Genomic DNA, 57,671 nt, shown 5'->3' with positions numbered 1-57,671 from the left:
CGATCTATCGCATTGTTTGTGTCTATATTATTGGGGTGGCCTTGGTTGTATTTTGTATTTGAATTAACTGTATTGAATATACTGCTTGTTTATATGGTAACAAGGCATGAGAAGATAAGCAAAGGCTTTGTTCTGGATATAAAGAGTGGAAAATACAATTAAAATAAGTTTTAGCATGTTTGATTTGTCAAAAGTAAAAGGGATTATCTTCGATTACGGAGGTACTATAGATAGCAATGGTAAGCATTGGGCTGAAGTTTTATGGGAATCATATTTGGATAATAAAGTTCCTGTAACCAGAGAACGGTTCCGTGAGGCGTTTGTATATGTAGAACGTTATCTGGCTGCTAACCTTGTTATATTACCCGAAGATAACTTTCATGTTTTACTGAAGAAGAAAGTAACTCTTCAAATAGAATATCTTTTGGAGAAGGGCTTTTTGGAGGAAAATGATAAGACAAAGATGTATAGCCTTGCAATTTCAGATCAATGTTATAACTTTGTAAAAGATTTAATTAGAAAGGAAGTTGATATACTTACAGCACTAAAAGACCGTTATCCAATGGTTCTGGTATCTAATTTCTATGGAAATGTACAGTCTGTATTAGGCGATTTTGACTTACTTAAATATTTTGATGATATTATAGAATCGGCTGTTGTAGGTATAAGAAAACCCGATCCCGCTATATTTGGATTAGGCGTTGAGAAGCTTGGTCTTCCTGGTTCTTCCATTGTCGTTATTGGCGATTCTTATACGAAAGACATTGTTCCCGCTACAAAAAATGGATGCCAAACTATTTGGCTCAAAGGCTTGGGCTGGGGTGACGATGACGAAAACGCTACGGCTGATATAATTATAACGGATTTCATGGAGTTGAAATCTATCTTTCAATTAGATTGAAAGGCAATACTTGAATACATTGATAATACTATAGAGTCAGTCTGACTATCTGCTTTAGTAATGGATACCGTTTGTATGGTAGAAAAGCCCGGGTTGGGAGAATAAAGTAAAACAGATCTTCACTGAAACTATACTATTATATAGGATTTTATGAATTCGGGAGATAATATCCTGATGAAGTAAAGTCTCCGGTTTAAAGGATTACTGCGGGTTGCAGTGTATTTTAAAAATTAATTAAAAATGGAAAAAGTACAAGTGAAAGAAGCCAAGGGTAAACTTGGTATTCTAACAATTGGTGTTGGAGCTGTTGCTACAACATTCATGGCAGGAACGTTATTAACACGTAAAGGACAAGGTGTTCCTGTAGGTTCAATTACACAGTTAGCTACAATGCGTCTGGGAAAAAGGGAAGAAAATCGCTTTCCGAAGATTAAAGACGCTGTGCCTTTAGCAGATCTTAACGATGTTGTTTTCGGTGGATGGGATATCTTCGAAGAAAACGCATACGAAGCTGCAGTACACGCAGATGTGTTGACAAAAGACGACCTGAACAAGGTGAAACACGAAATGGAAGCAATCAAACCAATGAAAGCTGTTTTCGATCAAGACTTTGTTAAACGTTTACACGGTACATGGGTGAAATCAGCTCCTACTAAATGGGAATTAGCTGAACAAGTAAAACAAGACATCCAAGATTTTAAAACAAAAAATAATTGCGATCGTATCGTAGTTATCTGGTGCGGAAGTACTGAAGTTTTCACTCCGCTTGGTGAGGTTCATAAAACATTAGCAGCATTCGAAAAAGGACTTAAGGAAAATCATAAAGATTTGGCTCCTTCAAACGTATATGCTTATGCAGTAGTGTCGATGGGTATTCCATATATCAATGGGGCGCCAAACCTTACAGTAGACATTCCTGCTATGTGGGAACTAGCAGCTAAAACTCAGACTCCTATCTGTGGTAAAGACTTCAAAACTGGTCAGACTATGTTGAAGACAGTATTGTCTCCAATGTTCAAAACTCGTATGTTGGGTCTTAACGGATGGTTCTCAACCAATATTCTTGGAAACCGTGACGGAGAAGTACTCGATGATCCGGGTTCATTCAAAACGAAAGAAGAGTCGAAACTTTCAGTTATAGACAATATTCTTCAACCTGAATTGTATCCTGAACTTTATGGAAATGTTTATCACAAAGTACGTATCAATTATTATCCTCCTCGCAATGATGACAAAGAAGGATGGGATAACATTGACCTATTCGGATGGTTGGGCTACAAAATGCAAATGAAAGTGGACTTCCTTTGTAAAGACTCTATCCTTGCTGCTCCTTTATGTCTTGACCTAGTATTGTTCTCCGATTTGGCGAAACGTGCAGGTATGAGTGGAATACAAGATTGGTTGTCTTTCTACTTCAAGAGCCCAATGCATGAACCAAGTAAGATTGCAGAGCACGATTTGTTTATCCAATATGTGAAGTTGAAAAATACACTTCGTAAAATGATTGGAGAAGAAACTGTAGATTTTATTGATTAAAATAATAATCTTATAATACTGAAAGACTGTCTAGATTAATCTAGACAGTCTTTTTTAGTTTTCAAGGTCATTTCTATTTCTTTTTAACTATTATAAAATGACGTCCATATTGATAGTTATACTCTGGAGTAGGATTGGCTCTATCTGTATAAAACCAACCATTTTGATAATTAATGCCTTGATAACTAGCCCCCCATCCCCAATTCATATGGAAGTATCCAGTAGTTTCTGTAAATCCACTATGGAATACGTATTCTGGAGTTCCAGGCTTATTTGGCATAAACAAATCATTACTTAGCATAGCTACAGCATATTGGGTGCTTGTAGCCTGATAACCATCACAAACCCATGCATGTCCATTATAAGGAATTTCGAAAACAGGAACTAGATCTCTTTTTCCATCCATGTAAATAGGCCTTTTAGCTCTAATTTCAGAAATTACGTCATACTTACTGTTAAAGTCAAAATCTTTTAGTATAGCTGTATATCCTAGTTTGTTAAATGCTTTTACGGCTTTATTATGATTAGAAGCCGTGCCGTCACTTTTATATTCTACTTCGCAGTAATTACGAACATCCTTTATAAATCTAGATGTTTCAGAACTTCCATAACCTGTGTTGGAATCATAATAACTTGATATCTGGTTCCAGTTGTAGCTATTAGGCCATTGGTGATAGTTCGCTATTTGAGCGACAGCGATGGGAACACATCCAGCCAGTTTATTTGGAGCATCGACATTGAACGGAGCTCTCTGATTCCATGTCGTACGCATCAATGGACCTATATTTTCAGAGGTACGTTTTATAAGTAATAGATTTACGCTGTTACAATCGTATTCTGGATAAGTGTGATTGCAAATGTCCTGCATAAATCCTGGATATTTATCTGGACTTATCAAATATTGAGCTGCCCCAAAGCTGTGACAATCGTATCCTTGAGCTGTCCATTTTTCGATTTCCTTTTGTCTAAGACTGTTGATGTCTGTAGAAGTATTCGCTTTTTCTTGCTTTTCAGATAAAGGTTTCTCAAATAGACTCCATTCTATAGCATACTTGAGCCTAAGGCTATCGGATGTATTGCTAATAGAATATTTAATATTTTTTTTATACGAATCGAGAAATAATTCTATGCCACTATTTAGATTATTTATATCAAAATTTCCTTCATTGGAATAAGCTAGAATGGGTTGATACTTTTTAGTAGCACTAATGAGGATAAAACCATTGTTGCTTTGATAATTTATAATATAGAATAGAGGATTATCTAATGAGTCTTTTACAGTAATTACATTTGAAGAACTTTGAGATTTTGTTTTGAATCCTTTATTTTCTTGAGAAAAAAATAACAGAGAAATATTGGAAGCATCTTCAGGTGTTATTTTAGCCGTATTTCTATCAATTAATAAGGGATTAGATAGATCTTTAGTCTGTTTTTCTTTTTCAGACCTAATGATTTCTAATTCCTCAGAACAAGATGTAATAAATATAAATAACAACGTTAGCAATAATGATTTTTTCATAAATTTAAAATATAGGTTAGTAATAGTTAAATGTCTCGAGTATATCATATCAGTATAAAATTGTTTTCCTGTTTTTTGTTACGAAGTTATATAAAATAGAGAGACTTGAAACATCTAGTGAAATTGATATGACTTTTATTAAAGTTGTTGTCTGGTTAGATATTTGTATGTCAGAAGCTTTGTGTATATTTAATGTCTTTTAAATATGACTTTTATTATATTGTGGATTATCTTATAATGAGGGGATTCCTTTCTCAATCTTCTAAGTGTTATGCCTTTTTCTTATCGCAGTTAAAAATGATTATAACTAAATTCTAAAATCCTTAGTGTTTTTAAATTATAGCTTGTGGTGGAAAATGTATTATTATTTTAATTAAAATTTTATTTATAATTCATATTAACTGTCAATTGGAGGAAGGAAGGGGGCTTTCTGCTATAACTCTGTGGTTTAAAAGAGAAGAGGATAACCTTAGAAAAAAGTTATCCTCTTTTTAGAAAAATATATAAATGTAAAGTTCAATATTGCCTGCTCCTAGTATGTTGAAGCAGATAAAGTTCCTATATTTATTAGAACATTATTTTTTTGATTATGTTTATTGTTTTCGACTTGAAATTTAGTTAAATGAAAATAATAGATAATTTATGTTTATATTTCTTATCAACTGTAATTTCCTTAGCATAAAATAGACTAATAGTCAGGGATAAATTAGAAATCCAATCTCATGGAAATAAGTTTTTATGTATATTTGTAGGCTTTAGTTACTCATTAAATTAACTCTCGGGATGAATATAGCACTTATAGGATATGGTAAGATGGGGCATGAGATAGAAAAGATAGCCCTGAAAAGAGGTCACAATATTGTATCAATCATTGATATGAACAATCTGGAGGAGTTTAATTCTCCGGCATTCAAAAGTGCTGATGTTGCAATCGAGTTTTCTACACCTGATAGCGCCATACAAAATTATCGTAAATGTTTTGAAGTTGGTGTTGCTGTTGTTGCAGGAACAACAGGGTGGTTAGAACATTTGGACGAAGTAAAGAGAGCTTGTGCTGAACAGGGAAAAACTTTCTTTTATGCTTCTAATTATAGTCTTGGTGTTAATATCTTTTTTGCCCTGAATAAATATTTGGCAAAGATTATGAATAACTATCCAAGCTATGAAGTAAAAATGGAAGAAGTACATCATATCCATAAATTGGATGCACCGAGTGGAACGGCTATCACGCTGGCTGAAGATCTTATAAAGGAGGTTGACCGCAAAGAACGTTGGAGTCTGGAAGTAGAAGAAAAACAAACAGACTTGCCTATACATTGTATTCGTGAAGGAGAAGTTCCCGGAATACATGAAATAATATATGAGTCTGAAGCAGATATTATAAGTATAAAGCACGATGCTAAAAGCCGTGTGGGTTTTGCTCTTGGTGCAGTGTTGGCTGCCGAATTCACCAATGGTAAAAAAGGATTCTTAGGAATGGGTGATATGCTCAAATTTTAAAATAAGATATGGAAAAGAACTCTTCGAATCAGCAAAATAAAAGAGAACGTCGCAAACCGGGAATGAAGCAATGGATATATGCCATTCTAGCAAGTGTTTGCTGTGTTGCGTTTGTTATCTGGACCGGGTATTGGGCTGTATTGATCCTGATCCCTGTTTTTATAGATATATACATCACTAAATTTGTTCCTTGGGGTAGATGGAAACAATCTAACAATCGCCAAGTGAAGAGTATCCTCGATTGGGTCGATGCTATTCTTTTTGCACTGGTAGGAGTGTATTTTATAAATACTTTCTTTTTCCAAAACTATCAGATTCCATCTTCATCCTTAGAGAAATCTCTTTTGGTCGGTGATTTTCTATGTGTAAGCAAACTGAGTTATGGGGCACGTTCTCCAATGACCCCGTTTTCGTTACCATTGATGCAGCATACTTTTCCTTTCTTCGGATTTAAGTCGTATCTTGAAAAACCTCAGCTAGAATACAAGCGATTCATGGGGACAGGACATATTGAGCGAAATGATATAGTTGTTTTCAACTATCCATCGGGAGATACTGTGGCTTCAAAATTTCAGGAGGTAGATTACTATGTTTTGTGCAAAGAAGCCGGAAGAAGCCAAGTTTGGACAAATAAGAATACATACGGAGACATCCTTTATCGCCCTGTAGACAGACGCGAAAATTATGTAAAACGTTGTATAGGATTACCGGGAGAAACAATCTCTATTTTAGGTGATACCGTTTATATCAATGGCAAACCAATCCAAAGCCCTGAGAAGATGCAATTGTTGTATTGTGTGCAAACGAATGGGACAGATATCTCTTCGGCTGCTTTCGATGATTTGGGCTTAAGCCAGGAAGACAAAAAGAGAATAGGGATGTATCAGGACTTGAGCGAAGTAGATAGCCTTTCGTATGTGAGGGCAATTTTCCCTAAAGCTAAAAATGGAAATCCGGGACTCTTATATACCGGTGTAAATATGACTAAAGAAATGGTGGAGGAAATGAAACAAAAGCCATTTGTAGAAAAAGTAATTCCTTTAAACCAGTTTTATAAGTTGGCTAATAGAATGGGGCAAAAGTTTGTACAGCCTACTATTTATCCTATCACTTATGATATGCAAACACAACCCGGAGATTTGCATCCTCTATGGATACCTAAAAAAGGTGAAACAATTAAGTTTGATACTGATGTAGATCGTAAGGTAGCAACATATATACGTTGTATAAAGAATTATGAACTAAACGATTTTGACTATCGTGATGGAAAAGTTTACATTAATGGGCAGCAGGCTGATTCTTATACATTCAAATTGGATTATTACTTTATGATGGGAGACAACAGAGATAATTCGGCCGATTCGCGTGTTTGGGGATTTGTTCCTGAAGATCATGTTGTAGGTAAACCTTTGTTTATATGGCTCTCTTTGGATAAAGATAAGAACGGAATACGCTGGAACAGACTTTTCACATCCGGCAATAAAAAATAATAAGCTAAAATTGGGGATTGAAAAATGTCTTCAAAAAAGAAAAATATCTATACATATTTGGGCAAAGTGATTTTGATTACTTTGCTCATTGTGTTATTTATACGAACTTTTTTTGTAGAGTCATATACTATATCCTCATCTCAGATGCAAACCTCTCTTCTGGAAGGTGATCAGGTACTTATTGATAAAACATCATATGGTATTCGTTTGCCTATCACAATATTAACTATTCCGTTTACTTTTGATAAAATATTTGGAGTTCGTTCATATCTCACATCTATAGAAGCTCCTTACAAAAGAATACTCGAGAAAAAGATTGAAAGAAACGATATTGTCTTGTTCAACAATCCGATGGATATTGGTAAGCCCTTAGATAAAAGGGATCTCATCGTCAGCCGTTGTGTTGCAATGCCCGGCGATACCGTTTCAGTAGAAAGAGGACTTCTATCCCTTAATCGTATAAGTCATATTGCTTCTCCCGACCTTATGAATGAATACTCTATGCATATTCTCGCTTTAAAGGATATACAGGCTATAATGGAAGAGCATAATATTCCTATTCGTAGCTTGAAGCATAGAGCAGATACAATAAGTATTCTCCTGAATAAATTAGAAGCTTTTATTATTAATGAAAATATAGAAGACTCCACTGTGTCTATATGTTGTAAGACCGATACAACTCAAAATTATCATTTGATAGTACCGTCGAAGGGTAAAGTGATAAATGTTAATGCCTTGAATATTAACATGTATAAGCAGCTAATACTACAAGAGCAGGAAGGTAATGCCCATGTTATTAATGATAAGTTATACATCGGGGGAAAAGAGCAGACAACTTATACGTTTCAAGACGATTACTATTGGATGTTGTCAGACAATGCGAAAGATGCATTAGATTCTCGGATGTTGGGCTTTATCCCTTTTAAGAATATAATAGGCAAAGTTCGTTTTATCTGGTATAGCACCCATAATGGAAACTTAAGAAAAGAACGTTGTTTAACTTCTGTAAATTGATCCTGTAATGAATATATATCTTTCATCGGCTTATTTAGCGCCTATTCAGTATTATGCAAAATTTGTACAGGGAGACCATATATTTATTGAGCAGAATGAGAATTACACAAAACAGTCGTATCGCAATCGCAGTATGATTGTTTCGGCTAATGGGCCTATTCCTTTATCTATTCCTGTCGTTCATTCATCTTCCGAAAAAATATTGACGAAGGATATTCGTATTGCTGATCATGGCAATTGGCAGCATATGCATTGGAATGCGATTGTTTCTGCTTACAACTCAACTCCTTTCTTCGAATATTATCAGGATGATTTTTATCCGTTTTATCATAAGAAATATTCTTTCCTGTTCGATTTTAATGAAGAACTTCGGGGTCTTATTCTGGGTTTGCTCAATATAGAATTGCCTGTAATAGAATACACCTCTGAATATAAGACGGCATTTGAAGACTATGAATTCGATATGCGGGATGTGATTCACCCAAAGAAAGATTTGTCGCTTGATCCTTCCTTTGTGTCAATTCCTTATTATCAGGTTTTTGAACAAAAACTAGGGTTCGTGGAAAATATGAGTATTGTGGATTTGCTTTTTAATATGGGAAATGAAAGTCAATTGATTTTGAATAACTCTTTCCACAGATAAGCATTCTGTTAAAGTATTTTATAACCCTATTTACCTATTTATCTATAAAACATCGTATTTTTGCGTTAAATTAAATAAAACATGGTACAGTCCATAAAGAAATATATCTCATTATCACTTGTTTTAGTAGTCACTATTTTGATCGCTGTAGCCTGTGCAAATATGGCTACGCCAACAGGAGGACCGGTTGATCTCGACCCTCCGAAGGTGGTACGTAGTTCGCCGGGTTTTAATGCAACTCGTGTGGCGAAAGGAAAAATAACGATAGATTTCGATGAGAATGTAACAATAAAGAATCCTTCGGAGAATGTGATTATCACCCCTCCGCAAAAAGCTTTTCCTATTATACACTCCGTAAACAGGCGAGTAACAGTAGAATTGCGGGATACTCTTATGCCGAATACTACTTACACAGTAGATTTTACAGATGCCATTGTAGATAATAATGAGGAGAATCCTTTAGAAAACTTTTCATATTCTTTTTCTACAGGAGATGTTGTTGACTCTTTAGCAATTTCGGGCAAGGTGATAACCGCAGATAACCTTGAGCCGGTGAAAGGAATTTATGTGGGATTACATGCCAACTTGGAAGATTCAGCTTTTACCAAGCTGAAATTTGATCGTATCGGGCGTACCAATAGTGCCGGGGTATTTTCTATTAAGGGTGTAGCGCCGGGGAAATATAAGATATACGCTTTGGCTGATGCCAATAGAGATTATATGTATGATAATCCTGCTGAAGCGATAGCTTTTATGGAAACTATAATCGAACCTACATCAGAAAGGGCTCTAAGGACTGATACCATATTTATAGAGCATGATCATGATCACGATCATGAAGCTGAAACTCCAAAGAATCAGAAACAAGCACCCAAGAAAGAGATAGATACGATTAAGACAGTAGAATATACACGCTTCTTACCCGATAATATCGTTTTGAGATCTTTTAAATCGGGTTTTCAACGACAATATCTGCAAAAACATGAGCGTACACCAAATCAGCTTTCGCTGTTCTTTGGTGCACCAACAACAATGCCGGAAGTAGAGCCTCTCAATTTTAACAAAGAGAATTGGGCTATATTAGAAAAAACAGCCAAGAATGATACGTTAATCTATTGGATGAAAGATAAAGCTCTGATGGCTCATGATACTCTTATGCTGCGTGTATCTTATATTAAGACAGACTCTTTAAACCAGTTAATCCCAACAACGGATACATTGAAGTTTATAGACCGTACTCGAAAGAAAGATAAAGAGAAAGAAGAAAAAGAAAAGGAGAAAGAGAAGAAAAAGCTTAAAGAGGGAGAAGAGCCCCCAATTACCTTCTTAACGATTAATAATAATTTGAATTCTTCGTGGGATACCTATAAAAATATTCAGTTAGAATTCAATGAGCCTATTACAACAGATTCTCTGATAAGTAAAATCGTACTTCGTCAGAAGAAAGATAGTATATATAGCGACATTCCTGTTCAACTTGTTGTAGATTCAGTGAATCCACGAAAATATTCTATCAAGAATAGATGGACCTATGGCTCAGAATACCAGATGAGAATAGATTCGGCCACTATTTATAGTATCTACGGATTGTGGAATAATAAGCTGGAACAGAACTTTAAGGTAAAGAATGAAGATCAGTACGGACAGCTCGCCATATGGGTGGAAGGTGTAGATAGCATTCCTTCTTTTATGGAAATTTTAGATAAGTCGGATAAACCAATTCGTAAATCCAGAGTCATAGATAATGTTGCGGTTTTTAAAGACGTTGATCCCGGAACATATTATGCCCGTATTGTTCTCGACAGAAATAATAATGGGGTTTGGGATACGGGAGATTATGATATGAAACTTCAACCCGAGCAGGTTTACTATCTTGGCAAAGCAATCGAAGTAAAGGCTAACTTTGAGATTGAAGAGAATAACCCGGCTTGGAGGATTAATCCGAATAGCATGGATAGTCAGAAACCGTTGGATATAACGAAACAGAAACCCGAGGATAAAGAAGCGCGAAAGAAAAAACTAGAAGAAAAAGACGCTAAAAATCAGCGGACTAGAAACCAAAATAATACTACTACCCAGCAAGGAAATACGACAGGTAGGAGTAGAAATAGTTCTAATAATAGCTATAACAATACGAATAGCTTTTAATTAAAAACTTGGCAAACTATAAAATAAAAGTTATGGTGAAAAAAATTACAGGAATCATAATTATGCTTTCAGCTTTATTCGGCTTGAACGCAAATGCTCAATGTAAATTAAATAATACATTTTTTCAGGCAGGAGAGGATTTGTCTTATGATCTTTATTTCAAATACGGAATCATTTATACAAAAGCCGGTACTTCCTCACTGAAAACCATTTCGGAAAAGTATAACGGCACTGACGCTTACAAAATGACATTGATGGCTCAGTCTACGGGGACTGTCCGTAAAGTATTTGCACTAAACGATACTTTGTCGTGTTATACAACCAAAGACCTTGTGCCGTTGGCGTATGTCAAGGATGCATTTGAAGGGAAGGACTATACAAAAGAGGAGGTACGCTATACATACGCCGGGAACAATGTTATTATAAGGGCTAAGCGCCACAAAAATGGATCTTTCCGTTTTGATGAGACCTTGACATCTTCGTCGTGTATATATGATATGATGAGTGTGGTTTTTTATGCTCGAACTTTAGATTTTTCTTCGATGAGAAAAGGACAAACAACAAAAACGGACTTTATCTCGGGAAAGAAAAAGGTAAATATGATTATAGAATACGATGGTATAGAAACCGTTGAAGCCAATGATAAAAATAAATACAGCTGCATAAAACTTGTATTAAGTATCATGGATGATGCCTTTAGCGATAAAAAAGAAGCCATGAAGGTGTATATTACGAACGATAACAACCGTATGCCTGTACGCCTTGACTCGAAGCTGAATATCGGTTCAACAAGAGCAATTCTAAAGAGTTATAAGGGAAATAAACATCCGGTATCGACAGTCAGATAGATATATGATTTTCTATAAAATACAAGGGGTTGGTTCTTACGGATCAACCTTTTTTATGCTCTGTTTCGCAATAGAATAAGTCGATAATTATTTTTCTTTAAATGCCAGATAAGTCCAAACCGGATAATGATCGGAATATTTAATCTTGTCAACCGTACAGTTATAAGATTGGAAAGCCATGGAGTGCATGATGAAATCTATTCGGAACCAGAATTTGTTTTCATGATAGGTGATGCCTTGTCCAAAACCGGTGTTCGCATAAGAGTCTACAAGGTTATCTCCTTTGATTGTATAATAAGCATAAGAAATAGGTGAGTCGTTAAAATCTCCGCATACAATAGTCGCATCTGTTTCCTGTTTGTCTATGATCGAGCGTATTATTTTAGCTTGAGCTTCTCTTATTTTATAAGCTGCTCCAAGTCGGGTTTGTACATTCATCGCTACCTCTCCGATCATCTCTCTATCTCTCGTTTTGAAGAATTCTTTGTATAGTTTCTTGTCTTCAGATGTTATTCGGTTCGATTCCAAATGATTATTTACAAGTGTTACCTTTCTCTTATTGATCTTTAATTCATACATAGCAGATCCATTGTATGAACTTTCTAATGGCAGAGACTCGGCTTTCTCTATCGGGAATTTTGAAAAGCAGGCTAATCCATATATGAGGTTTCCTCGCGATGATCCTAGCTTTATTATCCTGCTATAAGGATAATCTTTCAACTTTTGTTTTATTTCCGCCTCCGATATTATACTTTTCTTGTTCTTACTGCTGGAAGGCGATACAGCAAATTCCTGCAAACAAATTATGTCTGCATTGCTGTTCATCAAGTATTCCAATATAGGATTGTTTCTTGCAGCTTCACCTTTCGCCCAATTGAAAGCACGCACATTGTAAGTGAGTACTTTTATATGCTTCTGAGGGATATCTTTTTCTTTTGTTTTAAAGTGAATTGGATAGCATGTTAATATCGGTTGCCAGAATGCACATATTGCAATCAGCTGAACCAATGCATACTTCCATCGGAAGGTAATAACCCAAAGTATCAGATACAGGATGTTGATAAATAGGATAATCGGAAAGCCGAGCCCCAGATAAGCAATAAATGTAACTCGAGATGGCACTACATACCATGCAAGAGTTGACAAGATGAGTATGATAATAGCGATTAGGTTGGTAGCGAATACTGTATATTTGATAAATCGACCAACTCTAATCTTGGATAATTTATTTTTTACTCGCATCAAATAGCTGTTTTTTTTCGTCTGAGCTAAGGCTGCTATAACCCGACGCTTTTATTTTGTCCAGAATACGATCTATCTCCTCTGTTTCTTTATGGCGACGTTGATTATATTGCTGGTCGGTTTCAGGTCTTTTATATTTAACCTTCATCTTCTTTTTATAGTTTGGTTTGGTTAGGTTAGCAACAGAGTCGATTGTTTTGTTTATCCATCGGGTTATGTCTTTCCCTTTCAGGTATTGTTTAGCAAATAGATAACCCATCAGGGCTCCTCCTATATGAGCGATATGTCCTCCGGGATTTGTATTGCTGTCTAGCGATATAAAATCAATAACGAAAAGGAAAAGTGCAATATAGATAATCTTTACACGGAATACCATGAAAAGGCTTACTTCGGCATTTGGCCTGTAAAAGGCAGAAGCAAAAATAATAGCCATGACTGAAGCCGATGCCCCTATCATTGGGGGATGATTCATTTCCAGATAATATGGTATCGTGTTGAATGATATGATATACAATATAGCACCCGCCAAACCTCCCAGCAAATATAGACTTCCCAGATTTTTAGGATTGAAATAACTCAGGAATATCTGCCCAAACCAGAAGAGCATAAGCATATTGAACAGTATATGGAAGAAGTCGAGGTGGACAATCATATAGGTCAATAATGTCCACGGACGTTTTATCAGTAGAGTGAGGTCTGATGTTACCGCAATGTAAGGTAATAAGTTAAATGTTTCAATCTTAAATAACTTACCTATAATCCCGATAACAGAAAGAATCAAGAATACAGCGATATTAATGATTATAAGCTGTATGAGTATATCTTTCTGCTTAAATCGATATTTAATATTCTCTAAAATTGTGCCCATTTGCTTTTCCTTTCTTACGCCAGTAAAGTATTATGAAAAATCCGGTGATCAATCCCCCTAAATGCGCAAAGTGTGCGACATTATCTCCTGCGCTATCAGCAATACCTAAGAATAATTCCATCACACCATAACCTATAACAAACCATTTTGCTTTTATCGGTATAGGTAAGAAAAGCATCATCAGCTCAACGTTAGGGAATAACATACCAAAAGCAACCAATACTCCGAATACTGCACCAGAAGCTCCAACCATACTGCTGTTAACAAGTAAGTTTAATGCTCCCATGTCAGGATCAGTATAGTTTCTGTTGCTCATCAATATACCCATTCCTTCATTATATACTGTGGAAATGGCTTCTGCCGACATGTTCGCTTCTATTGAATGAACTCTGATATATGTGATTAGCATTTGTAAAGCGGCAGCTCCAATCCCAGTCAACATATAGTAGACCAGATATCTCTTTGGTCCCCATACCATTTCAAGCGTGCGGCCAAACATATATACAGCAAACATATTGAAAAATATATGCCCCAAACTCCCATGCATAAACATATAGGTTATAATCTGGTGAGGCATGAAATGTTCTGAAGAAAAATAGTGCAGAGCAAGATAATTACTCATATTAAGCCTGCTGCCTAATAATTCATCAGCAATCCAAACTAAGAAGTTGATAATTATGAGATTTCGGGTAACTACCGGAATCGAACTCATGAATCCCGAGCTATTTTGATTCATCTTGATATCTTGTTTTTTCGTTTCAAAAGCCCAAAATTACAGATATTTTTTGTTTTTCTTGAGGAAAATCACTTTACGTTTAGATATTTTCTGAATTCTAATGAGTTTTTCCTATTTTTTTTTATGATTATTAAATAAAACACTTATATTTGAGTGCCAGAACTAGAAATGTATTCAAAAAACAATTCGGTTATATAATGTTTAATTAAATCATTTACATTCAATTATTATGAACAAGACAGAACTTATCAATGCAATTGCTGAAAAATCAGGATTGAGCAAAGTTGATTCTAAAAAAGCTCTTGAAGCCTTTATTGAATCAGTAACAGAAGAAGTGAAAAAAGATGGCAAAGTAGCCCTAGTTGGTTTCGGTACATTCTCTGTAACTCAAAAAGCAGCAAGAAAAGGAATTAACCCTAGAACTAAAGCTGTTATCAATATCCCGGCTAAGAAAACTGTTAAGTTTAAAGCTGGTGCTGATTTAGCTGCACTATAATTGATTAAAAAAAAGAAAAAAGAAGTAGGGAATAATCTTTCCTACTTTTTTTATGCCCTAAAACTACCTTATAGGGTACTTTTTTCTTAGCTTTGCAACCTGAATAAGTAATTTTCAAAATCATATATGAAGCTAGAGATAAGATTACAGGAGGTAATAATTAATGCCATAGAGTCTCTCTATGGACAAGTGGAGACAGCAGGGCAGCTTTCTTTACAAAAAACAAAGAAAGAGTTTGAAGGTCACTATACTTTAGTTGTATTTCCTTTTCTGAAAATGTCGAAGAAAGGACCTGAGCAAACAGCGCAGGAGATAGGAGAGTGGCTTAAAGCGAATGCATCGGAGGTAAGTAGCTTTAATGTGATCAAAGGATTTCTTAATCTTACCATTGCTACTACTTGCTGGATTGATGTGTTAAATGAAGTTCATACCGCAGAAAATTATGGCATAACAAAGGCTGATGATAATTCTCCTTTGGTAATGGTAGAGTATTCATCTCCAAATACAAACAAACCTTTACATTTGGGGCATATACGAAACAACCTGTTGGGATTTGCTCTGTCCGAAGTGTTAAAAGCAAATGGAAACAGAGTTGTAAAAACAAATATAGTAAATGACAGGGGAATCCATATCTGTAAATCGATGCTCGCTTGGCAGAAATGGGGAAATGGAGAAACTCCCGAATCCACAGGCAAGAAGGGTGATCACCTAGTTGGTGATTACTATGTAATGTTCGATAAACATTACAAAGCAGAACTTGCCGAACTACAATCTAAAGGTCTGTCTAAAGAAGAGGCCGAGGCTCAGTCTACATTGATGGCCGAGGCTCGCAATATGCTTCGTCTTTGGGAGGCCGGAGACCTTGAAGTAGTTTCGTTGTGGGAAAATATGAATAGTTGGGTTTATGCCGGATTTGACGAAACATATAAGCGTCTGGGCGTAGACTTTGATAAGATATACTACGAATCTCAAACTTATCTAGACGGTAAGGAAACCGTACTTGAAGGTTTGCAAAAGAATATCTTTTATAAGAAAGAGGATGGTTCTGTATGGGCAGATCTTACCGCAGATGGATTAGATCACAAGTTGCTGCTCCGTAGCGATGGTACTTCTGTGTATATGACACAGGATATAGGTACGGCTAAGTTGCGCTTCGATGATTTTCCGATCAATACAATGGTGTATGTTGTAGGTAATGAGCAAAATTATCACTTCCAGGTACTGTCTATCCTTTTAGATAAGTTAGGCTTTGAGTTTGGAAAAGGACTTGTGCATTTCTCTTATGGAATGGTGGAATTGCCCGAAGGCAAAATGAAATCGCGTGAAGGTACTGTTGTAGATGCCGACGATCTGGTAGATGAAATGATTGCTACAGCAAAAGAAACATCGCAAGAGCTTGGTAAGCTTGATGGGGTAAGTGAAGAAGAGGCTAATAACATTGCCCGTATGGTAGGTATGGGGGCTCTGAAATACTTTATCTTGAAAGTAGACCCTAAAAAGAATATGACTTTCAATCCAAAGGAGTCGATTGATTTTAATGGCAATACAGGTCCGTTTATTCAATATACACATGCACGTATACAATCGATACTGCGTAAGGCTGCAGAACAAGGAATCTCTATTCCGACAACACTCTCTGCTGATATCTCGCTAAGTGTAAAAGAAGAAGGGCTTGTGCAACAAGTTGCTGAATACGCATCAATTGTAAAACAGGCGGGAGATGAATATAATCCGGCTCTGATCGCAAATTATATATATGATTTGGTAAAAGAATACAATCAGTTTTACCACGACTATACTATCCTAAAAGAAGAAAATACAGATTTGAAGAATTTCAGGCTGATACTTTCCGATAACGTAGGGCGTGTAGTGAAAAGTGGAATGTCTCTCTTAGGTATTGAAGTTCCCGACAGAATGTAAAGCTGGCACGATAAAAACAAAACTAAAAAGAGGTTACTTATTCAGTAGCCTCTTTTTCTATTTCATAATCCTCATTCACCGGAGGATCTATTCCCAATTGCTTATACAGCTTGTTTTTGTCTAAATTTCTTTTTGTCAGAGTTTCCTTATAAAAAAAGACTTGTGAGGCAAGATCTGAATTGCTTTTTTGGGGTAAGAGATCGTAGGCTATATTGATCCATGCTAATGCATTTTCTATATCATCGAGGTTCTCATTGGCCAGAGCTATATTCGATGCAAGTCGTATTTTTTTGTTCGTATTCTTCTCCTTATCGTACAATTCACTCCAAATGTCAGCTGCTTCTTGCCATTTTCCGGCTAAAACCATCTTGGTCGCCTCTCTCATCCCTTTAGAGCTATCCGAATAATACCAACGGTTATCTGTTTTCCACGAAGGAACAATAGAGGAGGTGACTGCGTCGGCTGCCTTCATGGTTATCTCGGTTACCAGATCGTTGATTTCCGGAATATTGTTTTTCATGTTATTCCAAGAAACAGAAGACTCTCTGAAAAGACTATCTACATATGCTATAGGAGGAGCCAGTAGACTGCCATCCAGACTGTAGGCTTTGAGTAATACCCCGATTTGTGAACTCAAGATGCTGTAATTATTAAAGTATTCTACATTCACCGATTCTAATGATGCCGATGCAATGAATAAATCAAGTGAAAGTAAAACATCTGCATTTTGTTCTTTGCATATCGTTTGTACCTTCCTTGCCGATAATGATCTGACTTCATTTGCTGCACCGCCATTGGTTGGGTATGGATAGAGTTCTACTTTCGAGAAATAATTTTCTTCACTCAGATATTGCCGCAAAGAGCTTGTGAATATGGCTTTTGCTGTATCTGTGGGCATTACAGAAGAATCTTTAAGAGCCTCTCCGTTTGCCTCTACTCCCTCGCTCGATTGTGAAGCACTATTGTTGACTATCACAATGTTTTTTTGTTGAGGGTTTTCGAAAGAAATTAGTGCAGGTTCACGTACTTCGATTGAAACAAGGTTCGTCACCGTGCAAGAGGGAATAAGAATAATACAAAAAAAGATGAATATATATTTTGTCATAGCGGTCTAAGTTATGAACTAGTGATACAAAAATAAGAGTTATATTTGTAAATACGATTGAAAATATTACCAAATAATGGATGTGTCTGTCAACAAGGTCTTTGAATTGGCAAGTGATATTGTCAAACATACATCTCAGTCGGTTTTCCTGACAGGAAAGGCCGGAACGGGAAAGACCACCTTTTTGCATCATATACGTAAAACAATAGATAAGAATGTGATCGTTGCAGCCCCAACAGGTGTTGCGGCCATCAATGCGGGAGGTGTAACTTTGCATTCATTGCTACAACTCCCGTTCGAGCCATTTATCCCGAACTTCGAAGGGAAAAAAAAGCTGGATTATCACTTCAAGCTTCGTAAATCGAAAATAGAGATGCTACGAGAACTCGATCTGTTGATTATCGACGAAGTAAGTATGCTTCGTGCCGATATGTTGGATGCTATCGACTACATGCTTCGCAGGTACCGTAACAATCAGCAGCCATTTGGAGGGGTTCAGATACTTTTTATCGGAGATATGTTTCAGCTACCTCCTGTAGTACAAACCGCAGAATGGGAACAATTGAAGCATTACTATCCATCACCGTTCTTCTTTCATGCGCAGGTACTGGATAATTATCCATTGCTTTATATAGAGTTAAAAAAGATATACCGGCAGCAAGACCAGAGATTTATAGATATCCTCAATCGTGTGAGGAATAATTGTACCACTTCACAAGATTTACAGATTTTAAACCAAAAATATAATTCTGCTTTCAGACCTGCTAAAGGTGATAGCTATGTTATACTATGTACTCATAACTATAAAACTGACCGGATTAACAATGAAGAACTGACGCAGCTACCGGGCAAAGGGTATGTCTTTAAAGGAGAGATAAAAGGAGATTTTTCTGAAAATTCTTTACCTACCGAATGTCAGCTTCTGTTGAAAGAAGGAGCTCAGGTTATGTTTGTGAAAAACGATGTTGGCGAAAATCGTCGATATTATAATGGTAAGCTGGCTACAGTGACGCAATTGAAAGAAGATTATATCCTTGTCAGATTCGAAAATGGAGACGAAATGGAACTGGAGCCTGACTCGTGGGTAAATGTCCGTTATTCGTTGAATGAGGAGTCGGGCGAAATAGAGGAGGAGGAATTAGGTTCATTCACACAATATCCTATACGTTTGGCTTGGGCGATAACCATTCATAAAAGCCAAGGGTTGACTTTCGATAGGGTAATAATTGATGCCGGACAGGCTTTTGCAGCCGGACAGGTATATGTGGCACTTAGCCGTTGTACGTCGTTGGATGGTATTGTACTATATTCTCCTATAACCCAGCAGAGCATAAGTACCGATCCGTATGCTATAGAATTTGCAAAAAAAGAACAGGATATAGTCTATCTGGACGGAATACTGCAAAAAGAGAAACCTCGTTACTGTGCGAAGCAATTAGTCAGATATTTTGACTGGACGCCTTTTATTCGAAGCCTTCATTCATTGAATGAGCTGGCTGCTGAAAAGAAGATCCCTGAAAAAGAAGAGGTACAGTCTATGATTGCTCAAATGTGTAGTAAAGCGATTGAGCAGCAAGAGATAGCACAGAGTTTTATAAAAGAGCTGAATTATATATTATCTGCTCCCAATCCTGATCTGACAAGATTGAAAGATAGAGTGCAAAAGGCAGCTGTATATTTCCATAAAGATGTTTCTGAATGCATTATTTCTCCATTGATGCTGCATTTGGAGAGGTTCAAAACCAAGTCGAAAGTAAAGGCATACTTAAATAAAGCCAACGATGTATACAATACATTGCTCAAGCTGCTATCACGCATAGAGCATATCAACTATGGAAATATTAACCTAACTGAGGAATTAATCTTCTCGAAGGTAGAAGTTCCTTCCGAAAATGTAGCTTCATCGGAAAAAGTGAAGCCTCAAAAAGGGGATAGCCACCGACTCTCATTGTCTCTCTTTACCGAAGGAAAATCGGTGAAAGAGATTGCCATAGACAGAAATCTTTCACCAACTACGGTAGAAGGGCATCTTGTGAGCTTTATCCTTACCGGAGAGTTGGATGTTTTAGAGTTAGTTCCCGATAACAAAGTGCAATATATGCTTCCTGTAATCAAAAAGATGGGAGTAAAATCCTCTCTGTCGGAAATCAAGGAGAAGTTACCCAAAGAATGCTCATACCTGGATATAAAAGCGGTAATTAATTACATTAAATATCTTGATGGTAGATAAGACCTATAGAATAGTGTATATGGCAATGATGTGACATAAACTTCCCATCAGAACGAATACATGAAAGACAGTGTGCATGTATTTTTTCTTTGTCCACGAATAAAACAATGCTCCTATCACATACGATACGCCTCCCGCAATGAGCCAATATAGCGCATCGATTTGACCTGTTTGAGATAGTACATCGTAAAGAGGCTTAAATGCAACCAGGATAGCACCACCCATCAGTACAAAGCAGACTGTTTCTAAGTTGCTATGTTTCTTTAAGTTGGTAAAGCTCATGATCAGCCCTGTAATAGCGGCAATACAGATGAAGGCAAAAAGGCTCCAACCCCATGCGCTTTCATTGCGAAGCACGATTAGTGTAAAAGGAACATAGGTGCCCGCTATATGTAAATAGATAGCGCTATGATCGAATTTACGAAGTAGACTTTTTCGCTTTTCATGTGTGCATCCGTGATAGCAAGTGGATGTGATATAAGATGCCAGCATCCCGAACAAATAACCGATAACACTACCGATAGCCCAATTGTTCCCACTGTTGATGGCGGCGGAGAGTAGTACGAAACCCGCTGCAATTCCCATTAGTATGCCTAATCCGTGAGATACGGTATTTGCGATTTCTTCTCCACGTGTATAATATTTAGCTGTACTCATTTTTATAATTTCTTTCTCGAAATGGAAGGTTTGGAAATTTTGTGCAAGATAAGGATTTGTTTCCAAATCACTAGAAGTAGTGATTGAAGGATATTATAAAAATATGTTTCTTTGTTTTTTTTATAAATAGAATCTATGAAATTATATAACTCTACTAAAAAATTATTTCTTACTGTATCTTTATTATTCTCTTTCTTATTTGTGCTAGGCAAAGGTGAAATGCCCAAAGATACGCTCTATACAGAATTGAAGTATGATATTGTTGTTCTCTCATCTACAAAAGAGACAAATAGTTTGAAATCGCTTCCGGCAGCAGTCTCGGTTTTCTCGCCTAAGAATCTCGACGGCTTGCAAGTGCATTCTATCAAAGACCTCAGTGCGATAGTACCGAATTATTTTGCTGCTGACTATGGTTCTAAAATGACTGCCCCGCTTTATATAAGAGGTGTCGGCGCACGTTCGGGTGAGCAAACAGTAAGTATGTATGTGGATAATATTCCTTATTTCAATACAACTTCGTTTGACTCTGAATTGTTTGATATTCAGCGTGTAGAGGTATTAAGGGGAACACAAGGTACATTGTATGGACGTAATGCGATGGGTGGAATTGTCAATGTTTATACCTATTCTCCTCTGACTTATGAGGGTACGACAATAAAAATAGGGGGTGGTAATCACGGTCAGCTCTCGGGAAATGCTTCACATTATCAGCGGCTAAACAGCAAGATGGGATTTTCTGTAGGAGGTTACTACAAACAAGATGATGGTTATTTTAAGAATCTCTTTACTGGTAAGAAGGTTGATGATATGAAAAATGCGGGAGGACGTGCCAAATTTGTTTGGGATATTAATCCACGTCTGTCTGCTACCTATTCTGTAAGTTTCGACTATGTAGATCAGGGCGCATTTCCGTATGCCAATATAGAGACAGAAGAGGTTGATTATAATTCTGATAGCTATTACAAAAGAAAACTATTGACAAACGGGTTAGCGCTTCGCTATACCGGTCAGGGCTATGAGATTAACTCTACAACGGGCTATCAGTATCTGAACGATGATATGAACATGGATCAGGATTATACAAGATTATCTATGTTTCAAATTAATCAGAAACAAAGACAAAATTCACTAAGCCAGGAAGTCACAATAAAATCTACTAAGCCTTCTGATTATCAATGGTCGTTTGGCGGATATGGCTTTTATGACTACTTGCATACCACTCCTCCTGTATATATGATGTCGGATGGAATTCAGAAGTATTTGCAGGCTCCATTAACCGCTGTTGGGGCTCCGATTACTTTTACGGATGATCAGATAGACCTGAATGGACAATATAAACGTCCGACTTATGGTTTAGCCGCTTTTCATCAGTCAACATTCAATAATTTGTTTAAAGCAAAGGGACTGTCTCTTACTTTAGGTTTGCGTATCGACTATGAAAAAACAAAGCTTGACTACAATGCCGAAACTGTCGCGAATTTTGATGTGAAGATACCCAACTCACCGATGCCTCCAATGTCTTTTGCAGCAGATACTGCCATTGTAGGTACTAATTCCAAAGATTTTTTGGAGTTTCTGCCTAAAGCCGTATTAAAATATCAGATAAATGAAAACTCATTTGTATATGGTTCAGCGTCGCGTGGCTACAAAGCAGGAGGACATAATATTCAGATATTTGCCGATCTTCTGCAAGAAGCCCTCGAAGCTAAAATGATGGGTATGCTACCACCGAGTATGGGTGGCGGTCATTCTGCATCTGCCGATACACCAGTTAACAATCGGATCTCTTATAATCCTGAATATAGCTGGAGTTATGAACTTGGCGGACAAGTTGATATTATAGAAAATTCATTGCAGGCAAACTTTGCCGTATATTATATGGATATACGTGATGTACAGATTACCCAGTTTGTAAACAACCGGGGTGGACGTATGGTAAGCAACGCCGGTAAAGCAGAAAGTAAAGGTTTTGAAATAGGCTTGAAGGCCCGCCCTTGTAAAGGTTTTTATCTTTATGCGAATTATGGCTTGGCTGATGCTACGTTCAAGGATAATAAAGTAAGGAATAGTGCGGGAGAAGTTGTAAAAGACTATACAGGCAATCATATTCCTTTTGCTCCCGGTTCTACATTCAGCATCGGCGGCAGTGTTTCGTATGATTTCAAACAGAATACATTGCTGGATAGAATAACCTTCGATACCAATTTTGCAGGAATCGGAAAAACTTATTGGGCTGAAGATAATGTGATGTCGCAAGGATTTTACGGAACACTAAATGCTAACCTCACTTTAGAAAAAAATATATTCTCATTAGAATTCTGGGGTAAAAATATTCTCGATCGTGATTACAATACATTTTTGTTTGGATCAGATAGTAAATATTTTGCTCAGAAAGGAAAACCTATGCGTTGGGGTGCAACTTTGATAATAAAGTTGTAATTTTGTAGCTTCATTTCGACAGCTATTTAATTATGAATTATAAAAAGGTCAAGCTAAAGCCTAAAAAAGAAGAATCGCTTAAGCGTTTTCATCCTTGGATATTCTCGGGAGCAGTACAGTCTAAAGATGAAAGTCTTGCAGAAGGAGAAGTCGTTAACGTATATACAATCAACGATGAATTTATTGCTGTCGGTCATTATCAGATTGGGAGTATAGAGGTTCGGGTACTATCTTTTGAAGAAGAAGATATTGATCTTGATTTCTGGAAGAAGCGTTTGTCTTCAGCTTTGGAATTGAGAAAATCAATAGGCTTATTATCTGATAATAATAATTCATATCGTCTTGTACATGGAGAAGGGGATCTTCTTCCCGGTCTTATTATAGATGTTTATGCCGAAACGGCTGTTATTCAGTCTCATTCGGTAGGGATGCACGAGTCACGTCTGATGATTTGTGATGCATTGAAGGCCGTGTTAGGAGATAATCTGAAAAATGTATATTACAAATCGGAAACCACCTTGCCATACAAAGCCAATCTGGGAGCAGAAAATGAATATCTGTACAAAGGTGATTCTGTCAACGAAATAGCACTTGAGAATGGTTTGAAGTTTTATCCTGACTGGGTAAAAGGGCAGAAGACCGGTTTCTTTGTCGATCAGCGAGATAATAGAGCATTGCTCGAAAAGTATTCAAAAGGCCGGTCTGTACTAAATATGTTTTGTTATACAGGAGGGTTCTCTTTCTATGCTTTGCGTGGTGGTGCAAATCTGGTTCACTCGGTGGATAGCTCATCTAAGGCAATTATGTTGACGAATAGGAATGTGGGGTTGAATTTCCCCGATGATAAACGACATGAGGCTTTTGCCGAAGATGCATTCAAGTTTTTAGGTGGTATTAATAAAGGAGACTATGATCTTATCATACTTGATCCTCCGGCTTTTGCAAAACACAGAGGAGCTATAAAAAATGCATTGCAAGGTTACAAGCGTTTAAACGCTGCCGCATTCGAAAAAGTAGCACCCGGAGGTATTGTGTTTACTTTTTCCTGCTCGCAGGTTATCAGTAAAGACGCTTTCCGTTTGGCTGTATTCAGTGCTGCTGCTTTGTCGGGTCGTAGTGTGAGAATATTACACCAGTTAAGTCAGCCTGCCGATCATCCGATCAATATTTATCATCCTGAAGGCGAATACCTGAAAGGATTGGTATTATATGTAGAGTGATTGGGTTTTAGCCGATTCATTATTCTGGCTTCAAATTATCTTATATAGAGAGAAGTAGGCTGAAAAGAAGAAGCGAAAAAGTAACAATTCGAAATAGATTAAGAAGTGTCACTTTTGTCACTTTTTAATGTTTAATATTTTGATTGTTATGTATTTGTGAATATTTTATTTTGTCACTTTTTGTAACCTGATTGATAGAAATAAAGAGTTATCTACATAAAATGTTAAATAACGAATTTAACGATATAATAAAGAAGAAATTTTCGGGAGAAATATTTGATACTATTTCACGTGTGGCAGATGAGATGAATCTTGAATGCTACGCTATAGGCGGTTATGTACGTGATATATTTCTACGCCGTGCATCCAAAGATATAGATATTGTTACTATCGGTAAGGGTATCGAGCTGGCAGAGGCTGTGACTAAGGCTCTGGGGAGGAAGGCAAACCTTTCGGTTTTTAAGAACTTTGGTACAGCACAGATTAAGTACAAAGATACGGAGATAGAATTTGTTGGGGCACGCAAGGAGTCTTATAATAGAGACTCGCGCAAACCGATTGTAGAGGATGGTACGCTCGAAGACGATCAGAACCGTAGAGATTTTACAATAAATGCGTTAGCGATTTGTCTTAATAAAGATCGTTTTGGAGAATTGCTAGACCCTTTCGGTGGACTCAAAGATATGGATAGTCTGACTATTCGTACTCCGCTCGATCCTGATATTACATTCAGCGACGACCCTCTGAGGATGCTCAGGGCAATACGCTTTTCTTCACAACTAGGTTTTGATATAGAACCTAAAACCTTTGATGCAATCAGCAGAAATAAGGATCGTATAGAGATCATATCAAGAGAGCGCATAATCGATGAGGTGAATAAAATAGTACTTTCGCCTAAGCCTTCGGTTGGTTTTCTTCAACTCGATCAGACCGGATTACTCTCTATTATCTTCCCTGAATTAGTGGCTTTGAAAGGTGCTGAAACAAAAGAAGGGGTCGGGCATAAGGATAATTTTTATCATACTTTGGTCGTCTTAGATAATATTTCGAAGAAAACAGATAATCTGTGGCTCCGATGGTCGGCTATACTTCATGATATTGCCAAGCCTGCAACCAAACGCTGGGACAATAAATTCGGTTGGACTTTTCACAATCATAACTTCATTGGCGAGAAGATGATTCCGGGAATCTTTAGACGGATGAAGCTGCCATTGAATGAAAAAATGAAGTATGTGCAAAAAATGGTTACCTTGCACATGCGTCCTCAGGTATTGGTAGACGAGGAAATTTCTGATTCAGCCATTCGCCGTTTGCTTTTCGAGGCAGGTGACGATATTGATGACCTGATGACATTGTGTGAAGCTGATATTACATCAAAGAATCCCGATAAGGTTCGTCGTTACCTTCGTAATTTTGAGATTGTACGTCAGAAACTAAGAGATATAGAAGAGAAAGATCAGGTACGGAATTTTCAACCGCCGATCAAAGGTGAAGAAATTATGGAAATGTTCGGTCTTGGACCCGGAGTGGAAGTGGGACGGCTTAAGGCATCCATCAAAGATGCTATCTTAGATGGGGTGATCCCCAATGAATATGACGCTGCTTACAATTATTTGATAGAGAAAGCGAAAAAGATAGGGTTGAAGCCGAAAGGTGATGATGTAAGATGAAAAAAGGAGTTCTTATATTTGTTTTTTTAGCTTGTTGTGCCGCTGTGCAAGCTCAAAAATCAGCTTTAATAATAGACCTCACTCATAGATATAAATTAGATTATGCCAATTGGGGAATAGGGCTGCAGTATAAGTACAGTTTACCCGCTAATTTTAGAGTAGTTGCAGATTGGGTGGCTTATTTTCCTGATAATAGTAATTCCGGCCTCGATGTTGGATTTAATTTACAGTATCAATTGCGTGTATATAATAATCTTTCTATATATCCTTTTATTGGGGGTGTGATATCCAATCACTTATTCTCAGGAATCCCTAATTCTGTGAAACAGACCGGATTTTGTCTTAGTTTTGGTGTAGGTGCTGAGTATAATATAAGCAAGAAAGGATTCTTGAATTTTGATTATAGATATAATCTGATAGATAAAGAGAAATATACAGGGTATACGGATTATAGTCTGATACGTTTAGGCTACGGATTCCGGTTCTAAAATTATAGATAAAGAAATTATGACAATAAAATCAATTGTAGTTGTGGTTGACGAAGCAAATGCCATCGGTAAAAACAATGACCTGCTTTGCCATTTGCCGAACGATCTGAAGCATTTTAAGTCTATCACAGCGGGTTATCCTGTTGTAATGGGGCGCCGAACATTTGAGTCGTTGCCTAAAGGTGCGTTGCCCAACAGAAGGAATATTGTGATAACTAATAATAAGGATTTACAATTCGATCGCTGCGAAATGGTTTTATCTATCGATGAGGCAATAGAGCTTTGTAAAGGCGAACAAGAGATCTTTTTTATTGGAGGAGGAACCATATACAAGAAAGCAATTGATTTTGCAGACAGACTTTATCTGACTCGTATTCATCATCAGTTTGAAGGAGCGGATACCTTCTTCCCTGAAATAAAACAGGAAGAGTGGAAGGAGCTATCGCGAGAAGATCATGATACAGATGAGAAACATAAATACAGATACAGTTTCATCAATTTAGAGAAAATAAAACGTTAATATACTTGCTTATATTAAATAAACATCCTATTTTTGCAACCCGAATATCTGGAAGATAATTGAAATTATAACAGAAAATAATATATAGCAATGAAAAGAACTTTTCAACCATCAAACAGAAAGAGAAAAAACAAACATGGTTTTCGCTCTAGAATGGCTACTGCAAACGGACGCAGAGTACTTGCTTCACGCAGAGCAAAAGGAAGAGCTAAACTAACTGTCTCTGACGAATACAGCAAATAAGATCTTTTAAAGGCATTTTGCTAAAGATATACAAGGTAAGAATTATTATAATTCTTACTTTTGTTTTTATATAAGCCTCACTTTGTATGAATTGGTTCGACTTGCTTGTAGTTATATTGATTGGGATAACCCTTGTTAAGGGGTTCTTTTCGGGGCTTGTTATGCAAATAGCATCTTTAGCCGGATTGATATTAGGAGCGGTTTTTGCTGGTCAGTTGTCAGGCTTTATAGCTCCCAAGTTGATAAAGCTAACCGAGGCATCCCCTCACATTATCGGGCCATTATCTTATATTGTGGCCTTTCTGCTTATTATAGTGGCGTTGTTTTTTGCGGGGAAGTTACTCGAGTCATTTGTAGAAGCCATAAAAATGAGTGCTCTCAATCGGCTGGCCGGAGCTTTATTTTGTTGTGCTAAATGGCTTGTAGTATACAGTATTGTGATAAACCTTGTTGTCGAATTAGACCAAAATAAGCATCTGATTAAAGAGGATGTGCGTGAGAGTGCCTATTCTTATCCTACTGTTATCAACATTGCCAGAGCAGTAATTCCTTACTTGCGATTTGACTGGGTAAAAGACTTGAAAGAAGAGGCTGCTACCCATATTAAAGACAAGGGCATTGCCATTTAGATATACTATTTCTTCGCAACGGTTCCAGATGTTTGATGCTCCTGAAATAAGTGATATATAATACCATCCGATAGTCCTATCTTCGGAACGAATATTTCATTGACTTTACAAATCTTACTAATCGATAAGAATATCTTCAAAGCTGGGACAATAACGTCAGCACGATAAGTATTAAGCTTATAAGACTGAATCCGCTCTTCATAACTCAACGATTTTAGACTGTCATAGAGCTTCTTCAGTTCGTCATAGCTGATAGGTTCACGTTCTCTTTTACCCAATACTTTGTGTATCTTATTTATGTTTCCACCCGATGCAATTATACTGAATGAGTTATTGTCTTTAGAGATATCTTTTAGCCAAGACTTAAATCGTTTTTCTTCATCTTCTTTTACGGCATCTACCAGTAAGCGTACAGTTCCCATCTGGAAGGAGTTAGAGTCTACTTTTTGCTGATTGCTGTATATGATCACTTCTGTGCTGCCTCCTCCAACGTCAACATAGAGGTAGTTCTTCCTTTTGTCCATAAAGTTGTCCAACTCTCCCGCCTCGTATATAATTTCGGCTTCTTCTCTACCGGTTATGATGTCTATGTTTATACCACTTTCGCGCCGTATGTCTTCTACGATATTAGCTCCGTTGGTAGCATCACGCATGGCGCTGGTTGCACATGCTCTGTAGTTCATCACACCATAGGCTTTCATTATATGTGAGAAACCCTGCATTGCATGTATAAGCCGCCACTCCTTATCTTTGCTTATTGTTCCAGAGGTAAATACGTCGTCACCCAAACGGATAGGTACACGGAGATAAGCTACCTTCTTGAAGTCGGGCGTTGTTCCGTTTACTTCAATGTTGTTTATAAGTAGGCGAATAGCATTAGAGCCTATATCTATTGCTGCAAATATATCTGTATTCATTTTTTATCATTCAATTTCTTATAAAAATCGTATAAAGCTGTCTGAGAACGGCAAGGAGGATTGTCTCCTCTCTTTACATAATTATTGCTCCCAAAGACAGTGAGATCTCTTGCTTTTTCGTTATCCGACCATTGTATATCAAAGAAGCTCTTCAATGTTTGTTTTATTTCTTTGTCGAGGATAGGAACTCCCACCTCTATTCTTCTGTCTAGATTTCGTGTCATCCAGTCTGCGCTCATGATATAGACTTTCTCGTCTCCGTCATTGTGGAATATAGCTATACGTGCATGTTCTAGATAGCGGTCTACAATGCTTATTACCCGTATGTTCTCGCTTAGGTCTTTCATCTGAGGCTGTAAGCAGCATGCACCTCTCACGATAAGCCGTATCTCGACTCCTGCCTGACTTGCTTTGTAAAGCAGCTTTACCATTTCTTCATCGGTAAGGCTGTTAAACTTAGCAAATATATAAGCTCGTTTTCCGTTTTGCGCATTTTTTATTTCTTTCTTGATGAGGTTGACGAATTGATTGCGCATATAATAAGGCGAAACAAGCAGTTGCTTGCACGAGAAGTGTTTGTGTGTATTGATCAGAAAATCGAATACTATAGCTGTATCAGCTACTATTTGAGGATTTGATGTAAACAAGCCGAAGTCGCCATATATCTGAGCTGTAGCTTCATTAAAGTTCCCGGTTCCGATATATGCAAAATCTTTATTCTTACGTTCTACCAAAACGATTTTGCTGTGTACCTTTAGTCCTGTGACGCCATGTATAACTTTTACTCCCTCTTTTTGCAGTATCTCCGAATATTCTACATTTTGTTCTTCATCGAAGCGTGCCAGCAATTCCATTAATACGACTACTCTCTTGCCGTTTTTAGCTGCATTGATCAGGGCGTTAATAACTTTCGAACGTTCTGCTACACGATATAAAGTGATGTAGATACTTTCTACTTTAGGATCTATCGCTGCTTCCCGAAGGAAATCAATAAAGTGGTTGAATGTATGATATGGATAATTAAGTAATACATCTTTACGAGCAATGGTTTTCAATATGCTCGAAAAAGGCTTTATGTGCGGATGGTTTAGCGGAGCCAAGCTTTTGCTTTCAAGATCGGGACGCACTTTAGGGAATTTCATTAAATCCCTCATAAGATGATATCGCCCTCCCGCATCTAATTCCTCCCGCCTTTTTAGCTGGAGCTTTGATGATATGATATCTAACAAGTCTTCGGGCATTTCTCTGTCGTAGATAAGGCGAACAGGCTGTCCGTGCAGACGATTTTGTAATCCGGCCTCCATCTTCTCTATCAAGCTTTTAGAGATGTCGTCATCTATTGTGAGTTGAGCATCACGCATCAGTTTGAATGTATATGCCGAAATACTTTTATAGTTAAACATAAAGAATATTTCGTCCAAGCATAAACGAATTATATCATCCAAAAATATGATATCGTGTCTGCCTTTTACTGATGGCAATACGACAAAGCGCGGACATGAAGAACTTACCGGAATTTGAATAATTGCATATCTGGAATCGTTTTTGTCGGAGCACATCTTAACCGCATGGTAGATATTGTTATCCCGCAAAAAGGGTAATTGAGTAGATTTACGAATAATAAGTGGTACAAGAAGTGGGCTGACAACGCTCGAGAAATATTCGTGGCAGAACTGTTTTTGTTTCTGGTTCAGTTTTTTCTCATTCACTACATAAATATTATGTTTCTCCATTTCGGAGAGAACATCGATATAAGTTTGCATAAATTTCTTTTGCCCTTCAGAGACCTGACTGTTGATAAGGGGCAGTAATTCTTTAGCAGTGTATCCTCCCGAAAGGAGAGGTGCGCTCTTTCCTCTAATCTGACTAAGGCGAACAATATTGGCTATCCTTACCTTTATATACTCGTCCTGATTGTTTGAGAAGATACCAAGAAAACGAAGCCTCTGCATCAGAGGCACACTTTTGTCCTGAGCTTCTTGCAGTACCCGCTCGTTAAAGGTTAGCCAGCTTAAATCCCTGTTGTTTATCATTTATGCCAGTGTTGTTAGATGCCTTAAAAAAGTCTGCTCAGCCGAATTTACCCATTCACGAAAAGAGTCATCCGATTGTTGCTTTGTTTTCATATAGTTTAATAACACGCTCATATCAAAATTGTTTCCAACAATGCCTCCTCCAAAAGAGATAACATCAGCTGCGTTTACTTCTTGTTCTATATGAGCCGGGATCATCATGATAGCTTTCCCCAGATAGAGAGCTTCACAAACCGATTCGAACCCCGCTGTTGTAATATATCCGCAGCATCTGCTCATAAAGTTAAGGAATTTTTCATCATCGATCGTATGGAGTGTTAAATTTTCGTCTACTATTAGTTCCTTCGGTACATTTTGCTTATCCCAGAAGAAATGTAATTTTACGTCAGGATTTTGCTCGTGCCATGCCCTTACTTCATTTTCATACCCATGATTAAGCATGTATCCCAAAATATAGTCTTCGGTTGTAGGCTGTAGCGATAATATTTCGGATCGGAGCAGAGGCGGAACCACTGCAATGCGTTCAGGAATATAGTCTTTTAACGGATAGAAGGATAAAGCCAAGGTTTTGGTTGCGCCTACACCACATAGCAGCATATGCAGTCTCAAGAACATCATTCCTTGTTCGTCTCCTTTTCCATGTAAATAGCCGGGATGTTTTAGCAGGTATTGATGTCCGATATTTACAATCGGGATATCGGTGCTAAATCGCAAATAGGTGAGCCCGGTGAGCAGTTCGTAGAAATTGACAATAACATCGGGTTCGTTTTTCTGTATACGCCGGTGTATTTTTTCTATGCTTTTTTTATATTTCCTTAATCTCTTAGGCGATATGTTGAAAAGCAAAGTCTTTAAGAAGTGAATCCGTTTTTTATCTTTTTTGAATACAAAAGACAAGGTGTCGAAAGTTCTTATTTTAGCTCCGATTTTCTGATAAAAAAAATCGGGTATGACCCGAACCTTACTTTTTCCAACTAAAACTTCTACAACCTCGTGACCATTGCGGCGAAGGATATCAGACAAGGCTATAGCCTGAGTCATGTGCCCTCGTCCATCTCCTTGAACAATAAATAAATATCTCATATTGCAAATCTTATATCTTTCTTGTCTTCAAATACCGAATTGTTAGCCTGTGGCTCAGTTACATAATATTCAACCTCCCAATTGCCGTCATAGTCTTCGGTTAGAGCCGATAAAGATTCGACCCAATCACCCGAATTCAAATAAAGAATGTCGCCATAATATCTTTTTTCGGGTTGATGTATGTGACCGCATATAACCCCGTCACACTTTTTGTGGCGTGCTATATCTACAATATGTTTCTCGTAATCGCTAATGTATGATACCGATGCTTTTACTTTTTTCTTCACTTCTTGCGAAAGGGAGTAATAAGGCAAACCCTTTTTTTCTCGTCTGTTGTTGTAGTATCTATTGATCAGCATCAGTAGAGAGTAACCAACATCTCCGATTTTAGATAACCAGCTGTAGCGGGATGTAACAAGGTCAAATACATCTCCGTGGAGGACATAGAAACGTTTGTCTCCGCTTTTGTAGATATAATCTTTTACAATTTCTATATTCTGAAACTTGAAAGGAAGTATCCTGTCCATGAAGTCGTCGTGATTCCCTCTCAAATAGATTATCTTTGTTTTACGTTGTATATCCAATAGTAGTTTAATGAAATTACTGTGTCTCTTTTTCCACTTTGCTTTTCTTCCTCGCATCAATTGCCACCCATCAATAATGTCTCCGCATAAAATAAGAGTATCGCATGTGTTGTCTTTTAAATATCTTGTTGCTTCTTTCGCTTTCGACCATTTAGATCCCAGATGGATATCTGAAAGAACAATGGTTTTGTGATGTTTTTTGTTTGTCATATTTTTCTCTTTTTTTCATATCAAAAGAATAAATACATTATGACAACACTGTTAAGTATTTATGAATAAATGGTTAAGATTCAGACGGAAGTTTTATGTATAATATAAATGACGAGCAAACAGATGGTAGATATCTCTCTGTTTGCCATTCATCTGTTTATGGTGTAGTTTTTTATTTATCGATATAAAGTGCAGGGGCAGACGGTTGATAGAAGTGCGTCATGTATAGGTCTTTGATAATGCCATCGGCGACACCTATTATGGGTGTTTCAATGACTAGTGCCCGAGCCAGTTTCATTACTTTAAGGTATATCCCTATTGCAGGGAGTATTACTTCTGCTCGGTTGAGGTTTATTTTAAGATTCACGAGCCTTTCTTCGTAACTCATTTTTCTCATTTTAGCCGCAAAGCTCACTAACTCTTCTCTGCGTATGCGTCCGGAACGACGTAATAGTGAATCCAGCTTATTTATGTTTCCTCCTGACCCAATGAGGGATATCTTTATATAATCTTTGCTGTGTTCTGTCAGCCAATTTTTCATTCTGTCCCATTCGGCTCTTTCTTCCTCAAGCGGTAGTGAGCGAATGGTACCTAGCTTGAACGATTCGGATGCGATCTCTTTGTTCTGATAAAAAATAATGAGCTCTGTGTTTCCTCCACCTACATCCGTATATATGTATACTCTGTTCTCCTCCAGTAATTCGTCTATTCTGTTTGTAAGAATAAAGCGAGCCTCTTCTTTGCTGTCAATTACATCTATTTCGATGCCCGACTTGGCAACTACGTACTCCAATACTTCTTGTGCGTTAGAGGCTTCCCTGATGGCAGACGTTGCGCAGGCACGCCATATTTCTACATCATTTACCTGTATTAGTCCACGGAAAGATTGCATTAGGATGGCGAGCTTTTCTTTCTTCTGCTCACTTATATATCCTGTGGAAAATGTATCCTCTCCCAATTTTAAAGGGATACGGATTAATGAATCTTTTTTAAATACTGCACGTCCATTATAGTCGAGAACATCTGTAATAAGAAGGCGTACAGAGTTGGAGCCGATATCGATTGCTCCTAAGCGTCTAACATTCATAAGCTTTTTTTATTGGCAAAAATAAATAAGAGGGGTTACAAAACTATTACTATTGGATTGCATTAAAATTAAGATTGTCGAATAGAACTAATAAGCAAAGAATTCTGTTTTATATTTGAAAAGTAACTCATTTTCGAATATGAATAAAGAAATAAAGTACTGTCTCAACTGTAATAATAAAGTCTATGGTGAGTTTTGTAGTAAATGTGGACAGTCAATACATACTTCGCGTGTTAACTCCCAAGAGGTTTTTAGAGAATTGGGATATGGGTTATTTCATTTAAATAGTGGGTTATTCTATACTACTAAAGAGTTGCTGTTAAGGCCGGCAGTAACAATCCGAAATTATTTATCCGGTAAGAGGGTTGGATATATCAAACCTTTTATTTTTCTGATAGTATGTGGTGTTATTTATAGTTTTGTTTTTCATCTTTTTCATTTTTTTCCAATGGATGAGATGAATAAACATGAAGGTAATGTTATTCTTGAATATGTCCCTATCTATAAATTGTATTCTAATCATTACTCATCGATGCTTCTGGTGTTAACTCCTTTTTATGCGCTGTTCTCTTATTTGTTGTTTTATCGAAGGGGTTATAACTATATGGAGCATCTTGTTATGCTTTCATACTTATCTGGAGCAAGAATTTTTATTCTTTTGTTGTTTTATCCCTTTATATATTTGTCACATTCACAGTTTGTTTATTTGGTTGTAAATTTTTTAGCCGAAATATATTTTATATGGGGGTTGTCTCAATTCTTCAAAAGGTCTTCATGGCTTGCTGCAATCTTTAAGGTGTTGCTGCTTATCGTATTAGCTGTTGTTACTTTACTTGTGCTTGTGATAGCTATTTTCTTGGTGTTTAAGTATTATCATTTCAAGTTATGACTCCAAGCCTATTTCCTAAGGTTGCCCTTTCTTCATTATTTCTTCCAATCTATTTTGTTGATATATAATCTATTTAATTTCATGTTTTGTGCTCAATGAGAACTATGATGTTTATGTTTGATTTGTATTATTTTTATAGTAAATAAGAATGTTTCTGACAGACTTTTATCTATACATAACGAATCTTCCTGACGGGTACGGAATTGTAAAAAATAAAAAATTATCTTTATGCGATTTTTCTGATTTATTACGCATGAAGAAAGAATTAGTATGGAAAGTAAGCCGTTTCGAAGAGCTTACTATAAACGAATTATATGAGATCTTGCATCTACGGTGCAAAATATTTGTCGTTGAGCAAGATGCTCCGTATCTCGATACAGACTATAAAGACCAAAAAGCATTGCATCTCTCTGGGTATGCAGGTGATAGGCTCGTGGCTTATTGCCGTATATTTAAGGGCGGAGATTATTTTGAAGAGGCTTGTATCGGACGGGTTATTGTTGCTCAGGAGTATAGGAAGTACGGATATGGGCACGACATGATGAAGAAAGCCCTGGATATAGCATCTGCAACTCTAGGGGAGACGCGAATTACGATTTCTGCTCAGCAATATCTTCAAAAATTTTATGAGAGCCACGGCTTCAGGCAAACCAGCGAGATGTATCTCGAAGATGGCCTGCCTCACATAGAGATGAAAAAAGAATAGAATTTTTTAAAAAGTCTTGTTCGTTAAGATATTAAATCATAAATTTGCAGCCCGAAACAGAGAGGAGGTTTGATGATCTTTTGAACAAAACATATTCACTTGTGGTATGATATTGCTTTGCTGAAGCAATGTTCAGAAGATTGATTTATACAACAGAATTCTCTCGTTAATGCAATTATTGCAATGATAGCGAATGAAATTTCGCTTATAAAGTTTAAAATTAAATAAGAAAACAAATAAAAACTAAAGAATAATTATGATTATTGTTCCATTGAAAGAAGGGGAAAATATCGAAAGAGCCCTAAAGAAATTTAAAAGAAAATACGAAAAAACAGGTGTTGTTAAAGAACTTAGAAGACGTCAGGAATTCCAAAAGCCTTCTTTAGTGAAGAGAGCAAACAAACTTCATGCAGTCTATGTGCAGAAGATGCACCGTATGGAAGAGTAAAATAAGTATTGCCAATTTCGCATAATATTATTAACTTCGTCATTCAAGATAGAATGTTTCTCGAATGATGCTGTTGATAGAAAAATATATCAGGTATCTCCGTTATGAAAAGAACTATTCTTTACATACGGAGATTTCTTATTCTGAAGACCTTAGTCAGTTCGTAGAGTTTCTTGCCGAGCATTTTTCTGATACTGACATAAAGCATGTAGATAGAGATATTATTCGCATGTGGATCGTGTCTATGATGGAGAGAAAAATCTCAGCCCGTTCTGTAAACCGTAAGCTAAGCGCAGTGAAATCGTTTTACAGATATTTGCAGAAAATAGGAGAAGTAACGGTAAATCCTGCAAGTAAAATAAATGGCCCGAAAGTTGGTCGGCCAATTCCAGCTTTTGCCAACAGTTCAGATATGGAGAAGGTGCTGGATCAAGAAGACTACGGAGATTCATTCGAGTCGTTGCGAGACCATATTATAATAGAGCTGTTTTACGTAACCGGAATCCGCCGGGCAGAATTAATAGGGTTGAAAGATGTTGATGTCGATTTCTCTTCTGAAACGATACAAGTGACAGGAAAACGTAATAAGCAACGTCTTATTCCTTTTAGTGATGGCATGAAGCAGTCTCTTGAACAATATATTGCAGTGCGAAATAAAGAAGTAGGAAACCAATCAGGTTACTTATTTGTTAAGAATAATGGAGAGCCACTTTATCCGATGTTAGTGCATCGTATTGTGACTTCTAATTTACAGCAGATAGAAACTCTGGCTAAGGTTAGCCCCCATGTTCTTCGACATTCGTTTGCAACGGGCATGCTGAATAATGGAGCGGATATTAATGCAGTAAAGGAGTTGCTTGGTCATGCAAGCTTGGCTGCTACAGAAATATACACACATACTTCGTTTGAAGAATTAAAGAGAATTTATAACAAAGCTCACCCAAGAGCTTAAAAAGTAAAGGAGGATTAGTTATGAATATTGTAATTCAATCGGTGCACTTTGATGCGTCAGTACAACTGAAAGAGTTTATTGAGAAAAAAATATCAAAATTGGATAAATTTACAGATCAGATTGTAGATGCAGAAGTTATATTGAAAGTCGTGAAGCCGGAAGTAGCCAATAATAAAGAGGCTTCGGTTAAATTGAATATAAAAAATGGAGAGTTGTTTGCCAATAAGACTGCCGATAGCTTTGAGGAAGCTGTTGCTCAGAGTATAGAAGCTTTGGAAAAGCAAGTGCTTAAGGTAAAAGAGAAGGCTCAGGCTAAATAAAATAGCAATGTTCATGAAATTGGCACTAAGCTAGTTGAAGCTAAATAGACAATCAAAAGAAAACACAAGGGAAAATAAATCTATAAAGTGTTGCGATTCTAAAAAAAAATATCTAATTTTGTCGCCGTTTCGCTGTGTAAAAAGCGAGATGGCGATAATTATTAGACTTTTAGCCTCTTTAGCTCAGTTGGCCAGAGCACGTGATTTGTAATCTCGGGGTCGTTGGTTCGAATCCGACAAGAGGCTCAAGCTATAAGGAAAAAGAAGTTTTGAAAAAGCTATGAATCAATAGATTTGGATATTTCTTCACTTTAATTTCCATTACTTTTGCTTTAATAATAATATCTCTTGTTTTTAAGTACGGAGAATTGTTTAATTTGAAGCAAGATTTTGAGATTTAAGCCAATGTAGCTCAGTGGTAGAGCACTTCCTTGGTAAGGAAGAGGTCACGGGTTCAAATCCCGTCATGGGCTCTAACGGGGATACAAGATTCAAAATTGAATTAAATATATACATTTAACTAAATAATAGAAGATTAATTATGGCAAAAGAACATTTTAACCGGGCGAAACCGCACGTAAATATCGGTACAATCGGTCACGTTGACCACGGTAAAACTACTTTGACTGCTGCTATCACTAAAGTATTGGCTGACAAAGGTCTTTCTCAAGCACGCTCATTCGACTCTATCGATAACGCTCCTGAAGAAAAAGAACGTGGTATTACAATCAATACTTCTCACGTAGAATACGAAACAGCTAACCGTCACTATGCTCACGTTGACTGTCCAGGACACGCCGACTACGTAAAGAACATGGTTACTGGTGCTGCTCAGATGGACGGTGCTATCATCGTTGTAGCTGCTACTGATGGTCCTATGCCTCAAACTCGTGAGCACATCCTTCTTGCACGTCAGGTAAACGTACCAAGATTGGTTGTTTTCATGAACAAATGTGATATCGTTGATGACGAAGAAATGCTAGAATTAGTAGAACTTGAAATGAGAGAACTTCTTTCATTCTACGAATTCGACGGAGATAATACTCCAGTTATCCGTGGATCTGCACTTGGTGCTTTGAACGGTGTTGAACCTTGGGTTAGCCAAGTAATGGAGCTTATGAATGCTGTTGATACTTGGATTCCACTTCCTCCACGTGATGTTGATAAACCATTCTTGATGCCGGTTGAAGACGTGTTCTCTATCACAGGTCGTGGTACTGTAGCAACAGGTCGTATCGAAACTGGTAAGATCAAAACTGGTGAAGAAGTTCAAATTATCGGTCTTGGAGCTGAAGCTAAAAAATCAGTTGTAACAGGAGTAGAAATGTTCCGTAAGATTCTTGACGACGGACAAGCTGGTGACAACGTAGGTCTTCTACTTCGTGGTATCGATAAAGAAGAAATCAAACGTGGTATGGTTATTACCCACCCAGGTAAAATCACTCCTCACACAAGAATCAAAGCTGAGGTTTATATCTTGAAAAAAGAAGAAGGTGGACGTCACACTCCATTCCACAACAAATATCGTCCTCAGTTCTATCTACGTACATTGGACGTTACAGGTGAAATCACTCTTCCTGAAGGAACAGACATGGTAATGCCTGGTGATAACGTAACAATCACAGTAGAATTGATTTACCCAGTTGCTTGTAACGTAGGTCTTCGTTTCGCTATCCGTGAAGGTGGACGTACAGTAGGTGCTGGTCAGATTACAGAAATTTTATCTTAATAATTTCTATAAAACCTAAAGTCGGTTTGTAATATAACCGACTTTAATATACGGGCGTAGTTCAGTGGTAGAGCGTTGGTCTCCAAAACCAAATGTCGGGAGTTCGAATCTCTCCGCCCGTGCTAAACTCAAACAGGAGTGATGAAAAAAATAATTAACTATTTTAAAGATTCTTATAACGAACTTGTATATAAGGTTTCTTGGCCCTCTCGTCCGGAATTGACCAGCAGTGCAGTTATTGTCATGATCGCTTCCATTATTATGGCATTGGTTGTGTGGGGTGTTGATTCGGTGTTTGATAGAGCGGTTAAGTTGCTTTATGGTCTGTTGTAATCTTTATCTTGTCAAAAAACTATGACTGAAATCGAAAAGAAATGGTACGTTCTGCGTGCTGTTAGTGGAAAAGAAAATAAAGTCAAAGAATATCTTGAATCAGAGATAAAGAAAACTGACTTAGGGAAGTATATTTCTCAAGTTCTTATTCCTACAGAGAAAACTTATATTATGCGTAACGGAAAGAAGGTTCTCAAAGAAAGAGCTTATCTTCCCGGCTACATATTGATTGAGGCCGCACTCGTAGGTGAAGTGATCCATGAACTTCGTAACATTAATTTCGTTGCAGGTTTTTTACCGAATACTACTAATCCACAACCGCTGAGCCAATCTGAAGTAAATCGGATATTAGGTACAATGGACGAACTGGATGAGCAGGAAGTAGGCTTGGATATTCAATATTTTGTTGGAGAAAACGTGAAAGTAACAAATGGTCCTTTCTCTGGTTTTTCTGGTATTATTGAAGAGGTGAACGCTGAGAAAAAGAAACTCAAGGTGATGGTAAAAATATTTGGAAGGAAAACTCCTCTCGAATTGAATTACATGCAAGTTGAAAAAGAGCAATAAGGACTGGTTACGCACTCTGGATGTTCTATTTAAGTTTTAACAAAACTAAAAATTAAAAACAAAAATGGCTAAAGAAATTGCTGGACAATTAAAGTTACAGATTAAAGGCGGTGCAGCAAATCCATCTCCTCCGGTAGGGCCTGCTTTAGGTTCTAAAGGTATCAATATCATGGATTTCTGTAAGCAATTTAATGCCAGAACTCAAGACAAGGCAGGTAAAATATTACCAGTGGTAATTACTTACTATGTTGATAAGTCTTTTGATTTTATTGTAAAACAACCACCTGTGGCAATTCAGTTACTTGAAGCCGCTAAAACAAAGAGTGGATCAGCAGAACCAAATCGTAAGAAGGTAGCAGAAATTACTTGGGATCAAGTACAAGCTATCGCTGAAGATAAAATGGTTGACCTGAACTGTTTTACTGTAGAATCTGCCATGAAGATGGTTGCTGGTACAGCAAGAAGTATGGGTATTACTGTAAAAGGGGCTTTCCCTGATGTTAAATAATTAAACTTCAATTGATAATGGGTAAACTTACAAAAAATCAGAAGTTAGCTTTCAGCAAAATTGAAGCAGGGAAATTATATACACTGACTGAAGCATCAGCTCTTGTAAAAGAGATAACAACTACAAAATTCGACTCATCTGTCGATTTGGATGTACGCTTAGGTGTAGACCCACGTAAAGCTAACCAGATGGTGAGAGGTGTAGTATCTCTTCCTCATGGAACAGGAAAACAAGTAAGAGTTTTGGTATTATGTTCTCCGGATGCAGAAGCTGCAGCTAAAGAAGCTGGTGCAGACTATGTAGGTTTGGATGAATATATCGAAAAGATAAAAGGTGGTTGGACTGATATTGATGTTATCATCACTCAGCCTGCTATCATGGGTAAAGTTGGAGCTTTGGGGCGTGTACTTGGACCTCGTGGTCTAATGCCTAACCCTAAGAGCGGAACTGTGACTGTGGACGTTGCTAAAGCTGTAACTGAAGTAAAATCAGGTAAAATCGACTTTAAAGTTGATAAAGCAGGTATCGTTCATGCTTCTATAGGTAAAGTATCTTTTACTTCAGATCAGATCAGAGATAATGCAAGAGAATTTATTTCTACGCTTATCAAACTGAAACCTACTGCAGCTAAAGGAACTTATGTGAAAAGTGTTTGTCTTTCAAGTACTATGAGTCCGGGTGTAAAAATTGACCCTAAATCAGTAGAAAATTAATCAAAATTGACTGAAACATTATGAGAAAGGAAGATAAAGGTACTATCATAGAAACTATAGCGGCAACAATCAAAGGTTACGACAATTTCTATCTTGCTGATATCGCTACTCTTAATTCGACTAAAACCAGCGAATTGAGAAGAGAGTGCGCAAAGCAAGAAATTAAATTAATGGTCGTAAAGAATACCCTGTTGCAGAAAGCATTGGATACACTTGAAGGTGACTATTCGGAACTACACTCAGTTTTGAAAGGAAACACTGCAGTGATGTTTTCCAATTCAGCTAATGCACCGGCTAAACTGATCGCTAAGTACAAGAAAGAAGGAATTCCTTCGCTTAAGGCTGCTTATGTACAAGAAAGCTTCTACATAGGTGCGGAAAATTTGAGCGCATTAGAAAACATCAAGAGCAAGAACGAACTTATCGGCGATGTTATCATGTTGCTTCAATCTCCAGCCAAGAATGTTATCTCAGCCCTTCAATCGGGTGGTAATACCATTCATGGTGTATTAGAAACATTATCGAAACGATAATTCATTTAAAAAAGAATAATAACAATTTTAATTTATACAAAAATGGCAGATATCAAAGCTATTGCAGAACAACTAGTAAATTTGACAGTGAAAGAAGTTAGCGAACTAGCTGAAATTCTAAAAACTGAATATGGTATTGAACCAGCCGCTGCTGCTGTTGCAGTTGCAGGTCCGGCTGCAGGTCCGGCTGCAGAAGCTGTAGAAGAAAAAACATCTTTCGATGTAATCTTGAAATCAGCAGGTGCAAACAAATTGCAAGTTGTTAAAGCTGTTAAAGAACTAACAGGACTTGGTTTGAAAGAAGCTAAAGATCTAGTTGATGCTGCTCCTGGTGAACTTAAAAAAGGAGTAACTAAAGATGAAGCAGAAGCATTGAAAAAACAATTAGAAGAATCAGGAGCTGAAGTTGAACTTAAGTAAAAACAGTCCTGTCAAAGGATACTTTGGTTAGGAACCTTCGTTGTGAAGGTTCTTAACCTTTTTACGTCAAAAATAATAAGTTCATCAAAACTGGATATTCCATGTCTTCAATAAATACAAATCAAAGAGTCAATTTCGCTTCAATCAAAAATCCGCTACCTTATCCGGATTTTCTTGAAGTGCAGCTAAAGTCATTCCGCGACTTTTTACAACTTGATACTCCTCCCGAAAAGAGGAAGAAAGAAGGTCTATACAAAGTTTTTGCAGAAAACTTTCCTATAGCTGATACACGAAACAATTTTGTATTAGAATTTTTGGACTACTTTATCGATCCGCCGCGTTACACAATCGAAGAGTGTATCGACAGAGGATTGACGTATAGTGTTCCTCTAAAAGCAAAACTTAAACTTTATTGTACCGACCCCGATCATGAAGACTTTGACACGGTTATTCAGGATGTTTATTTGGGGTTGATACCATACATGACCGAAAAAGGTACATTCGTGATCAATGGTGCCGAGCGTGTTGTTGTTTCGCAGTTGCACCGTTCGCCGGGCGTATTTTTCGGACAAACAATGCATGCTAATGGTACGAAATTGTATTCGGCACGTATCATTCCTTTCAAAGGTTCATGGATTGAATTTGCTACAGACATCAATAATGTCATGTATGCATATATTGACCGTAAAAAGAAATTACCTGTAACTACGCTCCTTCGTGCTATCGGTTTTGAGAGTGATAGAAATATCCTCGAAATATTCGATTTGGCAGAAGAGGTAAAAGTTAATAAACAAAATATAAAAAAGATAGCAGGCCGTAAACTTGCTGCCAGAATTCTTAGAACCTGGATGGAAGACTTTGTAGATGAGGATACCGGTGAGGTAACATCTATCGAACGTAACGAAGTTATTCTTGAGCGTGAAACTATTCTAGAAAAAGATCATCTGGATTTGATACTCGATTCGGGTGTATCTTCTATATTATTGCACAAAGAGTCTCAGAATATTTCTGACTTTGCAATTATATACAATACATTACAAAAAGACCCAAGTAACTCGGAAATAGACGCCGTTCGTCATATCTACAGACAATTGCGTAGCGCAGAGCCTGCTGATGATGCAAGTGCTCGTGAGGTTATTAATAACCTTTTCTTTTCTGAAAAACGTTACGATTTGGGAGAAGTAGGACGTTACAGGCTGAATAAGAAATTGGGACTTTCTACTAGTACAGATATTCGTGTTTTAACGAAGGAAGATATTATTGAGATCATCAAATATCTTATCGAGTTGATCAACTCAAAAGCCATCGTTGACGATATCGACCACTTGAGCAACCGTCGTGTACGTACTGTAGGAGAACAGCTTTTCAATCAGTTTGGAGTTGGTCTTAACCGTATGGCACGTATCATCCGTGAAAGAATGAACGTTCGCGATAATGAAGTGTTTACGCCGATTGATTTGATCAATGCTAAAACAATTTCTTCTGTCGTAAATACATTCTTCGGTACAAATGCGTTGTCTCAGTTCATGGATCAAACCAATCCATTGGCTGAAATTACTCACAAGCGTCGTATGTCTGCCCTTGGACCAGGTGGTCTTTCTCGCGAAAGAGCCGGTTTTGAGGTGCGTGACGTTCACTATACACACTATGGTCGTCTTTGTCCGATCGAAACACCTGAGGGTCCAAACATTGGTTTGATATCTTCTCTTTGTGTTTATGCAAAGATCAACGACCTTGGTTTTATCGAAACACCATACCGTAAAGTAGCAGATAGCAAAGTCGACTTATCGTCTGAAGGTATTGTATATCTTGCAGCCGAAGAGGAAGAAGACAGGCTTATCGCTCAAGGTAATGCTCCGTTGAATGATGACGGATCATTTATCAATATGCGTGTAAAAGCTCGTCAAGATGCAGATTATCCTGTTATTGAGCCATCAGAAGTAGAGTTGATGGACGTATCTCCAACTCAGATCGCTTCTATTGCAGCATCGTTGATTCCATTCTTGGAGCATGATGATGCCAACCGTGCGCTGATGGGATCGAACATGATGCGTCAGGCTGTTCCTTTGATGCGTACCGAATCTCCTATCGTAGGAACCGGTATCGAAGGTCAGCTTATTCGTGACTCTCGTACTCAGATTGTTGCAGAAGGTGCAGGTGAAGTTGTCTTTGTAGATGCCGATACGATTAAAATTAAATACGATCGTACAGCAGACGAAGACTTTGTGGCTTTTGACGATGCGATCAAAACATATTCTATTCCTAAGTTCCGTAAGACAAACCAAAATACAACAATCGACCTTCGTCCTATCTGTAGAAAAGGCGACAGAGTTGTGTTGAATCAGATACTAACAGAAGGTTATTCAACTGAAAAAGGTGAATTGGCTATCGGTAAGAATCTGAAGGTTGCCTTCATGCCTTGGAAAGGATACAACTTTGAGGATGCGATCGTATTGAACGAACGTGTTGTTCGCGAAGATATCTTTACATCTGTCCATGTAGAAGAGTTTGCACTTGAGGTTCGTGATACAAAACGTGGTGTTGAAGAATTGACATCCGATATTCCGAACGTAAGTGAAGATGCTACTAAAGACTTGGATGAGAGAGGTATTATCCGTGTAGGAGCTCGTGTTAGTCCGGGAGATATCCTGATCGGTAAGATTACACCGAAGGGTGAATCTGATCCTTCTCCTGAAGAAAAGCTGCTTCGTGCAATCTTTGGAGACAAAGCCGGTGATGTGAAAGATGCATCTTTGAAAGCATCTCCTTCATTGAAAGGTGTTGTTGTATCAACAAACTTGTTCTCTAAAGCATCTAAAAAGGGTAAGACTAAACTTTCGAGTAAAGCTTTGCTACCTAAACTAGATGAAGAGTACGAAGAAAAGATGGCAAAACTGAAAGGAATATTAGTAGATAAGCTATTGGTATTGACCGAAGGTAAACCATCACAGGGTGTTAAAGATTATTTGAATGTTGATATTATCGGTAAAGGCTCTAAGTTTACGAAGAGTGCTTTGGATGGTATCGATTACGAATCAATACAGGTAAGTAACTGGACATCGGATGAACACAAAAATGCGCTTATCAGAGATGTTATCGTAAACTACCTACATAAATATAAAGAGCTTGATGCTGAGCTTAAACGTAAGCGTTTCGACCTCACTATAGGTGATGAACTACCTTCGGGAATAGTTCAGATAGCTAAAGTTTATGTGGCTAAGAAACGTAAGATACAGGTTGGAGATAAGATGGCAGGTCGTCACGGTAACAAAGGTATCGTGTCGCGTATCGTTCGTCAGGAAGATATGCCGTTCTTGCCGGATGGAACTCCGGTTGATATCGTGCTGAACCCGTTAGGGGTGCCTTCACGTATGAACCTTGGTCAGATCTTCGAAACTGTATTGGGTTGGGCCGGTAAAGAGCTGGGAGTTAAGTTTGCTACACCAATTTTTGATGGTGCTAGCCTTGACGATTTGAACGAATGGACAGATAAAGCTGGAGTACCACGTTATGGTAAAGTCCGTCTTATTGATGGAGGAACAGGTATTCAATTCGACCAACATGCTACCGTAGGTATAATTTATATGCTTAAACTCGGTCACATGGTTGAAGATAAGATGCATGCCCGTTCTATCGGACCATACTCACTTATTACCCAACAGCCTCTTGGAGGTAAGGCTCAATTTGGGGGTCAGCGTTTCGGAGAAATGGAGGTTTGGGCACTGGAAGCATTCGGTGCAGCTCACATTCTTAGAGAAATTCTGACAATCAAATCGGATGACGTTATAGGGCGTTCAAAAGCTTATGAAGCGATTGTAAAAGGTGAACCTATGCCGCAGCCGGGTATTCCTGAATCATTAAACGTACTTCTTCACGAAATGCGTGGTTTGGGATTGAGTGTCTCTCTCGATTAATATCATATTATCCGTTGACTTTCGGCTTTAACTAAGCTGATAGCCGACGGATTCTAAATACTCTAACAAACAGCTATCGGCTAATGGCTAATAGCTACAGCTTTTAAAAGAAAAAAGTATATGGCTTTTAGAAAAGAAAATAAAGTAAAGAGTAGCTTTTCAAAAATAACTGTGAGCCTTGCATCTCCTGAAGAAATTCTGGAAGCATCAAGCGGTGAAGTTTTGAAACCTGAAACAATCAACTATCGTACTTACAAACCTGAACGTGACGGGCTTTTCTGCGAACGTATATTCGGACCTGTAAAGGATTACGAATGTCATTGCGGTAAATACAAAAGAATCCGTTATAAGGGTATCGTTTGTGACCGATGCGGTGTTGAAGTTACAGAGAAGAAAGTTCGTCGCGAACGTACAGGACATATCCACCTTGTTGTTCCTGTGGCTCATATCTGGTATTTCCGTTCGCTGCCAAACAAAATGGGTTATCTTTTAGGTATACCTACCAAGAAACTGGATTCTATCATCTACTACGAACGTTATGTTGTGATTCAGTCCGGTGCGGCAGTAGAAGAAGGAATAGCAGATAAAGACCTTCTTACAGAAGAAGAATATTTGAATATTCTGGATAAGCTTCCAAAAGAAAATCAACTGTTGGACGATACCGATCCGAACAAGTTTATTGCTAAAATGGGGGCTGAGGCTGTTTACGACCTTTTGTCTCGTATCAACCTCGATTCATTAGCTAATACTCTGCGCCATAAGGCAAGCACAGATACATCTCAACAACGTAAGAACGAGGCATTGAAACAACTTCAGGTTGTTGAAGCGTTCCGTGGATCGAAAGGTAAGAATAAACCGGAGTGGATGATTGTAAAAATTGTTCCGGTAATTCCGCCAGAGCTTCGTCCGTTGGTTCCATTAGATGGAGGTCGTTTTGCTACATCCGACCTGAATGACTTGTATCGTCGTGTGATTATACGTAACAATCGTCTGAAAAGACTTATTGATATCAAAGCTCCCGAAGTTATTTTACGTAACGAAAAACGTATGCTTCAGGAAGCTGTCGATTCATTGTTCGACAACTCACGTAAATCAAGTGCAGTTAAGACTGATGCCAATCGTCCATTGAAATCACTATCCGACAGTTTGAAAGGTAAACAAGGTCGTTTCCGTCAAAACTTGTTGGGTAAGCGTGTCGACTATTCAGCTCGTTCGGTAATTGTCGTTGGGCCCGAATTGAAGATGCACGAATGTGGTATTCCTCAGGATATGGCAGCTGAGCTGTACAAACCATTTATTATACGTAAGCTGATCGAGCGTGGTATCGTAAAGACAGTAAAATCGGCTAAGAAGATCGTAGATCGTAAAGAACCTGTGGTATGGGATATCTTGGAACATGTGATGAAAGGACATCCGGTCATGCTCAACCGTGCCCCTACTCTTCACCGTCTTGGGATCCAGGCATTCCAGCCTAAGATGATTGGTGGTAAAGCGATCCAGTTGCACCCGTTAGCATGTACGGCTTTCAATGCCGACTTCGACGGTGACCAGATGGCTGTTCACTTACCATTAGGTAATGAAGCTATCCTTGAGGCACAGATGTTGATGCTTGCATCTCATAACATTCTGAACCCTGCAAATGGAGCTCCTATTACCGTACCTTCTCAGGACATGGTTCTTGGACTATATTATATCACAAAAATCCGTAAGGGTGCTCTTGGCGAAGGTCTTATATTCTATGGACCTGAGGAAGCTATTATTGCATACAATGAAGGTAAGGTTGATATACATGCTTTGATAAAAGTATATGTGAATGACCTTGACGAAAATGGTGAAATAAAGAAATTGATGCGTGAAACCACTGTAGGACGTGTTCTTGTTAATGAGAAGACTCCTGTAGAAGTAGGATTCATCAATGAAGTGCTTTCTAAGAAATCATTACGTGATATTATCGGTAATGTAATCAAAGCCTGTGGGGTTGCAAAAACAGCACAGTTCCTTGACGACATTAAAGATTTAGGTTATACAATGGCATTCCGTGGAGGTTTGTCGTTCAACCTCGAAGATGTAATCATTCCTGAAGAAAAAGATACATTAGTACAACAAGGTTATGACGAAGTAGAGCAGATATTGAATAACTATAACATGGGATTCATTACCTACAACGAACGTTACAACCAGATTATTGATATATGGACACACGTCAACTCAAGATTGTCTAACATCTTGATGAAACAGCTTTCGGAAGACGATCAAGGATTCAACGCCGTATATATGATGTTGGATTCAGGAGCCCGTGGATCGAAAGAACAGATTCGTCAGTTGTCAGGTATGCGTGGATTGATGGCGAAACCTCAAAAGAGTGGGGCAGAAGGAGCTCAGATTATTGAGAATCCGATCTTGTCGAACTTTAAAGAAGGATTGTCGGTGTTAGAGTACTTTATCTCTACCCACGGTGCGCGTAAGGGTCTTGCCGATACGGCTTTGAAGACTGCCGATGCCGGATATTTGACTCGTCGTCTTGTTGACGTATCACAAGATGTGATCATTAACGAAGAAGACTGTGGTACATTGCGTGGTCTTGTTTGTTCAGAGCTTAAAAACAATGAAGAAGTTGTTGCTTCTTTATATGAACGTATCTTAGGGCGTGTATCTGTTCATGATATCCAACATCCGATGACAGGAGAAATCATTGTTAAGTCGGGAGAGGAAATCAAAGAAGATGCAGCTACTATTATACAAAATTCTCCTATCGAGAGCGTAGAGATCCGTTCGGTTCTTACTTGCGAATCTAAGAAGGGTGTTTGTGGTAAATGCTATGGACGTAACCTTGCAACAGGCCGTATGGTTCAGCGTGGTGAGGCTGTAGGTGTTATTGCTGCACAGTCTATCGGTGAGCCGGGAACACAGTTGACACTACGTACATTCCACGTTGGGGGTATCGCATCTAATATTGCTACCGAAAGTAGCGTTGTTGCTAAATACGATGGTATATTAGAAATAGATGATCTCCGTACAGTAGATATTCTTGATGAATCAGGCAAGAAAACTCAGATTGTAGTTAGCCGATTGGTAGAGCTTCGTCTGGTTGATCCTAACACTAAAATCGTACTCCTTACTCATAATATCCCTTATGGTTCTAAATTGTACTTTAAGGATGGGGCTAAGGTGAAAAAAGATGATCTAATCTGTGATTGGGATCCATTTAATGCCGTTATTATATCTGAAGCTACAGGACGTATCAAATTTGAGAATGTAATAGAAGGTGTTACGTTTAAAGTTGAATCGGATGAACAAACCGGTCTGAAAGAAAAGATCATTATCGAATCTCGCGATAAGACTAAAGCTCCTGAAGCTCATGTCTTGGATGAGCAGGGTAGAACTATCAAAACTTATAGTTTACCATTAGGTGCTCACCTTGTGAAAGATGATAATGATGCGATCAAAGCCGGAGATGTACTTGTTAAGATTCCTCGTGCAGTAGGTAAGGCTGGTGATATCACCGGAGGTCTTCCTCGTGTAACTGAGTTGTTCGAAGCACGTAACCCATCTAATCCTGCAGTAGTGTCGGAAATCGATGGTGAGGTTTCATTCGGTAAGATCAAACGTGGTAATAGAGAAATTATAGTAACTTCTAAACTTGATGAAGTTAAGAAATATCTGGTGCCTCTATCCAAACAAATTCTTGTTCAAGAAAATGACTTTGTGAGAGCCGGTATGCCACTGTCTGACGGAGCTACAACTCCTTCTGATATATTGGCTATTATGGGACCTACAGCCGTTCAGGAATATATTGTAAACGAAGTACAGGACGTATACCGTCTACAGGGTGTGAAGATCAACGACAAGCACTTTGAGGTGATTGTTCGTCAGATGATGCGCAAGGTAGAGGTTATCGATCCGGGAGATACTCGTTTCCTAGAACAGCAGGTTATCGACAAATATGAAGTAATGGAAGAGAATGATAGAATCTGGGGTAAGAAAGTTATTGTTGACGCCGGAGATTCTTCAACATTCGAACCGGGACAGATTGTTACTGCACGTAAGCTGAGAGACGAAAACTCTATGCTGAAACGTAGAGACCTTCGTCCGGTAGAAGTGCGTGACGCAGTTCCTGCAACAGCTAACCAGATACTTCAAGGTATTACCCGTGCTGCTCTCCAGACTCAAAGCTTTATGTCTGCCGCTTCGTTCCAGGAAACAACAAAAGTACTGAACGACGCTGCTATAAATGCTAAGGTAGACAGACTGGAAGGATTGAAGGAGAATGTGATCTGTGGTCACTTATTACCTGCCGGTACAGGACAACGTGAATTTGAAAAATTAGTTGTTGGTACAAAGGAAGATTTTGACAGGATTGCTGCAACCAGAAAGACTGTAGTAGATTTTGATGCCGTAGAATAATTAATTATTCTTTTATATAGTTAGAAAGGGGAGAGAAACATAATGTTTCTCTCCCCTTTCATTTTTTGTTAAGCTTACCGAGCTAAACTCTATGTGTAAGATTATTTACCTTGTTGAGCGTCTTTTAGCATCTTTTCGTTAGGAAGGATGTAAACTTCTACACGACGGTTTTGAGCTCTACCTGCAACAGAACTGTTGTCAGCAACAGGTTGTGTAGATCCAAATCCTTGAGATACCATACGTTTTCCTGAAACTCCTTTCGTTTGAAGGAAATTATAAACAGCTTGTGCACGTTTTTCAGACAAAGGATTGTTTATAGCGTCAGAACCTGTATTATCTGTGTGTCCGTATATTTGAACATCAGTATCAGGATTATTATTTAATGAAGCAGCAAAGTTGCTTAGTGCGCTTTGTGAAGCAGAACTTAATGTACTTGAATTTGTTGCAAATAGAATTCCTGATTCAAACGTAACTTTGATAGCTTGTCCATCGTTGATAGATTCCACCTGAGCTCCGTTGATCTGCTCCAATTCTTTCTTTTGTTTGTCCATTTTGTTGCCAATGATAGCACCGGCCGAACCACCAACTACAGCGCCTATACCTGCACCCCATGCAGCACCTTTACCGCCGCCTATAATAGCACCAATACCTGCGCCCAATGCACCACCTGCACCTGCACCGATACCTCCACCTTTTACAGTATTGCTGGCTCCACAGCTAGATAATAGTAATGCGCAGCTCAAAACAATAGCTGCTACGAATGAAAAATGTTTCATAAATTTATTCTTTTAATAATTAAAATTTGTGTGATTATCTTCGTTTTATTCGAATATCCCTAGTGATTCACAATATGCAATCTCGCCCTGTATAATGAATGCGATATCTTCGGCTGAGAAGTTATTTATTTTGTCTTTTTTCGTATTCTTCAATACATAAGATACAATTTCATCTTCATCGATGTCTACAATTACGTTCTCATCGGCATCTTCGTCCATGTAGCCTTTTTCTTCATAGAATTCGTAAACGATATCAATAATATAGTTGATTTCGTCACTCGAGTATTTTCCTTTCATTTCTTGCGGAAGATAGTTCTGTATATACTTTACAGCATCATCTTCGTCATACTGTATCAGATCTTTATCACTGCTCATCATCTTATATTTTAGGATTATATTATTTAGATTTATAACAACAAAGTTACTTTGATGTTCAAATATGGCTGGTTTATTCTTTTCGTAGTTTATTTATTCTTCTGTTATTCTAAGTTTGGTTTTTATTGAGACTTGTTATGTGAAAGAAGGTTTAATATTTCTTACTATTTATTAGGATTCAATGTTTGATCAAAAGTAGTTATTTTATTTTTTTTTCCAAATAAGATAGGCTAAAACGATCAGCGGTAAAACCATTATACCCAAATAGACCGCATTCATACTAAGTAGTTTTGCAGGAGTGTAAATAACAGCCACAACAATACCTACAATAGCACCGCCCATGTGCGCATCGTGTCCTATATTTCCAACCTTTTTCAGCATACCATAGATGGAAAAAGCCAGATACCCAAGCCCGAAAATCCATCCCGGGATATCTATCGGAATAAAGAAAAAGCGAAGAGGCATTGTGGGATACACAGCAATAGCAGCAAAAAGTATACCTACCACCCCTCCTGAAGCACCGATGGAACTGTAGTAGTATTCTTTTCTGTGGATGAAAAGAGAGAGTAATCCTCCGCCAATAATAGACAAAAAGTAAATAGCCAGATATATCCATACTCCGAAAGAGTAGGTAATAATATCGGAGAAGAAGTACAATGTCATCATATTAAACAATAGATGCATATAGTCTCCATGGAGTGTAGCAGATGTTAGCAGCCTGTCCCATTGTTTCGAGTTGCCCAAAATAGCCCCTACATTAAACTTGTAGCGTTCAAAAAAGGCCATGTCACCAAAGCCCTTTATGCTAGTTATAACTGTGAGAGCAATAATCAAAATAGGTAAAACAGACTGTAAACTAAAATCCATAATTTTCATTTTTCGTAAAGGCAAAGGTATAAAAAAGAGTATAAGCCTTGAAAATTTTGTGCTATATTTCTTTCGACGAAGTCATTCCTCCCTTACAGATTGATAGTTTGAATATTTTCATGTAAATTTGAAACCTATAATTAATTAGAATAGAACGGCATGAAATCTATATTTATCTGGCTATTTATTACGTTTGCTTGTGTTCCTGTGGCATTTTCACAAACTCTTTCTGAAGCAAAAGAATTATATCTTCAAGGAGAATATGCAAAGGCTTTACCCATTTTAGAGGAAGAATATAAAGCTAAGCCGGAAGATGCTAATCTAAATCAATGGTATGGGGTTTGTCTTCTGGAAACGGGAGGAGATCTTAAAAAAGCGGAAGAATGCCTCATTGTTGCTTCTAAGAAAAGAATACAAGAATCTTTCTTGTATCTGGGGCAATTATATGGGCAAGAATATAAATTTACACAATCGGAAGAATCTTTCAACAAATACGAAGCCGGTCTTAAAAAGAAAGATGAAGCATCGAGAGCAAAATTAGACGAAAAAAGAAAAGTGATGTCACGTCTTCGGCGTATGGTGTCCAACACAGAAGATATACAGATAATAGATAGTATAATTGTAGATAAGGCGAAATTTCTTTCAGCCTATAAGCTCAGCCTCAGCTCAGGAAAACTAGAACCCTTTGACAAAATTTTCGCATCAGCAAAGCATATAGATGCAACGGTATATACGAATGAAAAAGGGACTAAAATGTATTATGCCAAGCCCGATAAAGATAATGTGTTCTGCCTTTACTCTAAAGAAAAGTTGTTCGATGATTTTGGTAATGAAAAGAAACTTTCAGCAAACAATTTTGGTCTTTCCGGTGATATAAACTATCCGTACGTAATGGCAGATGGAGTGACAATTTATTTTGCAGCAAAAGATGAAGACACACTCGGAGGGTATGATTTGTTTGTCTCTCGCTACAATATGAATACAGACACCTATCTCGCTCCTGAACGGCTGAATATGCCATTCAATTCGTTGTCTAATGACTATATGATGGCTGTGGACGAAGAAAAGGGTATTGGCTGGTTTGCCTCCGATAGATATATGCCTAAAGGGAAAGTTTGCATATATACATTTGTTCCGAATAAAGTCGTTAAAACCATCCAAAGCGAGGATGAAAGCTATCTGGCAGGCAGAGCTAAAATATCTTCGATAAAGAGTACATGGCAAAAAAATAATAATTACAAAAATCTGATTGCGTTGGCTCGCCAAGAAGCTGTTGTGAAAGTAGAGGTGACTCATGATTTTGAATTCGTTATTAATGATAACAAGACGTATTATAAAATGTCGGATTTCAAAAATAGAACAGCTCAGAGTACATATTCGAAGGTAGTAGAGATGAAATCGGAACTAAAAGGACTATCCGAAAAGTTGGAAAAACTGCGTGCAGATTATAATACTGCATCTCAGGATGAAAAGCGGAGAATGTCTTCTGATATCTATAGTCTTGAAAAGGAAGTCGAACAATTGCAAGTGAGTATACCTCAAATGGAAATACAGGCAAGAAATCAAGAGATACAAGCCCGATAGTTCTTTTGTTTAATTTGAAGTTTACTTAGAGTAACAAAAAACCACAAACAATACATAATTGATAGTAAATCGTTATATTTGCAACCTGTTTTATATTAAATAATTTACTCTATACCAATAAAAAAATGAGAATCGCTATTGTTGGCACAAGTGGTGCTGTAGGTCAGGAGTTTTTAAGAGTTCTTGACGAACGAAATTTCCCGATAAAGGAATTAGTATTATTCGGTTCTGCCAGAAGCGCAGGCAATGTCTATACGTTTCGTGATAAACAGTATACGGTGAAGGAGCTGAAGCACAATGACGATTTTAAAGATATAGATATTGCTTTTACATCGGCAGGAGGAAGTGTTTCTATCGAATATGCTGAAACCATTACTAAGTATGGCGCAATCATGATAGACAACTCAAGTGCTTTCCGTATGGATAAGGATGTACCTCTTGTTGTACCTGAAGTAAATGGCGAGGATGGAAAAGTTCGTCCTAAAGGGATAATCGCAAATCCAAACTGCTCAACTATACAGATGGTAGTGGCAATGAATGTGATAGAAAAGATATCTCATATCAAAAGGGCGCATGTAGCAACTTATCAGGCAGCATCAGGAGCAGGAGCAGCGGCTATGGAAGAGTTGATCAATCAATTTAAGCAAATTGCATTCAACAATGATGTGGCTGTAGAGAAGTTTGCTTACCAGCTTGCGTATAACGTAATTCCTCACATTGACGTGTTTACAGATAATGGATATACAAAAGAAGAGTTGAAGATGTACAACGAAACGCGTAAGATTATGCACTCTGATATAGAAGTGAGTGCAACCTGTATCCGTGTTCCTGTACTTCGTTCTCATTCTGAGGCTATCTGGGTAGAGACTGAGAGACCTGTGTCGCCGGAAGAAGCCCGTGAGGCATTCTCGAAAGCTGAAGGAATTGTGTTGCAAGACAATCCCGCACAAAAAGAATATCCGATGCCATTGTTTGTTGCAGGACAAGACCCTGTATATGTTGGACGTATACGCCAAGATATAGCGAATAAGAATGGTTTGACATTCTGGGTAGTAGCCGATCAGATCAAGAAAGGTGCAGCATTAAATGCTGTTCAGATAGCAGAGTATTTGATTAAAGAAAATGCTATTTAAGTCAGGAAACTGTTTGTATAATCAAAACAAACAACTATATTTGCATCGCAATTAGCGAAAAGCCGATTGTGGTTTCAGGAAGTGTGGGTGAGTGGCTGAAACCACCAGTTTGCTAAACTGACGTACGGGTAACTGTACCGGGGGTTCGAATCCCCCCGCTTCCGCTTTAAGAAAAGACAAAAAGCGACAAAGCTTGGATAAATCCTACAATATCAACGTATTGTAGGATTTTTTTATGTTTTCACCTTTCCTCCGAAAGACATAAAAAAGCCACTTTGAGACAACAATCTGTTGCCAAAGTGTTCACCCCTGCAATTTTATTCGTTCACCCTTGACGTGTCGCAAATTGGTAGTTTGTAGTCCAATATTGGCAGTGCTTATTTTCCTCAAAAACAACAGATTAAAATTAATTTTAACGCTTTAAAAAGAGGAATTATGAGAACATCAAAAAGCACGTTTGCTATCACTTTCTACCTAAGAAAGGACAAAATGAGGAAGGATTCGTTCACCCCTATCTTTTGCAGGATAACTATTGCGGGTGAGGCTGTAAGTTTTAATATCCACAAAGACATCAGAGCCGAGCTTTGGGATATGGAGAATCACAAAGCCAGGAGTAAATCGAGAGAAGCTATAGAGGTGAATCAAACCCTTGATGCTTGTCGTACTATCTTACACAATATGTATCGGGAGATATTCGAGAAAGACAATTATGTGACTGCTGAAAAATTGAAGAATTCTTATCTGGGTATATCAACTGATAACACAATGCTGCTCGTTTTGTTTAGAGACCTTATAAAAGATATAGAAGCTTTGGTAAATATCACTAAGGCAAAAGCAACCTTGCAAAAATATAAAGTGACTTATACAAGGATATCTGAGTTTATGAAATTCAAGTATAATATTTCTGATATCAATGTAAAAGAGATAAAGTATCAATTTATCTGCGATTTTGAAGTCTATCTGAGAACACAAGCAAGCTGTAGTCCTAATACAACAGCAAAGTTCATTCAATTCTTTAAACGAGTGATTCTCATCGCTCAGAATAATGGATGGATGCAACACAATCCTTTTGCAAACTATAAAATCCATTTTAAGAAAGTTGATAGAGGATATTTGACTGACCAAGAACTAGAGATTATTAAAAATAAGGAATTTGATATAGAACGGCTTGAAAAAGTGCGAGATATTTTTGTGTTTGCCTGTTGGACTGGTTTGGCTTACGTGGATACTTATAAACTTACCTATGACAATATAAAAATAGGGGTAGATGGAAAGCCATGGATTATGACTAAACGAGCAAAAACAGATACCATCGTGACTGTTCCATTACTTGATGTCCCTTTAGCAATAATTGAGAAATATAGAGGTAAGCAAGATGACAAAGTATTACCGACATTAAGCAATCAAAAGATGAATTCATACTTGAAAGAAATCGGTACTGTGTGCGGGATTGAGAAACGATTAAGCTTCCACCTAGCACGTCACACATTTGCGAGTACAACCACTTTAGCTAAAGGTGTTTCTATTGAAGCTGTGTCTAAAATGCTAGGGCACACGAATATTCGTACAACTCAAATTTATGCGCGAGTTACCGAAAACCTGATAAGTAACGAAATGAACACACTTTCGACCAAATTGAAAGCCAATAATATTCAATTATCAAAAGCTAAATAAATATAGAGGAATATAAAACCATCAAAAATAATCATATGGAAACAGGATATATAAAATTCACAGATATAGATACCAACAAACCGACCATTGAAGTGAAAATCGTTGATGGTACAGTTTGGATGACAGTAAACGAGATTGCTAATTTGTTTGGGGTATATTCCCCAACAATAAGTAAACATCTCAAAAATATTTTCAAGTATAATTTATTGAGAGAAAGTGATGTTACGAAAGAATATAGATATACGAAAGATGGCGGAGAGTATATTCGTACATATTACAACCTTGAAACAATTATATTTTTGAGTTTTCATATTCAATCACTTTATACCAACTGTTTTCGAAAATGGGTCTTGAATGCTTTTCAGGAATATCGTCAAAAACAGAAAAGCCATGAAGTTATTGTGATATTCAATACAAGTACAAAACAACATTCACTTAAAACATTGAATTAATATGGAATTAGAAGTAATACAGAATCGAATATATGAAATAAGGGGATATAAAGTTATCCTTGATAAGGATTTAGCTGAACTATATGAAGTAACAACTAGCAACTTGAATAAGGCTGTAAAACGGAATCTTGATCGTTTTCCCGAAGATTTTATGTTCCAATTGAATAATAAAGAATTTGACTTGATATTCCAAAATGGAACATCAAGTTGGGGAGGAACAAGAAAGCTACCTTATGCTTTTACAGAATTATGTCAACCTTTACATAATTCCGTTTATGTAAACAAAAAGATTATGTAAATAATTGCTTTTAATTTATTGATAATCAATCCTTATTTTGTGAGATAGTTTACATAATCTTCTGTTCTTTTGTCTGGGTAATATTGCCCGGAATAAAGAA

General features: G+C 37.6%; 51 protein-coding genes, 4 tRNA genes and 1 pseudogene (1 of these 56 running past the window's edge). 42 read left to right on the top strand and 14 right to left on the bottom strand.

Annotated features, from left to right (window positions below; genetic code table 11):
• The 3 genes from QOX35_RS00280 to QOX35_RS00270 form a co-directional block, all read left to right on the top strand.
• Positions 1–162, top strand: partial view of a CDP-alcohol phosphatidyltransferase family protein gene (locus tag QOX35_RS00280; protein ID WP_283685330.1) — the end only. The gene continues 756 nt to the left of window position 1, outside the view; the window shows 162 of its 918 coding nt (coding positions 757–918); the start codon falls outside the window, past its left edge; its stop codon occupies positions 160–162.
• Between the two features lie 13 nt (positions 163–175).
• Positions 176–901 carry an HAD family hydrolase gene (locus QOX35_RS00275; RefSeq protein WP_283685329.1) on the top strand — a complete coding sequence of 242 codons (726 nt, stop codon included), beginning with the start codon at positions 176–178 and terminating at the stop codon, positions 899–901.
• 240 nt (positions 902–1,141) lie between these two features.
• Positions 1,142–2,437, top strand: coding sequence for an inositol-3-phosphate synthase (locus QOX35_RS00270; protein WP_283685328.1), 1,296 nt, complete (start codon positions 1,142–1,144; stop codon positions 2,435–2,437).
• Positions 2,438–2,510: 73 nt separating this feature from the next.
• Here the strand turns inward: QOX35_RS00270 and QOX35_RS00265 are convergent, their stop codons facing one another.
• On the bottom strand, positions 2,511–3,941 hold the full coding sequence (locus QOX35_RS00265) for a C10 family peptidase (RefSeq protein WP_283685327.1): 1,431 nt from the start codon (positions 3,939–3,941) through the stop codon (positions 2,511–2,513).
• Between the two features lie 798 nt (positions 3,942–4,739).
• On the opposite strand from QOX35_RS00265, the gene dapB reads away from it, so the two are divergent.
• The 6 genes from dapB to QOX35_RS00235 all read left to right on the top strand — a co-directional run bounded on the left by dapB (position 4,740) and on the right by QOX35_RS00235 (position 11,599).
• On the top strand, positions 4,740–5,456 hold the full coding sequence (gene dapB / locus QOX35_RS00260) for a 4-hydroxy-tetrahydrodipicolinate reductase (protein ID WP_135105714.1): 717 nt from the start codon (positions 4,740–4,742) through the stop codon (positions 5,454–5,456).
• A gap of 8 nt (positions 5,457–5,464) precedes the next feature.
• Positions 5,465–6,946 carry a signal peptidase I gene (gene lepB / locus QOX35_RS00255; protein WP_283685326.1) on the top strand — a complete coding sequence of 494 codons (1,482 nt, stop codon included), beginning with the start codon at positions 5,465–5,467 and terminating at the stop codon, positions 6,944–6,946.
• Between the two features lie 24 nt (positions 6,947–6,970).
• Positions 6,971–7,960 (top strand): signal peptidase I, encoded by a 990-nt coding sequence (lepB, locus tag QOX35_RS00250; RefSeq protein WP_283685325.1) that lies wholly within the window; start codon positions 6,971–6,973, stop codon positions 7,958–7,960.
• 7 nt (positions 7,961–7,967) lie between these two features.
• A complete protein-coding gene (locus tag QOX35_RS00245) occupies positions 7,968–8,603 on the top strand; it encodes a WbqC family protein (RefSeq protein ID WP_283685324.1) in 636 nt (211 codons plus the stop codon).
• An 81-nt stretch (positions 8,604–8,684) separates the two neighbouring features.
• The gene (locus QOX35_RS00240) at positions 8,685–10,751 is read left to right on the top strand and encodes an Ig-like domain-containing domain (protein WP_283685323.1); all 2,067 of its coding nucleotides are present in this window, start codon (positions 8,685–8,687) and stop codon (positions 10,749–10,751) included.
• A 32-nt stretch (positions 10,752–10,783) separates the two neighbouring features.
• Positions 10,784–11,599 (top strand): DUF3108 domain-containing protein, encoded by an 816-nt coding sequence (locus QOX35_RS00235; RefSeq protein WP_283685322.1) that lies wholly within the window; start codon positions 10,784–10,786, stop codon positions 11,597–11,599.
• Positions 11,600–11,686: 87 nt separating this feature from the next.
• Here the strand turns inward: QOX35_RS00235 and QOX35_RS00230 are convergent, their stop codons facing one another.
• Genes QOX35_RS00230 through QOX35_RS00220 form a run of 3 tightly spaced genes read right to left on the bottom strand, consistent with a single transcriptional unit; the run spans position 11,687 to position 14,445 of the window.
• Positions 11,687–12,841 carry an endonuclease/exonuclease/phosphatase family protein gene (locus tag QOX35_RS00230; protein WP_283685321.1) on the bottom strand — a complete coding sequence of 385 codons (1,155 nt, stop codon included), beginning with the start codon at positions 12,839–12,841 and terminating at the stop codon, positions 11,687–11,689.
• On the bottom strand, positions 12,825–13,709 hold the full coding sequence (locus tag QOX35_RS00225) for a rhomboid family intramembrane serine protease (protein ID WP_283685320.1): 885 nt from the start codon (positions 13,707–13,709) through the stop codon (positions 12,825–12,827). Before QOX35_RS00225 ends, QOX35_RS00230 begins: the two co-directional genes overlap by 17 nt.
• Positions 13,684–14,445 (bottom strand): rhomboid family intramembrane serine protease, encoded by a 762-nt coding sequence (locus QOX35_RS00220; protein WP_283685319.1) that lies wholly within the window; start codon positions 14,443–14,445, stop codon positions 13,684–13,686. The genes QOX35_RS00225 and QOX35_RS00220 overlap by 26 nt, the downstream gene beginning before the upstream one ends.
• Before the next feature lie 229 nt (positions 14,446–14,674).
• On the opposite strand from QOX35_RS00220, the gene QOX35_RS00215 reads away from it, so the two are divergent.
• Together QOX35_RS00215 and argS are read left to right on the top strand one after the other, a co-directional pair.
• Positions 14,675–14,941: an HU family DNA-binding protein gene (locus QOX35_RS00215; RefSeq protein ID WP_006841918.1), complete on the top strand. Its 267-nt coding sequence runs from the start codon at positions 14,675–14,677 to the stop codon at positions 14,939–14,941.
• Between the two features lie 126 nt (positions 14,942–15,067).
• Complete coding sequence (argS, locus tag QOX35_RS00210; protein WP_283685318.1) at positions 15,068–16,861, top strand: arginine--tRNA ligase; 1,794 nt, start codon at positions 15,068–15,070, stop codon at positions 16,859–16,861.
• Positions 16,862–16,898: 37 nt separating this feature from the next.
• Here the strand turns inward: argS and QOX35_RS00205 are convergent, their stop codons facing one another.
• Complete coding sequence (locus tag QOX35_RS00205) at positions 16,899–17,966, bottom strand: DUF6340 family protein (RefSeq protein ID WP_283685317.1); 1,068 nt, start codon at positions 17,964–17,966, stop codon at positions 16,899–16,901.
• Between the two features lie 76 nt (positions 17,967–18,042).
• On the opposite strand from QOX35_RS00205, the gene QOX35_RS00200 reads away from it, so the two are divergent.
• Positions 18,043–20,196, top strand: a complete 2,154-nt coding sequence (locus QOX35_RS00200) for a helix-turn-helix domain-containing protein (RefSeq protein ID WP_283685316.1) — start codon at positions 18,043–18,045, stop codon at positions 20,194–20,196.
• 3 nt (positions 20,197–20,199) lie between these two features.
• Here the strand turns inward: QOX35_RS00200 and trhA are convergent, their stop codons facing one another.
• On the bottom strand, positions 20,200–20,853 hold the full coding sequence (gene trhA, locus QOX35_RS00195) for a PAQR family membrane homeostasis protein TrhA (protein WP_135105737.1): 654 nt from the start codon (positions 20,851–20,853) through the stop codon (positions 20,200–20,202).
• Positions 20,854–20,988: 135 nt separating this feature from the next.
• On the opposite strand from trhA, the gene QOX35_RS00190 reads away from it, so the two are divergent.
• The 7 genes from QOX35_RS00190 (at position 20,989) to QOX35_RS00160 (ending at position 28,062) form a co-directional block, all read left to right on the top strand.
• Positions 20,989–23,292 carry a TonB-dependent receptor gene (locus tag QOX35_RS00190; RefSeq protein WP_283685315.1) on the top strand — a complete coding sequence of 768 codons (2,304 nt, stop codon included), beginning with the start codon at positions 20,989–20,991 and terminating at the stop codon, positions 23,290–23,292.
• A 32-nt stretch (positions 23,293–23,324) separates the two neighbouring features.
• Entirely contained in the window at positions 23,325–24,512 is a 1,188-nt protein-coding gene (locus tag QOX35_RS00185; protein ID WP_283685314.1) for a class I SAM-dependent rRNA methyltransferase, read from the top strand.
• 221 nt (positions 24,513–24,733) lie between these two features.
• Entirely contained in the window at positions 24,734–26,182 is a 1,449-nt protein-coding gene (locus tag QOX35_RS00180) for a CCA tRNA nucleotidyltransferase (protein WP_283685313.1), read from the top strand.
• Entirely contained in the window at positions 26,179–26,670 is a 492-nt protein-coding gene (locus tag QOX35_RS00175; protein WP_283685312.1) for an outer membrane beta-barrel protein, read from the top strand. The genes QOX35_RS00180 and QOX35_RS00175 overlap by 4 nt, the downstream gene beginning before the upstream one ends.
• A gap of 19 nt (positions 26,671–26,689) precedes the next feature.
• Positions 26,690–27,190, top strand: a complete 501-nt coding sequence (locus QOX35_RS00170) for a dihydrofolate reductase (RefSeq protein WP_283685311.1) — start codon at positions 26,690–26,692, stop codon at positions 27,188–27,190.
• A 90-nt stretch (positions 27,191–27,280) separates the two neighbouring features.
• Positions 27,281–27,433, top strand: coding sequence for a 50S ribosomal protein L34 (gene rpmH, locus QOX35_RS00165; RefSeq protein WP_006841928.1), 153 nt, complete (start codon positions 27,281–27,283; stop codon positions 27,431–27,433).
• A gap of 86 nt (positions 27,434–27,519) precedes the next feature.
• Positions 27,520–28,062, top strand: coding sequence for a CvpA family protein (locus QOX35_RS00160; protein WP_283685310.1), 543 nt, complete (start codon positions 27,520–27,522; stop codon positions 28,060–28,062).
• Between the two features lie 5 nt (positions 28,063–28,067).
• On the opposite strand, the gene QOX35_RS00155 is transcribed toward QOX35_RS00160, so the two are convergent.
• From QOX35_RS00155 to QOX35_RS00135, 5 genes are all read right to left on the bottom strand, one after another.
• Complete coding sequence (locus tag QOX35_RS00155) at positions 28,068–28,979, bottom strand: Ppx/GppA phosphatase family protein (protein WP_283685309.1); 912 nt, start codon at positions 28,977–28,979, stop codon at positions 28,068–28,070.
• Positions 28,976–31,012: a polyphosphate kinase 1 gene (gene ppk1 / locus QOX35_RS00150; RefSeq protein ID WP_283685308.1), complete on the bottom strand. Its 2,037-nt coding sequence runs from the start codon at positions 31,010–31,012 to the stop codon at positions 28,976–28,978. The genes QOX35_RS00155 and ppk1 overlap by 4 nt, the downstream gene beginning before the upstream one ends.
• Positions 31,013–32,095, bottom strand: a complete 1,083-nt coding sequence (locus QOX35_RS00145) for a glycosyltransferase family protein (RefSeq protein WP_135105754.1) — start codon at positions 32,093–32,095, stop codon at positions 31,013–31,015.
• The gene (locus QOX35_RS00140) at positions 32,092–32,889 is read right to left on the bottom strand and encodes a UDP-2,3-diacylglucosamine diphosphatase (RefSeq protein WP_283685307.1); all 798 of its coding nucleotides are present in this window, start codon (positions 32,887–32,889) and stop codon (positions 32,092–32,094) included. The genes QOX35_RS00145 and QOX35_RS00140 overlap by 4 nt, the downstream gene beginning before the upstream one ends.
• A 172-nt stretch (positions 32,890–33,061) precedes the next feature.
• Positions 33,062–33,976 carry a Ppx/GppA phosphatase family protein gene (locus tag QOX35_RS00135; RefSeq protein ID WP_283685306.1) on the bottom strand — a complete coding sequence of 305 codons (915 nt, stop codon included), beginning with the start codon at positions 33,974–33,976 and terminating at the stop codon, positions 33,062–33,064.
• Positions 33,977–34,115: 139 nt separating this feature from the next.
• On the opposite strand from QOX35_RS00135, the gene QOX35_RS00130 reads away from it, so the two are divergent.
• The 17 genes from QOX35_RS00130 to rpoC all read left to right on the top strand — a co-directional run bounded on the left by QOX35_RS00130 (position 34,116) and on the right by rpoC (position 50,412).
• Complete coding sequence (locus QOX35_RS00130; protein WP_283685305.1) at positions 34,116–34,865, top strand: DUF3667 domain-containing protein; 750 nt, start codon at positions 34,116–34,118, stop codon at positions 34,863–34,865.
• Positions 34,866–35,118: 253 nt separating this feature from the next.
• Positions 35,119–35,571 carry a GNAT family N-acetyltransferase gene (locus tag QOX35_RS00125; RefSeq protein ID WP_283685304.1) on the top strand — a complete coding sequence of 151 codons (453 nt, stop codon included), beginning with the start codon at positions 35,119–35,121 and terminating at the stop codon, positions 35,569–35,571.
• Positions 35,572–35,827: 256 nt separating this feature from the next.
• Positions 35,828–36,019: a 30S ribosomal protein S21 gene (gene rpsU / locus QOX35_RS00120; protein WP_283685303.1), complete on the top strand. Its 192-nt coding sequence runs from the start codon at positions 35,828–35,830 to the stop codon at positions 36,017–36,019.
• Positions 36,020–36,089: 70 nt separating this feature from the next.
• A complete protein-coding gene (locus QOX35_RS00115; RefSeq protein ID WP_283685763.1) occupies positions 36,090–36,971 on the top strand; it encodes a tyrosine recombinase XerC in 882 nt (293 codons plus the stop codon).
• Between the two features lie 20 nt (positions 36,972–36,991).
• Entirely contained in the window at positions 36,992–37,291 is a 300-nt protein-coding gene (hpf, locus tag QOX35_RS00110) for a ribosome hibernation-promoting factor, HPF/YfiA family (protein ID WP_006841940.1), read from the top strand.
• Positions 37,292–37,463: 172 nt separating this feature from the next.
• Positions 37,464–37,537 (top strand) — tRNA-Thr (locus QOX35_RS00105).
• A gap of 155 nt (positions 37,538–37,692) precedes the next feature.
• Positions 37,693–37,764 (top strand) — tRNA-Thr (locus tag QOX35_RS00100).
• 68 nt (positions 37,765–37,832) lie between these two features.
• Positions 37,833–39,020: an elongation factor Tu gene (tuf, locus tag QOX35_RS00095; protein WP_135105766.1), complete on the top strand. Its 1,188-nt coding sequence runs from the start codon at positions 37,833–37,835 to the stop codon at positions 39,018–39,020.
• 50 nt (positions 39,021–39,070) lie between these two features.
• Positions 39,071–39,142 (top strand) — tRNA-Trp (locus QOX35_RS00090).
• Between the two features lie 19 nt (positions 39,143–39,161).
• On the top strand, positions 39,162–39,353 hold the full coding sequence (gene secE / locus QOX35_RS00085; RefSeq protein WP_135105768.1) for a preprotein translocase subunit SecE: 192 nt from the start codon (positions 39,162–39,164) through the stop codon (positions 39,351–39,353).
• A gap of 21 nt (positions 39,354–39,374) precedes the next feature.
• Positions 39,375–39,920 carry a transcription termination/antitermination protein NusG gene (gene nusG, locus QOX35_RS00080; protein WP_006841943.1) on the top strand — a complete coding sequence of 182 codons (546 nt, stop codon included), beginning with the start codon at positions 39,375–39,377 and terminating at the stop codon, positions 39,918–39,920.
• A 64-nt stretch (positions 39,921–39,984) separates the two neighbouring features.
• A complete protein-coding gene (gene rplK / locus QOX35_RS00075; protein WP_135105770.1) occupies positions 39,985–40,428 on the top strand; it encodes a 50S ribosomal protein L11 in 444 nt (147 codons plus the stop codon).
• A gap of 17 nt (positions 40,429–40,445) precedes the next feature.
• Positions 40,446–41,141, top strand: a complete 696-nt coding sequence (gene rplA, locus QOX35_RS00070) for a 50S ribosomal protein L1 (protein WP_006841945.1) — start codon at positions 40,446–40,448, stop codon at positions 41,139–41,141.
• A 20-nt stretch (positions 41,142–41,161) separates the two neighbouring features.
• A complete protein-coding gene (gene rplJ, locus QOX35_RS00065; RefSeq protein WP_283685302.1) occupies positions 41,162–41,674 on the top strand; it encodes a 50S ribosomal protein L10 in 513 nt (170 codons plus the stop codon).
• Positions 41,675–41,716: 42 nt separating this feature from the next.
• On the top strand, positions 41,717–42,094 hold the full coding sequence (rplL, locus tag QOX35_RS00060; protein ID WP_006841947.1) for a 50S ribosomal protein L7/L12: 378 nt from the start codon (positions 41,717–41,719) through the stop codon (positions 42,092–42,094).
• Positions 42,095–42,195: 101 nt separating this feature from the next.
• Positions 42,196–46,008, top strand: a complete 3,813-nt coding sequence (rpoB, locus tag QOX35_RS00055; RefSeq protein ID WP_135105774.1) for a DNA-directed RNA polymerase subunit beta — start codon at positions 42,196–42,198, stop codon at positions 46,006–46,008.
• A 120-nt stretch (positions 46,009–46,128) separates the two neighbouring features.
• Complete coding sequence (rpoC, locus tag QOX35_RS00050; protein ID WP_135105776.1) at positions 46,129–50,412, top strand: DNA-directed RNA polymerase subunit beta'; 4,284 nt, start codon at positions 46,129–46,131, stop codon at positions 50,410–50,412.
• A 101-nt stretch (positions 50,413–50,513) separates the two neighbouring features.
• Here rpoC and QOX35_RS00045 read toward each other — a convergent pair whose 3' ends face one another.
• The 3 genes from QOX35_RS00045 to QOX35_RS00035 all read right to left on the bottom strand — a co-directional run bounded on the left by QOX35_RS00045 (position 50,514) and on the right by QOX35_RS00035 (position 52,430).
• Positions 50,514–51,188: a YiaD family glycine zipper/OmpA-like lipoprotein gene (locus QOX35_RS00045; RefSeq protein ID WP_135105778.1), complete on the bottom strand. Its 675-nt coding sequence runs from the start codon at positions 51,186–51,188 to the stop codon at positions 50,514–50,516.
• Positions 51,189–51,233: 45 nt separating this feature from the next.
• Positions 51,234–51,563, bottom strand: coding sequence for a hypothetical protein (locus tag QOX35_RS00040; RefSeq protein WP_135105798.1), 330 nt, complete (start codon positions 51,561–51,563; stop codon positions 51,234–51,236).
• A 204-nt stretch (positions 51,564–51,767) separates the two neighbouring features.
• A complete protein-coding gene (locus tag QOX35_RS00035) occupies positions 51,768–52,430 on the bottom strand; it encodes a rhomboid family intramembrane serine protease (protein ID WP_283685301.1) in 663 nt (220 codons plus the stop codon).
• Between the two features lie 159 nt (positions 52,431–52,589).
• Here QOX35_RS00035 and QOX35_RS00030 point away from each other — a divergent pair, with 159 nt between their 5' ends.
• The 6 genes and pseudogenes from QOX35_RS00030 to QOX35_RS00005 all read left to right on the top strand — a co-directional run.
• Positions 52,590–54,014, top strand: coding sequence for a tetratricopeptide repeat protein (locus tag QOX35_RS00030; protein WP_283685300.1), 1,425 nt, complete (start codon positions 52,590–52,592; stop codon positions 54,012–54,014).
• Positions 54,015–54,139: 125 nt separating this feature from the next.
• Entirely contained in the window at positions 54,140–55,147 is a 1,008-nt protein-coding gene (locus tag QOX35_RS00025; RefSeq protein WP_283685299.1) for an aspartate-semialdehyde dehydrogenase, read from the top strand.
• Between the two features lie 77 nt (positions 55,148–55,224).
• Positions 55,225–55,311, top strand: a tRNA-Ser gene (locus QOX35_RS00020).
• Between the two features lie 271 nt (positions 55,312–55,582).
• A complete protein-coding gene (locus QOX35_RS00015; protein ID WP_006801078.1) occupies positions 55,583–56,821 on the top strand; it encodes a site-specific integrase in 1,239 nt (412 codons plus the stop codon).
• Positions 56,822–56,856: 35 nt separating this feature from the next.
• A complete protein-coding gene (locus QOX35_RS00010) occupies positions 56,857–57,273 on the top strand; it encodes a virulence RhuM family protein (protein ID WP_006801079.1) in 417 nt (138 codons plus the stop codon).
• Position 57,274: 1 nt separating this feature from the next.
• Positions 57,275–57,520 (top strand): annotated as a pseudogene (locus QOX35_RS00005) (ORF6N domain-containing protein); the annotation flags it as partial.
• Between the last annotated feature and the right edge of the window lie 151 nt (positions 57,521–57,671).

This window comes from Dysgonomonas sp. Marseille-Q5470 (assembly GCF_951230145.1).
In the GTDB taxonomy this organism is placed as follows: Bacteria; Bacteroidota; Bacteroidia; order Bacteroidales; family Dysgonomonadaceae; genus Dysgonomonas.
The sequence above is the reverse complement of the archived record's forward strand: the minus strand, read 5'-3'. Positions and strand labels throughout refer to the sequence as shown.

What these genes read in the sequence shown, in the direction of transcription:
- QOX35_RS00180 (WP_283685313.1), top strand. Translation starts at nt 24,734, where the DNA reads ATGTTAAATAACGAATTTAACGATATAATAAAGAAGAAATTTTCGGGA.
- nusG (WP_006841943.1), top strand. Translation starts at nt 39,375, where the DNA reads ATGACTGAAATCGAAAAGAAATGGTACGTTCTGCGTGCTGTTAGTGGA.
- rplJ (WP_283685302.1), top strand. Translation starts at nt 41,162, where the DNA reads ATGAGAAAGGAAGATAAAGGTACTATCATAGAAACTATAGCGGCAACA.
- dapB (WP_135105714.1), top strand. Translation starts at nt 4,740, where the DNA reads ATGAATATAGCACTTATAGGATATGGTAAGATGGGGCATGAGATAGAA.
- QOX35_RS00135 (WP_283685306.1), bottom strand. Translation starts at nt 33,976, where the DNA reads ATGAATGTTAGACGCTTAGGAGCAATCGATATCGGCTCCAACTCTGTA.
- lepB (WP_283685326.1), top strand. Translation starts at nt 5,465, where the DNA reads ATGGAAAAGAACTCTTCGAATCAGCAAAATAAAAGAGAACGTCGCAAA.
- QOX35_RS00200 (WP_283685316.1), top strand. Translation starts at nt 18,043, where the DNA reads ATGGATGTGTCTGTCAACAAGGTCTTTGAATTGGCAAGTGATATTGTC.
- rpoB (WP_135105774.1), top strand. Translation starts at nt 42,196, where the DNA reads ATGTCTTCAATAAATACAAATCAAAGAGTCAATTTCGCTTCAATCAAA.
- QOX35_RS00030 (WP_283685300.1), top strand. Translation starts at nt 52,590, where the DNA reads ATGAAATCTATATTTATCTGGCTATTTATTACGTTTGCTTGTGTTCCT.
- QOX35_RS00185 (WP_283685314.1), top strand. Translation starts at nt 23,325, where the DNA reads ATGAATTATAAAAAGGTCAAGCTAAAGCCTAAAAAAGAAGAATCGCTT.
- QOX35_RS00215 (WP_006841918.1), top strand. Translation starts at nt 14,675, where the DNA reads ATGAACAAGACAGAACTTATCAATGCAATTGCTGAAAAATCAGGATTG.
- QOX35_RS00025 (WP_283685299.1), top strand. Translation starts at nt 54,140, where the DNA reads ATGAGAATCGCTATTGTTGGCACAAGTGGTGCTGTAGGTCAGGAGTTT.
- QOX35_RS00205 (WP_283685317.1), bottom strand. Translation starts at nt 17,966, where the DNA reads ATGACAAAATATATATTCATCTTTTTTTGTATTATTCTTATTCCCTCT.
- QOX35_RS00275 (WP_283685329.1), top strand. Translation starts at nt 176, where the DNA reads ATGTTTGATTTGTCAAAAGTAAAAGGGATTATCTTCGATTACGGAGGT.
- QOX35_RS00160 (WP_283685310.1), top strand. Translation starts at nt 27,520, where the DNA reads ATGAATTGGTTCGACTTGCTTGTAGTTATATTGATTGGGATAACCCTT.
- QOX35_RS00175 (WP_283685312.1), top strand. Translation starts at nt 26,179, where the DNA reads ATGAAAAAAGGAGTTCTTATATTTGTTTTTTTAGCTTGTTGTGCCGCT.
- QOX35_RS00170 (WP_283685311.1), top strand. Translation starts at nt 26,690, where the DNA reads ATGACAATAAAATCAATTGTAGTTGTGGTTGACGAAGCAAATGCCATC.
- rplA (WP_006841945.1), top strand. Translation starts at nt 40,446, where the DNA reads ATGGGTAAACTTACAAAAAATCAGAAGTTAGCTTTCAGCAAAATTGAA.
- rpoC (WP_135105776.1), top strand. Translation starts at nt 46,129, where the DNA reads ATGGCTTTTAGAAAAGAAAATAAAGTAAAGAGTAGCTTTTCAAAAATA.
- QOX35_RS00125 (WP_283685304.1), top strand. Translation starts at nt 35,119, where the DNA reads ATGAAGAAAGAATTAGTATGGAAAGTAAGCCGTTTCGAAGAGCTTACT.
- rpsU (WP_283685303.1), top strand. Translation starts at nt 35,828, where the DNA reads ATGATTATTGTTCCATTGAAAGAAGGGGAAAATATCGAAAGAGCCCTA.
- argS (WP_283685318.1), top strand. Translation starts at nt 15,068, where the DNA reads ATGAAGCTAGAGATAAGATTACAGGAGGTAATAATTAATGCCATAGAG.
- QOX35_RS00145 (WP_135105754.1), bottom strand. Translation starts at nt 32,095, where the DNA reads ATGAGATATTTATTTATTGTTCAAGGAGATGGACGAGGGCACATGACT.
- ppk1 (WP_283685308.1), bottom strand. Translation starts at nt 31,012, where the DNA reads ATGATAAACAACAGGGATTTAAGCTGGCTAACCTTTAACGAGCGGGTA.
- rplK (WP_135105770.1), top strand. Translation starts at nt 39,985, where the DNA reads ATGGCTAAAGAAATTGCTGGACAATTAAAGTTACAGATTAAAGGCGGT.
- hpf (WP_006841940.1), top strand. Translation starts at nt 36,992, where the DNA reads ATGAATATTGTAATTCAATCGGTGCACTTTGATGCGTCAGTACAACTG.
- QOX35_RS00245 (WP_283685324.1), top strand. Translation starts at nt 7,968, where the DNA reads ATGAATATATATCTTTCATCGGCTTATTTAGCGCCTATTCAGTATTAT.
- QOX35_RS00045 (WP_135105778.1), bottom strand. Translation starts at nt 51,188, where the DNA reads ATGAAACATTTTTCATTCGTAGCAGCTATTGTTTTGAGCTGCGCATTA.
- rplL (WP_006841947.1), top strand. Translation starts at nt 41,717, where the DNA reads ATGGCAGATATCAAAGCTATTGCAGAACAACTAGTAAATTTGACAGTG.
- QOX35_RS00015 (WP_006801078.1), top strand. Translation starts at nt 55,583, where the DNA reads ATGAGAACATCAAAAAGCACGTTTGCTATCACTTTCTACCTAAGAAAG.
- secE (WP_135105768.1), top strand. Translation starts at nt 39,162, where the DNA reads ATGAAAAAAATAATTAACTATTTTAAAGATTCTTATAACGAACTTGTA.
- QOX35_RS00040 (WP_135105798.1), bottom strand. Translation starts at nt 51,563, where the DNA reads ATGAGCAGTGATAAAGATCTGATACAGTATGACGAAGATGATGCTGTA.
- QOX35_RS00240 (WP_283685323.1), top strand. Translation starts at nt 8,685, where the DNA reads ATGGTACAGTCCATAAAGAAATATATCTCATTATCACTTGTTTTAGTA.
- QOX35_RS00225 (WP_283685320.1), bottom strand. Translation starts at nt 13,709, where the DNA reads ATGGGCACAATTTTAGAGAATATTAAATATCGATTTAAGCAGAAAGAT.
- QOX35_RS00220 (WP_283685319.1), bottom strand. Translation starts at nt 14,445, where the DNA reads ATGAATCAAAATAGCTCGGGATTCATGAGTTCGATTCCGGTAGTTACC.
- QOX35_RS00270 (WP_283685328.1), top strand. Translation starts at nt 1,142, where the DNA reads ATGGAAAAAGTACAAGTGAAAGAAGCCAAGGGTAAACTTGGTATTCTA.
- QOX35_RS00035 (WP_283685301.1), bottom strand. Translation starts at nt 52,430, where the DNA reads ATGGATTTTAGTTTACAGTCTGTTTTACCTATTTTGATTATTGCTCTC.
- QOX35_RS00235 (WP_283685322.1), top strand. Translation starts at nt 10,784, where the DNA reads ATGGTGAAAAAAATTACAGGAATCATAATTATGCTTTCAGCTTTATTC.
- QOX35_RS00155 (WP_283685309.1), bottom strand. Translation starts at nt 28,979, where the DNA reads ATGAATACAGATATATTTGCAGCAATAGATATAGGCTCTAATGCTATT.
- lepB (WP_283685325.1), top strand. Translation starts at nt 6,971, where the DNA reads ATGTCTTCAAAAAAGAAAAATATCTATACATATTTGGGCAAAGTGATT.
- QOX35_RS00230 (WP_283685321.1), bottom strand. Translation starts at nt 12,841, where the DNA reads ATGCGAGTAAAAAATAAATTATCCAAGATTAGAGTTGGTCGATTTATC.
- tuf (WP_135105766.1), top strand. Translation starts at nt 37,833, where the DNA reads ATGGCAAAAGAACATTTTAACCGGGCGAAACCGCACGTAAATATCGGT.
- QOX35_RS00130 (WP_283685305.1), top strand. Translation starts at nt 34,116, where the DNA reads ATGAATAAAGAAATAAAGTACTGTCTCAACTGTAATAATAAAGTCTAT.
- QOX35_RS00010 (WP_006801079.1), top strand. Translation starts at nt 56,857, where the DNA reads ATGGAAACAGGATATATAAAATTCACAGATATAGATACCAACAAACCG.
- trhA (WP_135105737.1), bottom strand. Translation starts at nt 20,853, where the DNA reads ATGAGTACAGCTAAATATTATACACGTGGAGAAGAAATCGCAAATACC.
- QOX35_RS00190 (WP_283685315.1), top strand. Translation starts at nt 20,989, where the DNA reads ATGAAATTATATAACTCTACTAAAAAATTATTTCTTACTGTATCTTTA.
- QOX35_RS00140 (WP_283685307.1), bottom strand. Translation starts at nt 32,889, where the DNA reads ATGACAAACAAAAAACATCACAAAACCATTGTTCTTTCAGATATCCAT.
- rpmH (WP_006841928.1), top strand. Translation starts at nt 27,281, where the DNA reads ATGAAAAGAACTTTTCAACCATCAAACAGAAAGAGAAAAAACAAACAT.